63 protein-coding genes and 2 pseudogenes (2 of these 65 only partly in view) are annotated in these 53140 nt (G+C 70.5%); 34 read left to right on the top strand and 31 right to left on the bottom strand.

The features are described from left to right. From ACLQ3F_RS06175 to ACLQ3F_RS06185, 3 genes are all read right to left on the bottom strand, one after another. Nucleotides 1–69, bottom strand: the 5' end (the start) of a protein-coding gene (locus ACLQ3F_RS06175) for a GNAT family N-acetyltransferase (protein ID WP_425846941.1). Its footprint begins 1119 nt before the window's first position; only the first 69 of its 1188 coding nucleotides appear in the window; it begins with the start codon at nt 67–69; the stop codon falls past the left edge of the window. 101 nt (nt 70–170) lie between these two features. Then, nucleotides 171–1169: a cytochrome d ubiquinol oxidase subunit II gene (cydB, locus tag ACLQ3F_RS06180; RefSeq protein WP_355007524.1), complete on the bottom strand. Its 999-nt coding sequence runs from the start codon at nt 1167–1169 to the stop codon at nt 171–173. Between the two features lie 14 nt (nt 1170–1183). Next, nucleotides 1184–2599 (bottom strand): cytochrome ubiquinol oxidase subunit I, encoded by a 1416-nt coding sequence (locus ACLQ3F_RS06185; RefSeq protein ID WP_357258702.1) that lies wholly within the window; start codon nt 2597–2599, stop codon nt 1184–1186. A gap of 161 nt (nt 2600–2760) precedes the next feature. Here ACLQ3F_RS06185 and ACLQ3F_RS06190 point away from each other — a divergent pair, with 161 nt between their 5' ends. The 4 genes from ACLQ3F_RS06190 (at nt 2761) to ACLQ3F_RS06205 (ending at nt 6926) form a co-directional block, all read left to right on the top strand. Next, nucleotides 2761–3534, top strand: a complete 774-nt coding sequence (locus ACLQ3F_RS06190) for a lysophospholipid acyltransferase family protein (RefSeq protein WP_357207960.1) — start codon at nt 2761–2763, stop codon at nt 3532–3534. Between the two features lie 440 nt (nt 3535–3974). Continuing rightward, a complete protein-coding gene (locus ACLQ3F_RS06195) occupies nt 3975–4742 on the top strand; it encodes a glycerophosphodiester phosphodiesterase (RefSeq protein WP_425846946.1) in 768 nt (255 codons plus the stop codon). Between the two features lie 19 nt (nt 4743–4761). Continuing rightward, the gene (locus tag ACLQ3F_RS06200; RefSeq protein WP_425846949.1) at nt 4762–6153 is read left to right on the top strand and encodes an MFS transporter; all 1392 of its coding nucleotides are present in this window, start codon (nt 4762–4764) and stop codon (nt 6151–6153) included. A 56-nt stretch (nt 6154–6209) separates the two neighbouring features. After that, complete coding sequence (locus tag ACLQ3F_RS06205) at nt 6210–6926, top strand: thymidine kinase (RefSeq protein ID WP_387349219.1); 717 nt, start codon at nt 6210–6212, stop codon at nt 6924–6926. Here ACLQ3F_RS06205 and ACLQ3F_RS06210 read toward each other — a convergent pair. From ACLQ3F_RS06210 to ACLQ3F_RS06220, 3 genes are read right to left on the bottom strand one after another with little or no spacing between them, the layout of a single operon-like run. Further along, entirely contained in the window at nt 6893–8065 is a 1173-nt protein-coding gene (locus ACLQ3F_RS06210; protein ID WP_425846952.1) for a low temperature requirement protein A, read from the bottom strand. The two genes, ACLQ3F_RS06205 and ACLQ3F_RS06210, sit on opposite strands and share 34 nt — an antisense overlap. Nucleotides 8066–8103: 38 nt before the next feature. After that, nucleotides 8104–9297, bottom strand: coding sequence for a low temperature requirement protein A (locus tag ACLQ3F_RS06215; RefSeq protein ID WP_425846955.1), 1194 nt, complete (start codon nt 9295–9297; stop codon nt 8104–8106). Then, nucleotides 9284–9742 carry a hypothetical protein gene (locus ACLQ3F_RS06220; protein WP_387349223.1) on the bottom strand — a complete coding sequence of 153 codons (459 nt, stop codon included), beginning with the start codon at nt 9740–9742 and terminating at the stop codon, nt 9284–9286. Before ACLQ3F_RS06220 ends, ACLQ3F_RS06215 begins: the two co-directional genes overlap by 14 nt. Before the next feature lie 147 nt (nt 9743–9889). On the opposite strand from ACLQ3F_RS06220, the gene ACLQ3F_RS06225 reads away from it, so the two are divergent. Next, complete coding sequence (locus ACLQ3F_RS06225; protein WP_425846958.1) at nt 9890–11593, top strand: acyl-CoA dehydrogenase family protein; 1704 nt, start codon at nt 9890–9892, stop codon at nt 11591–11593. A 30-nt stretch (nt 11594–11623) separates the two neighbouring features. Further along, complete coding sequence (locus ACLQ3F_RS06230) at nt 11624–12490, top strand: hypothetical protein (protein WP_425846960.1); 867 nt, start codon at nt 11624–11626, stop codon at nt 12488–12490. 7 nt (nt 12491–12497) lie between these two features. Here ACLQ3F_RS06230 and ACLQ3F_RS06235 read toward each other — a convergent pair whose 3' ends face one another. Then, nucleotides 12498–13343 (bottom strand): LLM class flavin-dependent oxidoreductase, encoded by an 846-nt coding sequence (locus tag ACLQ3F_RS06235; protein ID WP_425846963.1) that lies wholly within the window; start codon nt 13341–13343, stop codon nt 12498–12500. A gap of 88 nt (nt 13344–13431) precedes the next feature. Here ACLQ3F_RS06235 and ACLQ3F_RS06240 point away from each other — a divergent pair, with 88 nt between their 5' ends. Then, nucleotides 13432–13803 carry a VOC family protein gene (locus tag ACLQ3F_RS06240; protein WP_425846966.1) on the top strand — a complete coding sequence of 124 codons (372 nt, stop codon included), beginning with the start codon at nt 13432–13434 and terminating at the stop codon, nt 13801–13803. A gap of 41 nt (nt 13804–13844) precedes the next feature. Here the strand turns inward: ACLQ3F_RS06240 and ACLQ3F_RS06245 are convergent, their stop codons facing one another. The 8 genes from ACLQ3F_RS06245 to ACLQ3F_RS06280 all read right to left on the bottom strand — a co-directional run bounded on the left by ACLQ3F_RS06245 (nt 13845) and on the right by ACLQ3F_RS06280 (nt 19987). Continuing rightward, entirely contained in the window at nt 13845–14843 is a 999-nt protein-coding gene (locus ACLQ3F_RS06245; RefSeq protein WP_425846967.1) for a tyrosine-type recombinase/integrase, read from the bottom strand. A gap of 71 nt (nt 14844–14914) precedes the next feature. Next, the gene (locus ACLQ3F_RS06250; RefSeq protein ID WP_355007589.1) at nt 14915–15340 is read right to left on the bottom strand and encodes an Hsp20/alpha crystallin family protein; all 426 of its coding nucleotides are present in this window, start codon (nt 15338–15340) and stop codon (nt 14915–14917) included. 68 nt (nt 15341–15408) lie between these two features. Then, complete coding sequence (locus ACLQ3F_RS06255; protein WP_357204540.1) at nt 15409–15924, bottom strand: GNAT family N-acetyltransferase; 516 nt, start codon at nt 15922–15924, stop codon at nt 15409–15411. 30 nt (nt 15925–15954) lie between these two features. Beyond that, nucleotides 15955–17634, bottom strand: coding sequence for an ABC-F family ATP-binding cassette domain-containing protein (locus ACLQ3F_RS06260; protein ID WP_425846970.1), 1680 nt, complete (start codon nt 17632–17634; stop codon nt 15955–15957). 248 nt (nt 17635–17882) lie between these two features. Next, nucleotides 17883–18296 (bottom strand): DUF6069 family protein, encoded by a 414-nt coding sequence (locus ACLQ3F_RS06265; protein WP_425846973.1) that lies wholly within the window; start codon nt 18294–18296, stop codon nt 17883–17885. A 76-nt stretch (nt 18297–18372) separates the two neighbouring features. Beyond that, a complete protein-coding gene (locus ACLQ3F_RS06270) occupies nt 18373–18849 on the bottom strand; it encodes a MarR family winged helix-turn-helix transcriptional regulator (protein WP_425846976.1) in 477 nt (158 codons plus the stop codon). A gap of 52 nt (nt 18850–18901) precedes the next feature. Next, entirely contained in the window at nt 18902–19417 is a 516-nt protein-coding gene (locus tag ACLQ3F_RS06275) for a DUF2087 domain-containing protein (RefSeq protein ID WP_425846979.1), read from the bottom strand. A gap of 54 nt (nt 19418–19471) precedes the next feature. Next, the gene (locus ACLQ3F_RS06280; RefSeq protein WP_425846982.1) at nt 19472–19987 is read right to left on the bottom strand and encodes a MarR family winged helix-turn-helix transcriptional regulator; all 516 of its coding nucleotides are present in this window, start codon (nt 19985–19987) and stop codon (nt 19472–19474) included. 68 nt (nt 19988–20055) lie between these two features. Between ACLQ3F_RS06280 and ACLQ3F_RS06285 the strand changes: the two genes are divergently transcribed. After that, on the top strand, nt 20056–21288 hold the full coding sequence (locus ACLQ3F_RS06285; protein WP_425846984.1) for an MFS transporter: 1233 nt from the start codon (nt 20056–20058) through the stop codon (nt 21286–21288). 95 nt (nt 21289–21383) lie between these two features. Here ACLQ3F_RS06285 and ACLQ3F_RS06290 read toward each other — a convergent pair whose 3' ends face one another. Both ACLQ3F_RS06290 and ACLQ3F_RS06295 read right to left on the bottom strand, forming a co-directional pair. Next, nucleotides 21384–21575 carry a DUF397 domain-containing protein gene (locus ACLQ3F_RS06290; protein WP_425846987.1) on the bottom strand — a complete coding sequence of 64 codons (192 nt, stop codon included), beginning with the start codon at nt 21573–21575 and terminating at the stop codon, nt 21384–21386. Continuing rightward, a complete protein-coding gene (locus ACLQ3F_RS06295; protein WP_425847395.1) occupies nt 21566–22309 on the bottom strand; it encodes a DUF5753 domain-containing protein in 744 nt (247 codons plus the stop codon). Before ACLQ3F_RS06295 ends, ACLQ3F_RS06290 begins: the two co-directional genes overlap by 10 nt. A gap of 80 nt (nt 22310–22389) precedes the next feature. Between ACLQ3F_RS06295 and ACLQ3F_RS06300 the strand changes: the two genes are divergently transcribed. The 3 genes from ACLQ3F_RS06300 to ACLQ3F_RS06310 all read left to right on the top strand — a co-directional run bounded on the left by ACLQ3F_RS06300 (nt 22390) and on the right by ACLQ3F_RS06310 (nt 25596). Continuing rightward, entirely contained in the window at nt 22390–22911 is a 522-nt protein-coding gene (locus tag ACLQ3F_RS06300; protein WP_355493517.1) for a SigE family RNA polymerase sigma factor, read from the top strand. Further along, the gene (locus ACLQ3F_RS06305) at nt 22908–24176 is read left to right on the top strand and encodes a hypothetical protein (RefSeq protein ID WP_425846990.1); all 1269 of its coding nucleotides are present in this window, start codon (nt 22908–22910) and stop codon (nt 24174–24176) included. The genes ACLQ3F_RS06300 and ACLQ3F_RS06305 overlap by 4 nt, the downstream gene beginning before the upstream one ends. 136 nt (nt 24177–24312) lie before the next feature. Further along, nucleotides 24313–25596, top strand: a complete 1284-nt coding sequence (locus ACLQ3F_RS06310; RefSeq protein ID WP_425846992.1) for an MFS transporter — start codon at nt 24313–24315, stop codon at nt 25594–25596. A gap of 9 nt (nt 25597–25605) precedes the next feature. Here ACLQ3F_RS06310 and ACLQ3F_RS06315 read toward each other — a convergent pair whose 3' ends face one another. Continuing rightward, nucleotides 25606–26193 (bottom strand): GNAT family N-acetyltransferase, encoded by a 588-nt coding sequence (locus ACLQ3F_RS06315; protein WP_355493520.1) that lies wholly within the window; start codon nt 26191–26193, stop codon nt 25606–25608. A 128-nt stretch (nt 26194–26321) separates the two neighbouring features. Beyond that, nucleotides 26322–27353 (bottom strand): aldo/keto reductase, encoded by a 1032-nt coding sequence (locus ACLQ3F_RS06320; protein ID WP_425846995.1) that lies wholly within the window; start codon nt 27351–27353, stop codon nt 26322–26324. A gap of 123 nt (nt 27354–27476) precedes the next feature. Between ACLQ3F_RS06320 and ACLQ3F_RS06325 the strand changes: the two genes are divergently transcribed. Further along, nucleotides 27477–29030 carry an ArnT family glycosyltransferase gene (locus tag ACLQ3F_RS06325; RefSeq protein ID WP_425846998.1) on the top strand — a complete coding sequence of 518 codons (1554 nt, stop codon included), beginning with the start codon at nt 27477–27479 and terminating at the stop codon, nt 29028–29030. Nucleotides 29031–29059: 29 nt separating this feature from the next. On the opposite strand, the gene ACLQ3F_RS06330 is transcribed toward ACLQ3F_RS06325, so the two are convergent. Beyond that, nucleotides 29060–29539, bottom strand: coding sequence for an RrF2 family transcriptional regulator (locus ACLQ3F_RS06330; RefSeq protein WP_208741183.1), 480 nt, complete (start codon nt 29537–29539; stop codon nt 29060–29062). 125 nt (nt 29540–29664) lie between these two features. Between ACLQ3F_RS06330 and ACLQ3F_RS06335 the strand changes: the two genes are divergently transcribed. Beyond that, entirely contained in the window at nt 29665–30405 is a 741-nt protein-coding gene (locus ACLQ3F_RS06335) for an SDR family oxidoreductase (RefSeq protein ID WP_425847001.1), read from the top strand. On the opposite strand, the gene ACLQ3F_RS06340 is transcribed toward ACLQ3F_RS06335, so the two are convergent. Further along, a complete protein-coding gene (locus ACLQ3F_RS06340; protein ID WP_425847004.1) occupies nt 30375–30746 on the bottom strand; it encodes a GNAT family N-acetyltransferase in 372 nt (123 codons plus the stop codon). The genes ACLQ3F_RS06335 and ACLQ3F_RS06340 overlap by 31 nt on opposite strands. Between ACLQ3F_RS06340 and ACLQ3F_RS06345 the strand changes: the two are divergent. After that, nucleotides 30720–31040: pseudogene (locus tag ACLQ3F_RS06345) on the top strand (hypothetical protein); the annotation flags it as partial. The gene ACLQ3F_RS06340 and the pseudogene ACLQ3F_RS06345 overlap by 27 nt on opposite strands. A gap of 902 nt (nt 31041–31942) precedes the next feature. On the opposite strand, the gene ACLQ3F_RS06350 reads toward ACLQ3F_RS06345, so the two are convergent. After that, nucleotides 31943–32272 carry a DDE-type integrase/transposase/recombinase gene (locus ACLQ3F_RS06350; protein WP_425847007.1) on the bottom strand — a complete coding sequence of 110 codons (330 nt, stop codon included), beginning with the start codon at nt 32270–32272 and terminating at the stop codon, nt 31943–31945. 50 nt (nt 32273–32322) lie between these two features. On the opposite strand from ACLQ3F_RS06350, the pseudogene ACLQ3F_RS06355 reads away from it, so the two are divergent. After that, nucleotides 32323–32448, top strand: a pseudogene (locus ACLQ3F_RS06355) (IS5/IS1182 family transposase); the annotation flags it as partial. 96 nt (nt 32449–32544) lie between these two features. Here ACLQ3F_RS06355 and ACLQ3F_RS06360 read toward each other — a convergent pair. Continuing rightward, on the bottom strand, nt 32545–32796 hold the full coding sequence (locus tag ACLQ3F_RS06360; protein ID WP_425847010.1) for a hypothetical protein: 252 nt from the start codon (nt 32794–32796) through the stop codon (nt 32545–32547). A 44-nt stretch (nt 32797–32840) separates the two neighbouring features. Here ACLQ3F_RS06360 and ACLQ3F_RS06365 point away from each other — a divergent pair, with 44 nt between their 5' ends. The 8 genes from ACLQ3F_RS06365 to ACLQ3F_RS06400 all read left to right on the top strand — a co-directional run bounded on the left by ACLQ3F_RS06365 (nt 32841) and on the right by ACLQ3F_RS06400 (nt 37087). Beyond that, nucleotides 32841–33071: a hypothetical protein gene (locus tag ACLQ3F_RS06365; RefSeq protein WP_425847013.1), complete on the top strand. Its 231-nt coding sequence runs from the start codon at nt 32841–32843 to the stop codon at nt 33069–33071. Nucleotides 33072–33074: 3 nt separating this feature from the next. Then, entirely contained in the window at nt 33075–33197 is a 123-nt protein-coding gene (locus ACLQ3F_RS06370) for a hypothetical protein (protein ID WP_425847016.1), read from the top strand. Nucleotides 33198–33303: 106 nt separating this feature from the next. After that, nucleotides 33304–33642 (top strand): ArsR/SmtB family transcription factor, encoded by a 339-nt coding sequence (locus ACLQ3F_RS06375; protein ID WP_124857925.1) that lies wholly within the window; start codon nt 33304–33306, stop codon nt 33640–33642. 3 nt (nt 33643–33645) lie between these two features. After that, nucleotides 33646–33921, top strand: a complete 276-nt coding sequence (locus ACLQ3F_RS06380) for a hypothetical protein (RefSeq protein WP_124857923.1) — start codon at nt 33646–33648, stop codon at nt 33919–33921. Between the two features lie 28 nt (nt 33922–33949). Further along, on the top strand, nt 33950–35575 hold the full coding sequence (locus ACLQ3F_RS06385) for a serine hydrolase domain-containing protein (protein WP_425847020.1): 1626 nt from the start codon (nt 33950–33952) through the stop codon (nt 35573–35575). Nucleotides 35576–35629: 54 nt separating this feature from the next. Then, nucleotides 35630–36040, top strand: coding sequence for an ArsR/SmtB family transcription factor (locus ACLQ3F_RS06390; protein ID WP_425847023.1), 411 nt, complete (start codon nt 35630–35632; stop codon nt 36038–36040). After that, nucleotides 36040–36522 (top strand): SRPBCC family protein, encoded by a 483-nt coding sequence (locus ACLQ3F_RS06395; protein WP_425847025.1) that lies wholly within the window; start codon nt 36040–36042, stop codon nt 36520–36522. Before ACLQ3F_RS06390 ends, ACLQ3F_RS06395 begins: the two co-directional genes overlap by 1 nt. A 4-nt stretch (nt 36523–36526) precedes the next feature. After that, nucleotides 36527–37087 carry a dihydrofolate reductase family protein gene (locus ACLQ3F_RS06400; protein WP_425847027.1) on the top strand — a complete coding sequence of 187 codons (561 nt, stop codon included), beginning with the start codon at nt 36527–36529 and terminating at the stop codon, nt 37085–37087. A 65-nt stretch (nt 37088–37152) separates the two neighbouring features. On the opposite strand, the gene ACLQ3F_RS06405 is transcribed toward ACLQ3F_RS06400, so the two are convergent. Beyond that, a complete protein-coding gene (locus tag ACLQ3F_RS06405) occupies nt 37153–37545 on the bottom strand; it encodes a hypothetical protein (RefSeq protein WP_425847030.1) in 393 nt (130 codons plus the stop codon). Nucleotides 37546–37812: 267 nt separating this feature from the next. Between ACLQ3F_RS06405 and ACLQ3F_RS06410 the strand changes: the two genes are divergently transcribed. Next, nucleotides 37813–38337, top strand: coding sequence for a hypothetical protein (locus tag ACLQ3F_RS06410; protein WP_425847033.1), 525 nt, complete (start codon nt 37813–37815; stop codon nt 38335–38337). Between the two features lie 65 nt (nt 38338–38402). On the opposite strand, the gene ACLQ3F_RS06415 is transcribed toward ACLQ3F_RS06410, so the two are convergent. Together ACLQ3F_RS06415 and ACLQ3F_RS06420 are read right to left on the bottom strand one after the other, a co-directional pair. Further along, nucleotides 38403–39089: a Type 1 glutamine amidotransferase-like domain-containing protein gene (locus tag ACLQ3F_RS06415; RefSeq protein ID WP_425847036.1), complete on the bottom strand. Its 687-nt coding sequence runs from the start codon at nt 39087–39089 to the stop codon at nt 38403–38405. A gap of 96 nt (nt 39090–39185) precedes the next feature. Continuing rightward, the gene (locus tag ACLQ3F_RS06420) at nt 39186–39716 is read right to left on the bottom strand and encodes a uridine kinase (protein WP_425847039.1); all 531 of its coding nucleotides are present in this window, start codon (nt 39714–39716) and stop codon (nt 39186–39188) included. 479 nt (nt 39717–40195) lie between these two features. Here ACLQ3F_RS06420 and ACLQ3F_RS06425 point away from each other — a divergent pair, with 479 nt between their 5' ends. The 4 genes from ACLQ3F_RS06425 to ACLQ3F_RS06440 all read left to right on the top strand — a co-directional run bounded on the left by ACLQ3F_RS06425 (nt 40196) and on the right by ACLQ3F_RS06440 (nt 43053). Beyond that, entirely contained in the window at nt 40196–40657 is a 462-nt protein-coding gene (locus tag ACLQ3F_RS06425) for an HNH endonuclease (RefSeq protein ID WP_357207348.1), read from the top strand. A gap of 223 nt (nt 40658–40880) precedes the next feature. Then, nucleotides 40881–41210, top strand: a complete 330-nt coding sequence (locus ACLQ3F_RS06430) for an endonuclease VII domain-containing protein (RefSeq protein WP_425847043.1) — start codon at nt 40881–40883, stop codon at nt 41208–41210. 235 nt (nt 41211–41445) lie between these two features. Beyond that, entirely contained in the window at nt 41446–42216 is a 771-nt protein-coding gene (locus ACLQ3F_RS06435; RefSeq protein ID WP_425847046.1) for a phosphotransferase enzyme family protein, read from the top strand. Between the two features lie 123 nt (nt 42217–42339). Next, complete coding sequence (locus ACLQ3F_RS06440; RefSeq protein ID WP_425847049.1) at nt 42340–43053, top strand: VOC family protein; 714 nt, start codon at nt 42340–42342, stop codon at nt 43051–43053. A gap of 38 nt (nt 43054–43091) precedes the next feature. Here the strand turns inward: ACLQ3F_RS06440 and ACLQ3F_RS06445 are convergent, their stop codons facing one another. Then, the gene (locus ACLQ3F_RS06445) at nt 43092–44993 is read right to left on the bottom strand and encodes a S9 family peptidase (protein WP_425847052.1); all 1902 of its coding nucleotides are present in this window, start codon (nt 44991–44993) and stop codon (nt 43092–43094) included. Between the two features lie 168 nt (nt 44994–45161). On the opposite strand from ACLQ3F_RS06445, the gene ACLQ3F_RS06450 reads away from it, so the two are divergent. Next, the gene (locus ACLQ3F_RS06450; RefSeq protein ID WP_425847055.1) at nt 45162–45959 is read left to right on the top strand and encodes a hypothetical protein; all 798 of its coding nucleotides are present in this window, start codon (nt 45162–45164) and stop codon (nt 45957–45959) included. A 25-nt stretch (nt 45960–45984) separates the two neighbouring features. On the opposite strand, the gene ACLQ3F_RS06455 is transcribed toward ACLQ3F_RS06450, so the two are convergent. Next, entirely contained in the window at nt 45985–46446 is a 462-nt protein-coding gene (locus tag ACLQ3F_RS06455; protein WP_425847057.1) for a winged helix-turn-helix transcriptional regulator, read from the bottom strand. A gap of 127 nt (nt 46447–46573) precedes the next feature. Between ACLQ3F_RS06455 and ACLQ3F_RS06460 the strand changes: the two genes are divergently transcribed. Both ACLQ3F_RS06460 and ACLQ3F_RS06465 read left to right on the top strand, forming a co-directional pair. Continuing rightward, complete coding sequence (locus tag ACLQ3F_RS06460; protein WP_425847060.1) at nt 46574–47242, top strand: DUF899 domain-containing protein; 669 nt, start codon at nt 46574–46576, stop codon at nt 47240–47242. Continuing rightward, nucleotides 47239–47766 carry a pyridoxamine 5'-phosphate oxidase family protein gene (locus tag ACLQ3F_RS06465; protein WP_425847063.1) on the top strand — a complete coding sequence of 176 codons (528 nt, stop codon included), beginning with the start codon at nt 47239–47241 and terminating at the stop codon, nt 47764–47766. The genes ACLQ3F_RS06460 and ACLQ3F_RS06465 overlap by 4 nt, the downstream gene beginning before the upstream one ends. Before the next feature lie 100 nt (nt 47767–47866). Here ACLQ3F_RS06465 and ACLQ3F_RS06470 read toward each other — a convergent pair whose 3' ends face one another. Continuing rightward, nucleotides 47867–49249 carry an FAD-dependent monooxygenase gene (locus tag ACLQ3F_RS06470; RefSeq protein ID WP_425847397.1) on the bottom strand — a complete coding sequence of 461 codons (1383 nt, stop codon included), beginning with the start codon at nt 49247–49249 and terminating at the stop codon, nt 47867–47869. 274 nt (nt 49250–49523) lie between these two features. After that, nucleotides 49524–50237, bottom strand: a complete 714-nt coding sequence (locus ACLQ3F_RS06475; RefSeq protein ID WP_425847066.1) for a TetR/AcrR family transcriptional regulator — start codon at nt 50235–50237, stop codon at nt 49524–49526. Nucleotides 50238–50323: 86 nt separating this feature from the next. On the opposite strand from ACLQ3F_RS06475, the gene ACLQ3F_RS06480 reads away from it, so the two are divergent. After that, nucleotides 50324–51187, top strand: coding sequence for an NAD(P)H-binding protein (locus ACLQ3F_RS06480; RefSeq protein WP_425847069.1), 864 nt, complete (start codon nt 50324–50326; stop codon nt 51185–51187). Nucleotides 51188–51316: 129 nt separating this feature from the next. After that, on the top strand, nt 51317–51793 hold the full coding sequence (locus ACLQ3F_RS06485; protein ID WP_425847072.1) for a hypothetical protein: 477 nt from the start codon (nt 51317–51319) through the stop codon (nt 51791–51793). A 12-nt stretch (nt 51794–51805) separates the two neighbouring features. On the opposite strand, the gene ACLQ3F_RS06490 is transcribed toward ACLQ3F_RS06485, so the two are convergent. After that, on the bottom strand, nt 51806–52786 hold the full coding sequence (locus tag ACLQ3F_RS06490; protein ID WP_357207454.1) for a helix-turn-helix domain-containing protein: 981 nt from the start codon (nt 52784–52786) through the stop codon (nt 51806–51808). Between the two features lie 115 nt (nt 52787–52901). Here ACLQ3F_RS06490 and ACLQ3F_RS06495 point away from each other — a divergent pair, with 115 nt between their 5' ends. Continuing rightward, on the top strand, nt 52902–53140 hold the 5' end (the start) of the coding sequence (locus tag ACLQ3F_RS06495; protein WP_357207459.1) for a maleylpyruvate isomerase N-terminal domain-containing protein. 328 nt of this gene lie beyond the right edge of the window; the window shows 239 of its 567 coding nt (coding positions 1–239); its start codon is at nt 52902–52904; its stop codon lies off the right edge, out of view.

Genomic DNA, 53140 nt, shown 5'->3' on the forward strand with positions numbered 1-53140 from the left:
GCGGCCCAGCTCCCAGGCGGCGTCGAGGTCGTCGGCGGTGAGTTCGCGTACGTGCACAGTGGCGGGCATCGGCACACCGTAAACGAGCCCACCCCCACCAACCGCCCGATTTTCCCGACGCTCCCGCGCTGCGCCGTCCCCGCTGGTGCGCGATCCCCCGCTCTCGGCGGTCAGTGTTGCGGGATGTTGGCCACTCCGATGCGCTTGCGGAACACCCAGTACGTCCACCCCTGGTAGGCCAGCACCACCGGAGTGAAGATCACCGCCACCCAGGTCATGATCTTCAGGGTGTACGGGGTGGACGCGGCGTTGGTGGCCGTCAGCGTGCCGGCCGCGTCCAGGGTGGAGGGCAGCACGTTCGGGAACAGCGCCGCGAACAGGGTCGCCACCGCCAGGCCGATCGCCACGGCCGTGCCGGTGAACGCCCAGCCCTCCCGGCGTACCCGGGCGGCGGCCAGACCGCCGAGCAGGGCGAGGGCCGCGCCGACGGCGAGCACGACGGCGGCAGCGCTGGAGCGGATGTTCAACGTCCAGGTCAGGAACCCGACCGCGAGCACGGCGGCGCCCACACCCAGGCGCACGGCGAGCGCGCCCGCCCGCTCGCGGATGTCGCCGGTGGTCTTCAGGGCGAGGAACACCGCGCCGTGGGTGAGGAACAGCGCGAGGGTGGTCGCGCCGCCCAGCAGGGCGTACGGGTTGAGCAGGTCCAGCAGGCCGCCGACGTACTCGTGGTCGGCGTCCAGTGGCACGCCGCGCAGGATGTTGGCGAAGGCGACGCCCCACAGGATCGCCGGCAGCAGCGAGCCGACCACGATCGCCGCGTCCCAACGGCGCTTCCAGGACGCCTCGGGGCGCTTGTGCCGGTACTCGAAGGCGACCCCCCGGGCGATCAGGGCCAGCAGGATCAGCAGCAGCGGCAGGTAGAAGCCGGAGAAGAGGGTGGCGTACCACTCGGGGAACGCGGCGAACATGGCGCCACCGGCGGTGATCAGCCACACCTCGTTGCCGTCCCAGACCGGGCCGATGGTGTTGATCAGGACGCGGCGTTCCCGGTCGTCGCGGCCGAGTACGGGCAGCAGCATGCCGACGCCGAAGTCGAAGCCCTCCAGGATGAAGTACCCGGTGAACAGCACGGCGACGAGGAGAAACCAGATGGTGGTCAGTTCCACGATGGGCTCCGGGATCAGTAGGCGAAGGCGAGCGGGCGCTCGGCGTCGTCGTGGGTGTCGTCGATGGGGTGCTCTTCGCTGACGTCGGGTACGCCGGCCTTGGCGTAGCGCAGCAGCAGCTTGACCTCGATCACGGCGAGGGTGGCGTAGATCAGGGTGAAGGCGGTGAACGAGGTGAGGACCTCGGCCAGCGAGACGCTGCGGGACACCCCGTTGCGGGTGAGCATCTCGCCGAAGACGATCCACGGCTGGCGGCCCATCTCGGTGAAGATCCAGCCGAACGAGTTGGCCAGCAGCGGCAGCACCGGCATGGCCAGCCCGGCGCGCAGCAGCCACTTGCTGCTCGGGGTGCGGCCCTTGCGCTGGCTCCAGAGCACCAGCAGGGCGATCGCGGCCGCGGCCATCCCGAAGGCGATCATGAAGCGGAAGCTCCAGTAGGTGACCGGGATGATCGGGGTGTAGCTGCCGGCGCCGTACTGGCTGGCGTACTGGGCCTGCAGGTCGTTGATGCCGTGCACGGTGCCGTTCGGGTCACCGGTGCCCAGGTACGACAACAGGTACGGGATCTTGATGGCGAACACCTCGCGGCTGCCGTCCAGGCTGCCGATGGTGAGCACCGAGAACGAGGCGGGGCTCTCGGTGGTGTAGAGGCCCTCGGCGGCGGCCATCTTCATCGGCTGCACGTCCGTCATGATCTTGCCCTGGATGTCGCCGGTGAACAGCACGGCCGCGGAGGCGACCAGGACCACCCAGGAGCCGAACTTCGTGGCGAAGCGGTACGCGCCGGTGTCGGCGGAGTCCCGGTTGCGAATCACGTGGTAGAGGCCGACCGCCACGACCAGCGACCCCGCGACCAGGAAGGAGCCGGCCAGGGTGTGCGGGAAGGTGATCAGGGCGACCTTGTTGGTCAGCACGGCCGGGAAGTCGGTCAGCTCGGCGCGTCCGCTGTCGGGGTTGATCCGGTAGCCCACCGGGTTCTGCATGAACGAGTTCGCGGCGAGGATGAAGTACGCGGACAGGTTGGTGCCGATCGCGGCGGCCCAGATGCTGGCCAGGTGCGCCCGCTTGGGCAGCCGGTCCCAGCCGAAGATCCACAGGCCGATGAAGGTGGATTCGAGGAAGAACGCGACGAGCGCCTCGATGGCCAGGGGTGCGCCGAAGATGTCGCCGACGAAGCGGGAGTAGTCGCTCCAGTTCATGCCGAACTGGAACTCCTGCACGATCCCGGTGACCACACCCATGGCGAAGTTGATCAGGAACAGCTTGCCGTAGAACTTGGTGAGCTTGAGATAGCGCTCGTTGCCGGTGCGGTGCCACATCGTCTGGAGGATGGCCACCAGCACGGAGAGGCCGATGGTCAGCGGCACGAAAAGGAAGTGGTAGACGGTGGTGACACCGAACTGCCAGCGGGCAACGTCCAACGCGTCCACCTGAAACCCCCAACGATCCGTACTACGAGACGTAGTAAATACTACTGCTCGTCGTAGAGGATTGGGCAGGGCCGGGTGGCCCGAAACGGCCCGGGACCAATGACCCTGATCACCCGACCCGCCCTCGCGGCCCCGCCGGGGCGTGCGACGATGGCGCGCTGATGGACACCGCACACACCACCTGGCAGCCGCCGCTGATCTGGCGCGCAGCCCTGCTGCTGGCCCGGGGCCTGGTCGGCCTGCTCGCCCGCCTCGAGGTCACCGGCGACGTCCCGACGCACCTGCGTCGCGGCCCGCTGGTGCTGACCGCCAACCACATCAGCCCGTTCGACCCGGTGGTCATGGCCGCCGCCTGCCAGATCCGCGGCGTCGCCCCCCGGATCATGGCGACCGCCGGGCTGTTCCGCGTCCCGGTGTTCGGTGCCGCCATGCGCCACGCCGGGCACATCCGGGTCGACCGCGGCACCAGTGCCGTGCACCAGGCCCTCGACAACGCCGCCACGGCCGTCGCGCGTGGCTCGGTGATCCTTATCTACCCCGAGGGGCGCATCGGTCTGGACCCCGGCCTGTGGCCCGAACGCGGCAAGACCGGCGCCGCCCGCCTCGCCCTGGCCTGCGGCGCCCCGGTCGTCCCGGTCGCCCAGTGGGGCTCGCACGAGGTGCTGCCCTACCAGGCGCCCCGCGGAATGCTGCGCGGCATCGCCCGCTCGCTGTGGCGCCGCCCGGTGATCCGGGTGCACTTCGGCACCCCCGTCGACCTGGGCGAGACGGCGGCCGCCAACCCCGGCGCGGCCCGCCGCGCCACCGACCGGATCATCGACGCGCTCACCGACACCCTCGCCCCGCTGCGCCCCGACGAACCCGACCGGCCCCGCCACGTCGACCCCGGACGCCCCACCGACCTCAGCCGCACCCACCGCCGCCGCTCAGACTGAGGCCACCGCCGCGACCGCCGAGGTTGCCGCGACGTCGAGGTGCGCCAGTGCCCGGAGACCCCGCACGGGCGCCGGAAAGCCGGGTCGGGCACCGGGTGGAACGGTCTGCCGGGGGGCCTGCGGCACCGAGGCCAGCCGGGTGCCCCCCAACACCCCCTTCGCGTCCTTTGCTCTGCACCCGCGGACGCACCAGCTACTGAAGGTGACTGTCGACTCCGCGGGTGCAGAGCAAAGGACGAAGGACAGGCATACGGAGGTGGGGGCCGTAGACCGGTCCGGCGGGACCGTGCGGCCGACTGGCATGCCGACGTCGCGCCTGCCGCCACCGCGGACACACCTGCCGACCACGGCAACCACCCGTGCCGCCTCCCCGGCGTCCCAGGCCTGATCTTCGCCGGCAGGCCACCCGCGCTCCACCGGCGACGGGCATACTGCGTCGCGTGTTGACCCGATTCGGCTACCTCGACGCGCCCGCGCCACTGGCGTTCGCCCACCGTGGCGGCGCCGCCGAGGGCGACGAGAACACCACCGAGGCGTTCGCCCGGGCCATCGGGCTGGGCTACCGGTACGTGGAAACCGACGTGCACGCCACCGCCGACGGCGTGGCGGTGATCTTCCACGATCCGACGTTGCGCCGGGTCACCGGCGAGGCGGGGCGCATCGCCGAGATGAGCTGGGCGGACCTCGCCTCCGTACGCGTCGGCGGCGCTGCCGTCGTACCCCGGCTCGACGAGGTGTTGGGGGCGTGGCCGCAGGTCCGCTTCAACATCGACGTGAAGGCCGACGGCGGCGTCGAGCCGACGGTCGCGACAGTGACCCGGGCCGGCACCGGCGACCGGGTGCTGCTCGCCTCGTTCAGCGACGCCCGGCTGACCCGGCTGCGGGCGCTCACCGAGGGACGCGTCGCCACGAGCCTCGGCATGCGCGGCGTCGCCCGGCTGCGGCTGGCCTCACTGCACGGGCGTCCGCTGCGGCTGCCACCGTCGGTGGTCGCCGCGCAGGTGCCGCCGCGCTACGGGCGGGTGCCGGTGGTGGACCGCCGGTTCCTCGACTACTGCCACCGGATCGGCCTGCAGGTGCACGTCTGGACGATCGACGAACCCGCCCAGATGCACGACTTACTGGATCGTGGCGTGGATGGCATCATGACCGATCACGTCGGCGTGCTGCGCGACGTCTACCGCAGCCGCGGCCACTGGGCCGCCTGAACCATTCCAAGGACCCCCGATGGCCGAGACCGTGACCCCCACGGTGGACGACACCCCGCCTCCCGCGAGCACCCGCCGGGAGCGCCGGGGCTGGTACATCTACGACTGGGCCAACTCCGCGTTCCAGACCACCGTCATCACCGTGTTCCTCGGCCCGTTCCTGACCACTGTCGCCGAGGTGGCGGCCGGGTGCGAGCTGGGTGCGGATTCGTGCGACGGCTTCGTGTACCCGCTCGGCATCAAGGTCGCCGCCGGGTCCTACTACCCGTACCTGATCTCGCTGTCGGTGTTCCTCACCGTGTTCGTGCTGCCGGTCATCGGGGCGATAGCGGACCGGTCGGCGCACAAGAAGCGGCTGCTCGGCGGTGCCGCGTTCACCGGCGCCGGCGCCACCATCGCGTTGGCGTTGGTCACCGGCGACCGATACCTGCTCGGCGGGGCGCTGTTCCTGGTCGCCAACATCTCGTTCGGCGCCGCCATCGTGGTCTACAACTCGTTCCTGCCGCAGCTCGGCGGCCCCGACGAACGCGACGGCATCTCCAGTCGCGGCTGGGCGCTGGGCTACCTCGGCGGCGGTCTGCTGCTGGCGCTCAACCTGGTCGCGATCACCCTGCTCGACGACGGTGACAACCCGCAACGCACCCTGGACCTGGCCCGCTGGTCGATCGTGTCCGCCGGTGTCTGGTGGGCGCTGTTCACGCTGGTCCCGCTGCGGTGGCTGCGTGAGCGCCCGCCGGCGGCGGCGCTGGCCGGTGGCGGCAACATTCTCACCGACGGGTTCCGACAGCTCGGCCGCACCGTCCGCGAGATCAAGGCCTACCCGCTGACGCTCTACTTCCTGCTCGCCTTCCTGGTCTACAACGACGGCATCCAGACCGTCATCACCCTGGCCAGCCAGTACGGCACCGAGGAACTGCGCCTGGAGCAGAGCACCCTGATCATCACCATCCTGCTGGTGCAGTTCCTCGCCTTCGGCGGAGCGTTGAGCCTGGGCGCGCTGGCCCGGCGCATCGGCGCGTGGAAGACAGTGCTGCTCAGCCTGGTCCTCTGGACCGGTGTGATCATCGCCGCGTTCCGGCTGCCCGCCGAGGCGCCGGTGCCGTTCATGGTCCTCGGCGCGGCCATCGGCCTGGTCCTGGGCGGCAGCCAGGCGCTGAGCCGGTCGCTGTTCAGCCAGCTCATCCCCACCGGGAAGGAAGGCGAGTACTACGGCTTCTACGAAATCAGCGACAAGGGCACCAGCTGGCTCGGCCCGCTCGCCTTCGGCCTGGTGTTCCAGCTCACCTCCTCCTACCGGGTGGGCCTGGTCTCACTGCTGATCTTCTTCGTGGTCGGTTTCCTGCTCCTCGCCGCCGTACCGATGCGCCGTGCCATCGTCGCCGCCGGCAACACGCCACCGCGGGTGCTCTGAGCACGCGTCCCGCGCCCGACAGATCAGGAGTGGCCGATCGGCTAGGCTGCCCGACCGTGACTGACGACGCCACCACCGCCCCGACCTGCCTGGCCCATCCGTTCCCCGGCCAGCCGCACGCTCCGGCCGCGTGCGCGGCGGCGCGTGGGCTCGACGGGCGGCCGGTGCACGCGGCGGCGTTGAAGTTCTTCTGGGGGCCGATGGACTGCGGCAAGTCCACGATGGCGTTGCAGATGAACTACAACCACGCCCGGCAGGGCCGGCGCGGGCTGGTCACCACCCGCATCGACCGGTCGCTGGGACCGCAGGTCACCACCCGCATCGGCCTGGCCCACGAGGCCATCGAGGTCACCGACGACCTGGACCTGCGGGCCCTGGTGCGCGGCCGGTGGGCCGACGGGGTACGCGTGGACTACCTGATCTGCGACGAGGCGTGCTTCTACACCGTCGAGCACGTCGAGCAGATGGCCGAACTGGTCGACAGCTACGACGTCGACGTGTTCGCGTTCGGCCTGGCCACCGACTTCCGGTCGCGGATGTTCCCCGCCGCGCAACGCCTGTTCGAGCTGGCCGACGAGGTGGCTCGCATCCAGGTCGAGGTGCTCTGCTGGTGCGGCCGTGAAGGGTTGCTCAACGCCCGGGTCGTCGACGGGCGGGTCGTCCGTGAGGGCGCCCAGGTCGTCATCGGCGACACCGTCGACACCGCCGAGGTGCGCTACCAGGTGCTCTGCCGCCGGCACTACCGCAGCGGCGACCTCGGGCCCCGCGACTGAGCGGCCCGCCGCGCCGACACCCGATCGGCCACGATCACCCCCACCGTGATCAACAGTGCCACCCCGGCGGCCAACGCGACCGGCGCCCGCAACGCCACCGCCGCCGGGGACAACGTGAGCAGCAGCAGCGTCGCCGCGACCCGGGCGACCACCCCGGCCTGACCGAGCGCCATCTCGTACGCGGCGTGCCCGGCCAGAAACAGCGCGGGACCGCCCAGGACGACCAGCGCGCTCGCCCAGCCGACCGGTTCCCCGGGGTCGTGCAGCAGCCGCTCGTCACCGACGGCCGCGACGACGATGCCGCCCACCATCACCGGGTGCAGATAGTTGAACACCAGCCGGGAGAGCCGACCGGCCCGTTCACCCGCGGCCGCCAGCGCCGCCATGCTGGCCTGCGCCCGGTCGAAGTACACCCACCACAGGGCCACCGAGCCCGCGAAGGCGAGGAGGAACGCGGCGATGGTCACCCGGTCCAACCGCTGCGTCAGCGTCCCACCGGTGATCAGGAGCGACTCCCCCAGCGCGATGAGGATGAACGCCTGACAGCGTTCGGCCAGATGCCCGCCCTCCACCCGCCAGTGCTCAGGCCTGCTCCGTCCCATTCCGGGCACCGGAAACCCGGTCGCCAGGCCGATCGAGTCGACGACGATCACCGCGATCCAGATCAGCTCCCGGGCCGAGGCGTCCACCAGCCCGCCGACGACCGCCAGCGCGCCGGTGCCGGTGATCCAGACGAAACACTGCCGGAAACTGTCGCCGAGCCAGGGCTCGCCCCGGATCGCCCACAGGGAGAAGGCCGTGCGGCCCACCTGCACCGCCGCGTACGCCCCGGCGAAGAGCAGGCCGTTGTCGCCGAAGGCGGTGGGCAGCGCTGCGGCGAGCAGGAGGCTGCCCAGCGTCACCACCAGCAGCGTGGCCCGCACCGGTGTGCGGTCGGGGTGCAGCCAGTTGCCCGCCCACACGGTGTAGATCCAGACCAGCCAGATCAGACTCAGCAGCACCGCTGTCCGTCCGACGCCCCGCCAGCTGAGGTTCTCGGCCAAATAGTGCGACAGCTGGATGATCGTGAAGACGTAGACCAGGTCGAAGAACAGTTCGGTGGAGGTGGTCCGCTCCACGCCACGGCGCGGGCGCAGCAACTGCGGATGAAGCGGACCGTGTCCTGGTGACGCGGCGGTCACCGCGCAGCCACCAATGACCGGAACCGGTCGGTCAGGATCACGGCGACCGTCACCGCCAACGCCACCGCGGCGCACACCGCGACGGGTGCCCCCAGCCACACACCGACCGGCATCAACGCCAGCAGGACCACCACCGCGGTGAGCCGGCTGGTCGGCAGGATCCGCCACAGCAGCGCCTTGTAGGCGGCGTGCCCGGCCAGGAACAGCGCGGGACCCCCCAGGGTGAGCAGCACGTCGACAGTGGTGGCCGGCGCGCCGGGCTCCCGCAGCAACCGCTCGTCCGCCGCCGACGCGACGACGACACCGGCGACGATCACCGGGTGCAGGAAGTTGAACGCGACCCGGCTCAACGCGCCGGTGCGCTCCCCGGCCTGGGCGATGACCTGCGTGGCCGCCGGGGCTGAGCGGGCGAAGTAGACCCACCACAGCGCCACCGAACCGCCGAACGCCAGCAGGAACGCCCCGGACGTCACCAGGTTCACCTGCGACGTGAGGGTGCTGCCGGTGACCAGGATCGACTCCCCTAGCGCGATCAGGACGAACGCCGCGCACCGTTCGGCCAGGTGCCCGCCCTCCACCATCCACCGCTCGGGTCGGCTGCGTCCCCGTCGCGGCAGCGGATAGCCAATCGAGAGGCCGACCACCTCGATCACGATCACCGCCGCCCACACCGCGTCCCGGGCGGCACCGCCGACCAGGCCACCGACGACCACGAGCACCGACGTTCCCGTGATCCACGGCAGCGACTGCTGAAATCCGGCCACCAACCACGGACTGCCCTGCACCGCCCACAACGCGAACAGGGTGCGGCCCACCTGCACGATGACGTAGACCAGCGCGAAGAGCAGGCCGGTCGAGCCGAACGCTTCCGGGATCGTCGCCGACAACAGCAGGCTGCCCAGCCCCACCCCGATCAGCATCGTCCGCACCGGCCCCTGGTCCGGTTGCAGCCAGTTCGTCAGCCAGGTGGTGTAGACCCAGACGAGCCACACCAGCGCCAGCAACAGGCCGGTACGTCCCGCGCCCCGCCAGTCCAGGTGCGCGAGCAGGTAGTGCGACAGCTGAGTGATGGTGAAGATGAAGACGAGGTCGAAGAAGAGTTCCGTCGAGGTGGTCGGCTGCACCCCCTCGCGCGGTCGCAACAACTGTGGGCGTAGCGGGGCGGCGACAGTGGGCCTAGAAGGGGTCACCGCACACCCGCCAGCTTCCGTCCTCACGGACGACCGGTAGGCGACGTTCCTCGCTGAGCCCGCCGTCGCGGGTCACCTTCACAGTCACCGTGCCCTGCGGTCGTCCGCTGCGGGTCGCGACCGACACGTCGGTGATCTCGTAGTCGGTGACCATCGGTGGTGTCCGCACCCAACTGGTGAAGCCGATCTCGCTCCAGCGGCTGCGCGCGTCCTCGCAGAGCCGCTCGTACGCCCGGTCGCTGTCGCCGAGGGCCACCTCGCTGAGGAAACCGTCGGCGGTCTCCCGGATCGGGCCGGCGGCCTGCCGGACGGTCTGCAGGTTCCAGGCGCCCAGCCCGGCCACCCCCACGCAGCACAGCGCCACGCCGAACCCGGCGAACGCCAACCCGGTGCGCATCGGGCGGTGACGCCGGGCCGGTCGGCTCCACGACTGGCCCGCACCCACGACTACCGACCGTAGAGAAGACGGTCACGCCGACGGGCGACAAGCCGGAAACTGGGTGCGCCCGATGGGCGGGTGTGCCCTGTTCGCGGCGGCCCCGCATCGTCTACCGTCGGCGCACACCCCCCGAGCAGTGCCAGGAGCCGATCGATGAGCCGCTTCGTGCAGCCGGTACCACCCCCCGTCGACCCGTACGCCGGCGATGGTCTGCTGCGGTCCTGGCTGGAGCGTCACCTCGGCCCGGGCGGGCACGCCGCCGCGAAGGGCCGTCTCGCGGACCTGGCCGCCGACGTCACCGGCCCGCTGCGCGCGGCGCACGCCGACGCGGAGGCGCACCCGCCGACGCTGGTCCGCTACGACCCGTGGGGTGCCCGGATCGATCGCATCGACACCTCCGCCGGTTGGCAGGCGCAACGTGCCGCCGCCGCCCGACACGCCGTGGTGGCGCTGCCCTACCTGCCGGACGCGCGGGGCACCTGGGGTGCCGCCGCGCGGGTCGTGCAGCACGCCCTGCTGCACCTGTACGGGCCGGAGTCGGCGACGTTCTCCTGCCCGGTGGCGATGGCCGACGGGGCGGCGGCGCTGCTCAGCATGCCCGACGTCGACGCCACGGTCAGGGACACGTGGCTGCCTCGGCTGATCTCCACGGACCCGGCCACGGCGATCACCAGCGGGCAGTGGATGACCGAGTCGCAGGGCGGTTCCGATCTGGGGCGCTCCAGCACCCTCGGCCGACCCGCGGCGGACGGTTCGTGGCGGCTGACCGGGGAGAAGTGGTTCTGCTCCGCCGCCGACGCGGCGATGGCGGTGGCGCTGGCCCGGCCCGAGGGCGCCGGGCGGGGCAGCCGGGTGCTCGCCCCGTTCCTCGTTCCCCGGTACGCGGTCGACTCACCGCTGGCCGACGGCGGGGCGCCCGGTGCACCCGCACCGGGTGTCACAGTGCACCGGCTCAAGGACAAGCTTGGCACCCGGGCGCTGCCCACCGCCGAGATCGGCCTGCGCGACGCGTACGCCCTGCCGCTGGGCGACCCGGCGGTGCCCGGTCTGGTCCGGGCGATGACTCTGGTCGTGGTGACCCGGGTGCACAACGCCGCGGCGGCGGCCGGCGGGATGCGACGGGGTCTGGCCTACGCCCGCGCGTACGCCGAGGCGCGGCATGTCGCCGGCGGCCCGTTGGTGTCCTCGCCCCTGCACCGGGCCACCCTGGGCACTCTCGCGGTCGACGCGGCGGGCGCGTTCGCTCTCGCCGGGCACGCCTTCGCCCTGCTCGGGCGGGTCGAGGTCGGCGCCGATCCGGAGGCCGCGGCCGAGCTGCGCATCGTGGCACCGTTGGCGAAGCTCGCCACCGGTCGGCTCGCCGTCAGCTCCGCCAGCGAGTACGTGGAGAGCTTCGGCGGGGCCGGCTACGTGGAGGACACCGGCGTGCCCCGCCTGCTGCGTGACGCCCAGGTGCTGCCGATCTGGGAGGGCACCACCAATGTGCTGGCCCTGGACGTGCTGCGCGCGTTGACCCGGGAGGACGGCGGGACGCCGCTGCTGAGCCGGCTGACCGCCGCCGTCGACCTCGCGCGGCCGCTGTCGCCGGTGCTGGCCGACACCCTGGCCACCGCTGCCGCGCAGTTGGCGGAGACCATCGCCGCGGTGACCGTCGAACCGGGTGCGCCGGCGGTGCTAGCGGGTGCCCGCGGTCTGGCGTTGCGCCTGGCGTACGCGCTGACCACCGCGTTGCTTGTCGAGCACGCCGCGTGGGGCGACGAGCAGGCGGAGTTGGCCGCCCGGCTGTGGGCGCGCCGCTGGCTGCGGCACGAGGAGATCGCCGAGGACGCCCACCATCACCTCGACCTGCTCTGCTGACCGGTAGGCGCGAGCGGACGGGTGAACGCCATGTCGGTGCTGATCGAGCTGGGTGACGACAGGGGCGCGCCCCCGCACGAGCGCCGCCCACCACCGCAGGTGTCCCGCCGGTGGCGGGTGGCGGTGCTGGTGGCGGCCTGTGTCCTGCTGCTCGGTGGTGCCGCCCCAGCCGCGCGCCTGACGCCGCAGCCCGGGCCGGCGCTGCCCGCCCGGGCGACGGTGCTGGGCGCGGGGCCGCTGCTGCTGGTCGTCGACCCTGAGCCGAACCCGCCGACGCTGAGCGCCTACGACTCGGTCGCGCCGAACGGGCCGCGGGCGCTGCCCGGCCTGCCTGGGCGGGTGCTGCTGGTGCAGGACGACGGGTTGGTCCGGCTGCTCGACGCCCGCGACGGCACCGAACGTGGGCGGGGACAGCTTCCGCCGGCCGACTACGGCCCGGACAATCCCCAGGTCGTCGGGGCGCACCTGGTGCTGCGCCACCCGCGCGGCGGCGCGGTGGCGCTGACCGGCTACGACCTACCCGGGCTGGTGCCGCGCTGGCGGTCGCCGGTGCAGCCGGGTGACCTGATCCTGCGGCCCTGCCAGGGTCTGCTCTGCGGGCAGGACGAGCAGGGACGCTGGGCGATCGGCGCGGGCAGCGGGGTGCGGGTGTGGACGTGGCCGGGCGGGGCGCGCTGGCGAACGGTCGCTGGCCCACGGGTCGCCACGGAACCCCTGGTGGTGCTGGGGATGGCGGCTGACGGTAGGCGCTCCCTGGTCGCGACGGTGGGGCGCGACGGTCATCGGGTGTCCGCTGTGCTCCCGGCGGGTGTGACCGACTGCCGCCGGGTCGGCGCCGGGTTGGTCTGCCGCGACGGCACGGCCCGCGTGACGTTCTGGCCCCTCGACGCCCCCTGACCCCGGGTCAGCGTAGAGGGCCTCGGGCAACGGCTGCGCGCATCGTGGCCGGATCGCCGGCCGGGACGAACTCCAACCACCAGGTGGCCCCGGCGGTGGCCAGCTCGCCGAGGTAGGCCCGTTCGGCGCGTTCGTCGGAGCGGCGTCGCCGGCCGCCGATGGCCACGTCGAACGGCTGACCGTCGGCGCGCGTCGATGGCAGGGCGTTCGCCAGGTCGTGGACCTCGTCGGGGGTGAAGTCGGACCAGCCGTCGGTGTCGGTGAGCTTGTACGGCACGATGCCGTCGGCGCGGGCGGCCCTGCGGCGCGCCGCCCCTGCCTGGGTGCTCCCGCCGACCCAGATCGGCACCCGCGGCGACTGCACCGGCGCGGGCCGCAGCGACACCCCGTCGGCGCGGTAGTGGGTGCCCTGGTGACTGATCCGCCCACCGCTGAGCAGCCCGGTCAGCAGGTCGAGACCCTCGTCGAGCATCGCGGCCCGCACGGACAGCTCGGTCTGCTCGCCGAAGGCGACCAGACCCCGGTCGCCGGGGTCACCGACACCGACCGCGACTGTCGCCCGGCCAGCGCTGAGGTGGTCGAGGGTGAGGATCTCCCGCGCCAACTTCGCCGGGCGGCGTCGGGGCAGCGCGGTGACAGTGGTGCCCAGTCGCACCCGGTCGGTGTGCCCGGCGATCGCGGCGAGGACGAGCCACGGGTCGTAGGTGAATGGCTCGTCGCCGGAATAGTGGATCAGATAGTCCTCCAGGAACACGCCGTCCCAGCCGGCGCGTTCGGCCAGCTCACCCAGCTCGACCAGTGTGGACACCGCGATCGAGGCCCCACCGCAGGAAATCTCCAGACCGTGTCTCATCCGCCGACCGTAGGGCGGGGGCCTGACATTGGGCCTCGGCGAGTGTCGCGGGGCCGAAGGTGTCGGGCCCCGGCGGCATACTGCCGGCGTGACAGTTTCTGCCGACCTCGCGATGGTCAACCTCGACAGTTCCGATCCCGCCGGCCACGCCGCGTTCTATCACGAGGCGCTCGGCTGGGAGGTCACCCACAGCCAATCGGAATACGCGATGATCAGCTCCGGTGGCGTCTCCATCGGCTTCGGGCTGGTGGAGGGTTACCGACCGCCCTCCTGGCCGGACGAGACCGGCGACAAGCGCTACCACCTGGATCTCTACGTCGACGACCTGGCGGCGGCGGAGGAGAAGTTCGTCGCCGCTGGCGCGTCGAAGCCGGCCTTCCAGCCCGGTGGTGAGCGGTGGGTGGTGCTTCTCGACCCGATCGGGCAGCCGTTCTGCATCTGCCCCCGCCCACAGAGCTGACACGGGCGGACGCAGAGCCGCGGCAGCGCCGCCCGCGCTGCTCAGCCGCGACGACGCGACCGGGCCGCCCACACCGCGTAGGCCGGGTCGCGGTCGAGGTTGTGCCGGTCCCGGTCGTAGCGGCGGGTGGTGCGCGGGTCGGCGTGCCCCATGGCGTCCTGCACGTCCTCCAACGGCACGCCCTCCGAGCGGGCCGTGGTGGCGAAGGCGTGCCGCAGCGAGTGCGGGGACAGCTTCGCCCAGGCCGGGATGCCGGCGGCGCGGGCGAGCCGACGGACCATCCGGAACACCGAGTGTCGGTCCAGCCGGGCACCGCTGGCGGTGACCAGCAGCGGGCCGGTGAGCTGCGGCACCGGCACGCCGGTGGTGGCGGCCCGCTGGGCCAGGTAGGCGTCCAGGGCGTAGCCGGTGCCGGGGGTGAGGGCGCGGCGGCGTTGTTTGCCGCCCTTGCCGACGAAACGCACGCTGCGGTGGCCGCGTTCGGTGCCGAGGTCGGTCAGGTCCAGCGAGATCAGCTCGCCGACCCGCAGGCCCAGGTCGGCGAGGAGCGCGAGGGCCGCCCGGTTGCGGACGGCGGTCGCGCCGGTGTCCGCGTCGGCGGCGCTGAGCAGGGCGTCCACCTCCTCGGGGGTGAGCCCGACGGTGGCGGAGTGGTCCCGGTCGACGCGGGGGCGGTCGGCGCCGGAGACCGGGTTGGCCGGCACAGCGCCCAGTTTGACCAGGAAGTCGTACCAACTGGACAGCGCCGAGAGTCGGCGGGCGACTGTCGCCGGGGTCAGTGGGCGGCCACTGCGGGTGCCGAGGCTGCTCTCCAGGGCACGGGCGTATTCGTTGACGTGCAGGAACGTGGCCCGCAGCGGGTCGAGGTCGTGACCGCTGCACCAGGTGAGCCAGCCGGTGACGTCACGTCGGTAGGCGTCTCGGGTGTGCTCGGACAGCCGCCGGTTGCGCAGCCACGCCTCGGTGACCTCGACCGGCCCGCTCGGCAGCGCCGGTGGCGCGGACGGGCGGGCGAGCACCGGAGCGTCGGAGAACACCATGTGAAAAAGGCTCTCAGCCTCGGGTGGGATCGGCGTGCAGGCGCGCCGATCCCACCCGTCACCGTGGTGGGTCAGGCTTTGATCTCTCGGCGGGCGGCGCCGTTGGCCTGGATGGTCACCCGGCGGGGCTTGGCGCGCTCGGCCACCGGGATGCGCAGCGTCAGCACCCCGTTCTCGTAGCCGGCCTCCAGCTTGTCGGTGTCGAGCGTGTCGCCGAGGAACAGTTGCCGGGTGAAGGTGCCCATCGGGCGTTCGGCGGCGACCAGCTCGACGCCGTCGCCGGCGGGCCGGCGACGCTCGGCGCGGACGGTGAGCACGTTGCGCTCGACGGTGCAGTCGATGCTGTCCGGGTCGACGCCGGGCAGGTCGAACGCCGCGTAGAAGTGGTCGCCGTCGCGGTAGGCGTCAAGGTGCATCGTCGCGGGACGGGCCGCCGTACCGAAGAACTGCTCGGCGAGCCGGTCGATCTCGCGGAACGGGTCGGTACGCATCAACATGGTCATGCCTCCTCGGATCTCCTGGCCGAAGGTGATGAGTTGAGCCGGGGTGACTCAACTTCCTCTTCTTATTTAGCGTCTTCGGAAGCGAACGTCAACTGCTTCTCGAACCAGTGGTCGGCGTAGGGGCCCCGCGAGTACGCCGGGATCTCCGCGTAGCCGTGCCGGGCGTACAGGGCGCGGGCCTCGACCAGGTCGTGCCGGGTGTCGAGCCGGATCCGGTGCGCCCCGGCCGCACGGGCCTGCTCTTCGACGGCGGCGAGCAGCACGGCGCCCCCACCGGCGCCGCGATGCTCGCCGCGGATGAACACCCGGGTCAGCTCGGCCCATCCCGGTTGCCAGCGCAGCCCGGCGCAGCCGGCCAGGTCGGTGCCGTGGTGGGCGAGCAGGAGCAACCCGCTCGGCGCGGTCAGGTCGTCGCTGGGCAGCTCGGCCAGAGCGGCGTCGACCTCACCGGGCCGGGCCGGGCGACGGTGGTAGCGGACCACCATCTCGGTCATGTACTCGCGCAGCAGCAGCACCGCGTCGGGGTGGTCGGGCCGGCTGGCGCTTGTCGTCCAGGTGGGTCGGGCGGTGACGGTCACCTGTTGATCATCACCGCCCGGTCAACGGCTTTATCCGGTCGCCCGGGTGCTCGGTGTCGTGGCCTGGCCGACCCGCAGCAGCGGCCAGTCGGCCAGATCCCGCAGCAACTGCCGGTCGTGGGTGGCGACGACGACAGCGGCACTCGTCGCGCGGATCGCGGCGGTCAGCTCGTCGGCAAGCGTCGACGACAGGTGGTTGGTCGGCTCGTCGAGCAGGATCACTGTGGGCCGCCCGGCCAACACCAGCGCCAGATCGAGGCGGCGCCGCTGCCCCTGCGACATTCGCCCGACGGGCGTACGCGTCGCGGCTGAGTCCAGCAGCCCGAGCGATCCGAGCGACACGGCCTCGGCGGCGGGCAGCACCCCGGCGGACACCAGGCGTCCCACCTGGCCGGCGTACACCTCGTCGGCGGTGAGGTCGGGGGCCTGCCCGGCGGTCTCCTGGGTGAGCCGGGCGACCCGGGCCTCCCTCGCCGTCCAGGTGTACCCGTCGGAGGGTTCGAGCGCTCCGGCGAGCACCGCGAGCAGTGTGGACTTCCCGGCGCCGTTGGGCCCGGTGACGAGCAGCCGGTCGCCGCCGTCGATGGTGAGGTCGACCGGACCAACGAGCCGCCCGTCGACGGCGACACCCTGCGCGCGTACCTGCGGCGCGCCCTGTCGTACGCCGAGGTCCGGCAACCGCAGCGTCGGCGGTGGTTTCGGTACGTCGATCCGGTGTGCCTGGAGCGCGTCCTGCTGCCGGTTCAGGGCCTGCACGACGCCCGGCGCGCGGGACTGGCGCTGGTGCTTGCCGGTCCCCTTGTCCGGTCTCCAGCCGGTGGAGAGCCGGTCGCGGGCCTTCGACACCGCGTCCTGGAGTCGTCGACGCTCGGTCTGCTGCTGCTCGTACTCCTGCTCCCAGTGCTCCCGCTCGCGACGGCGGGCGTCCTGCCAGGCGTCATAACCGCCGGCGTGGAGCCGCGCCTTCGCGTCGTGGGTGGGGTCGAGGTCGAGGAACCGGTCCGCGACGTCGCGGAGCAGCGCCCGGTCGTGGCTGACGATGGCGAGACCGCCGTCGTGCTCGCGGAGCCGGCGGGTCAGGAAGTCCAGGCCGCCGGCGTCGAGGTGGTTGGTCGGCTCGTCGAGCAGCAGCACATCGTGGCGGGCGCCGAGCAGGCACGCCAGCCGCACCCGGTAGCGCTGCCCCACCGACAACGTCGCCAGGGGGCGGTCGCGGTCGGTGCAGGCGTCGAGGGCCTCCAGTGCCACGTCGACGCGGCGCTCGGCGTCCCACGCGTCGAGGCGGGTGGCCGCGTCGAGCGCGGAGGCGTAGCGGTCCTCGGCGCTCGGGGCGCCGGCGGCCAGGGCGAGAGTCGCCTCGTCCAGCGCAGCGAGGGCGCTGAGCGACGCGGCGAGAGCCTCGGACGTGAGGGTGCCGACCGTCTCGCCGTCGCGGGCGGGTAGCTCCTGGCGGGCCAGTCCGATCGTGCCGGCCCGCCGCACGGTGCCGCCGTCCGGCGTGATCAGCCCGGCGAGGACGTGCAGCAGCGTCGTCTTGCCGCGGCCGTTCTCGCCGACGACCGCCACCCTCGAACGGGCGGAGACGGTGACCGAGACGTCGGTCAGGACGCGCCGGGACCCGCGGGTCACTGTGACGTCGGTGGCGCGGACGTGCGCACTGCCGGCCTCGACGGGCCGGGACATGGATTCGGGGTTCGGTGTGAGGTTCAACGGTGCTCCGCAGCTCGCGATGGAGCCGGGCAGCAGGTGACGGCCGCCCGGCGGGAACCGGGACGGCGAGCGCGAATTCAGCAGAACGAAGAGCGCCGCCGTCAGCGGGCGGAGCGGACCTTCTGCGACCAGATACCTCGTGCCATGACGGCGATGCTAGCAACCTCGGCGCGTCAGGTCCTGAGGGTTTCGCCCACCCCGTGGTCAGCGCGACACGAGGTGGGCGGGGGGGAATACCAGGGTGCCGTCTACCGGCGGGGGCGGGGCAGCAGGGCGATCAACGCGACCGCCACGGCCACGTGCGTCGCGCCGAGCGCGAGCTTGGCGCCGCCGGTGGCCTCGACGCTGAGCACGGGGACGAAGGACAGCACCGTCACGACGATGGCCAGCGAGATCCAGACCGGTCGAGCGACCCGGCTGGCGAACCGCTCCAGCAGCGCCAGCGACGCCCAGCCGAGCAGGGCGGCCACCAGGGCGATCATGACGATCGCGCCGGCTCCGATGACAGTGGCGGGCTGGCCCGGGCTCTCGACGGTGTAGTCGACTCCGGCCAACGCGCCGATCACCCAGATGGCCAGGGGGGCCACGACAGCGGCGGCGACGCCGAGGGCGCGGCGGCGCAGTAATGACGGGGCGGGGGTCGTGACGGTGGCAGCACTCATGACGGCTCCTCGTTCAGGGGAAACGAACGAGTACGACCGTAACAGATAGTCTTGTTCGGAACTATCTTTCTCGGAACTAACAGCCGGAGCGGGCCCCCGGCGCGTACGGGGAGGTGTTGGCCAGTGGTCCGCTCACCAACCCCAGGAGAGCCCGCAGGAACACCTCCCGGTCCTGCTCGGGCAGGGTTGCCAGCAGGTCGTCCTGGATGCGGCGGACCACCTGTTGCGCTTGCCGCAGCACCTGCTCCCCCGCTGGAGTCACAGCGACCATCCGGGCCCGCCGGTCCGTTGGCACCGGGCGGCGCTCGGCCAGGCCGGCCCGTTCCAACTGGTCGAGCGTCACCACCATCGTGGTCTTGTCCACACCGCACCGCTCGCCGATCTCCCGCTGGGTCAGCTCGCCGGTGTGGGCCTGCGCCAGCACGTAGTGCGCCCGCGGCGATATGCCCAGCTCGGCCAGCCCGGCGGCGTGCTCGGTCTGCAACGCGTGACTCGCCCAGGAGAGCAGAAACAACAGGTCCGGCGGGCCATCGGCGGGCGTGCAGGAGGTCATGCGCCGAGGCTAGCAAGATCCTCCGCGACCAGACGGTTCCCGTAGTCGACGTTCAGGGCCGCTGGTAGATGCCGTACTCGCGGGTGAGCAACTGCTCGTCGATCAGATACCGGCGCAGCGTCGCGTGATCCGACCCGCCTGCGGCGCACCACGGCTTGAGCGCGTCGTCGACGGCCCGCTCCGGATAGCGGGTGCCCGGCTCGAACGACTGCTCGGCGATGTGCGCGAGCAGGACCCGACGCCGGCCGCGCTGCGCCGGCAGGCTCACCAGGACGCCCGCCCGCAGGAAGGTCCGCAGGACCGGGTCGACGCCGAGGTCGGCGTCGTCGGCCGGGTGGCTGTCACGCGCGGCGGCCCGCAGCGACGCCTCGTCGGCCGCGAGCGCACCGTCCTCGCCGGTGACAAGGCCCGCGTCGGTGAGCCGGCGGACCCCGGTGAGCACCACCCGCGCCGCCAGGCCGGTCCGCGCGGCGACCTCGGTCGCGCTGGTCGCACCCAGCACGATCGCCGCGAAGATCCGTCGCCGTCCGTCGTCGGCCAGGGCCCCGGCCAGCACATGCGCAGTCACGCCGGTCACCCTCGCATCAGCGGTACGCGCGCCGCCACGCGATTTCGGCCCCGCTCAGTCGGTCTGGGGCGTGCTCTGTGGCTCTTCGGCGACGAGCAGCACCCGGCGCAGCAGGGTGGAGAGGTGTCGTCGCTCGCTCGGGGTGAGCGCGCCGAACAGGCGATGCTCCTCGGCGCCCTGGACCTCCATCGCCCCGCGCCAGGCGGCCTGGCCCGCCTCGGTGAGCTCCACGTCGACGCGTCGACGGTCGACTGTCGACGGAATCCGGCGGACGAAGCCCCGTCGCAGCAGCGCGTCCACCCGCGCGGTGATCGAGGCGGGAGCCATCGTGAGGTCCGCGGCGAGGTCCGAGGGTGCGGCCCGGCCACCGCGGCCGGCCAGGGCGTGCAGGGTGTCGTACTCGTGGGCCGGCAGGTCGAAGTCGAGCAGGACCCGTTCCTTGACGGCCCGCAGGTGCCGGGTCAGTCGGATCATCCTGGTCACCGCTCCCTCGACGTCCGCGTCGAGGTCGGGCACCACGGGCAGCCAACGCTCGATGTGCCGGTCGACAGCGTCCGGAGTGGTGGTCACCGTGCCACCTTACCTCAACGCCGAAATATTCATTGTCAAAATATTCGACGCCGAAGTATGTTGTGGCCATGGCTCACCCACTGCGCGACCACTCCTTCCGGCTGCTGTTCCTGGGGCGCACCATCTCCGCCCTCGGCGACGCGGTGGTGCCCGCCGCCCTGGCGCTGGCCGTGCTGCGGGCCACCGGCTCCACCGGCGCGCTGGCCGTCGTCCTCGCCGCGGCGGTCGTGCCCCGGCTGGTTCTGCTGCCGTTCGGCGGGGTGGTTGCCGACCGGTTCGACGCCCGCCGGGTCGCCCTCCTGGCCGACCTGGTCCGCTGCGCCACGCAGCTCGCGGTCGGCGTGGAACTGCTCGGCGGCGACCCGTCGCTGACCACAGTGGTGGTGGCGTCCGCGCTCGGCGGCACCGCCTCGGCGTTCGCCATTCCTACCGCTTCCCCGCTGGTCGCCGGCACCGTCGAGCCCGCCGAGCGACAGCGCGCCAACGCGCTGATGGGAATCACCGCCAACACCAGCCGCCTCGCCGGCCCGGCGCTGGCCGGCGCGCTGATCTGGGCCGCCGGTCCCGGCTGGGCGTTCATCCTGGACGGCGCGTCGTTCGCGCTCAGCGCCACGCTGCTCGCGCTGGTGCGGGTCCGCCACGTGCCGGTCCCCCGCCGCTCCGTCCTCGCCGACCTGCGACACGGCTTCGGCGAGGTACGCGCCCGCGACTGGTTCTGGACCAGCCTGTTCGGGCACGGCGTCTGGAACGGCGCCGCCGCCGTGCTGATGACCCTCGGGCCGGCCGTCGCCATCGACCGTCTCGGCGGCGAGACGACCTGGGTGCTGCTGTTGCAGGCCGGCGCGATCGGAATGCTGACCGGATCGCTGCTGGCCGGACGGGTCCGGCTGCACCGACCGGTGCTGCTGGCCAACCTTGGGCTGGCCTGCTACGCCGCCCCGCTGTTCCTGCTCGCGGTCGCCGCGCCCGCCCCCGCGGTGATCGCCGCCTACGCGGTGGCGCTGACCGCCCTCGGTTACCTCAACCCGGTGTGGGAGACCGTCGTGCAGCACCACTTCCCGCCGGAGGTCCTGGCCCGGGTCACCTCGTACGACTGGCTGGTGTCGCTGGGCGCCATGCCGCTGGGCTACGCGCTGGCGCCGTTGGCCGCCGACGCGTTCGGCGCACCCGTCCCGCTGGCCGTCGCCGGCCTGCTGGTGCTCGCCTCCTGCGCGGGCACCGCCCTCGTTCCCGGCGTACGCCGACTCACCTGGCCGACCACCCCGCAACCGCAACCGGCCGACCCCGCCGCCGTCCGTTGACAAGACCGAAGGTCGACGCACGGTGACCGACGACCCGGCCTACCCACGACAAAGGCTCCCGGCGCTGGCCGGGAGCCTTTGTGCGATGTGGTCGGTCAGCCGGCGTCGCGGGCCATCGTGACGAAGCCACGCCACGACTGCGCGCTGAACGTCAGCGTGCCGCCGTCGCGGTCCTTCGTGTCGCGGACCAGGACCACGCCCGGAAGGTTGTCGGCAACCTCGACACAGTTGCCACCGTTACCGCCGCTCCTCGTGCTCTTCCGCCACCGTGCACCGGTCATGTCCATGATGCTGCCGCTTCTCTGAGAAGGTCCAACGAACGCCCTCGGGGCAGGGCCTCGCCGCGAATACGCTCCCACCGCCGTTCCAGGCTAACAAGATCCGACGTTTGATCGAGGATCTGCGCCTGTGCCGCACTGTCGACGTGCGCGACCCGTGACCCGTCCGGCATGTCGGCGATGGTGAACGGCCCGTCGAGCCCGGGGTAGCTTGGCGCGTCCGCCGGAACGATGTGCAGCTGGATGGTGCCGGTCTCGGTGTAACCCACCAGGCGCGCGAGCTGCGCCGCCATCAACGCCCGGTCGTCACCGACGCGCCGCCTCAGCACCCCCTCGTCGAGTACGGCGATCAGCAGGGGCCCGCCGCTGTGGCCGAGAATCGCCTGCCGGGCGATGCGTGCGTCGGCGAATTCGCCGACCGCCTCCGGTGTCAGCACCCCACCGGCCAGCGTCGCCCGAGCGTACGCCTCGGTCTGCAGCAGCCCGGGCACCCACGTGAGCTCGAACGATCGCAGCGTCACGGCCTCGCGTTCGAGGTCGACCCAGGGCCGGAACCACACCGGTTCACGGCGACGGATAACGTCCGGCCACAGCGCGTCGGCGTCTTTCGCCAGCAGGCCCGCGACTGTCGCACGGTGGCGGCTCTGGGGAATGTGGCCCGGGTTCGCCCACCTGGCGACGGTCTTCGGGTGCACGCCGAGCTGGCCCGCGAGGCTCTCGGCGGTGTGACCCGCCGCGGCCAGCGCCGCGACAAAGTTGCCGGGACCGGTAAACCTCGCGAGCGCACCTGGTGTCTTGCTGGTTGACGAGGCCGGGAGGTCAGATGAGGGATTCGCGCGGGGCGGAGTTCGACGACTTCGTTCGCACACGGTCGGCGGTGCTGTTGCGTGTCGCCTTCCTGCTGACCGGGGACCGGCACGCCGCCGAGGACCTGCTCCAGGAGGTGCTGGAGCAGGTGTATGTGCGCTGGCGTCGGGTGCAGAGCAGCCCGGAGGCGTACGCGCGACGTGCGCTGGTCAACCGGTCGATCAACCGGTGGCGGTGGCGCGCCCGCCGTCCGGAACAGTCACTGGGCGAGCATGACGGGGTTGCCCGCGACCACGCCGACTCGGTGGCGGTTCGTGAACTGGTCGTCGGGGCGCTGCGGGCGTTGCCGGCGCGGCAGCGGGCCGCTGTCGTGCTCCGGTACCTGGAAGACCTGCCGGTCGTCGACGTTGCGGCGGCGATGGGCTGTTCAGAGGGTGCGGTGAAGAGTCACGCCTCCCGTGGGTTGGCTCGGCTGCGAGAGGCGCTGGCCGGGTCGAACCTCGTCATACCCATCACTCGAACCGGGAGTTCGCGATGACCATGAACGACAGTGACGTGCGCGGCATCCTGCATCGCGCTACGGACGACCTGGTCAGCCCGCCGGGTCTGCTCGCTGAGGTGCGTCGGGGTGGGCGGCGGCGAGTGGTGCGTCGGCGAGTGGTGTTGGCGGCGCTCTGCGCGGCAGTGGTGGCCGTGCCCATGGCTGGCGTCCTCGACCTGCCCGGCGACGCTGGAGACACCCGTGCCGCTTCACCGCTGCTCGACCAGCCCACTCGCGGTGATCTGGCCGCCGACGAGGGATACCTGCGGCAGGTCCGCCAGGTGTGGCAGCGCCGGATCAAGGAGGCCGGGGATCGGACGCGCGGCGAGCCGCACGTCGTGTGGGCAGGAGGTACGCCTGCTGGCCCGGCCGCCTACGTGGCCCACGCCACCGCGCACGGCACGACGGTGGGGTTCCTCGAACCCACCGCCGGTGGCCCGCGCGTGCGCACCCTGACGCAGGCCACCAGCAGCGAAACAGACGGCCTCGAGCAGGCGGTACTGCTCGGATCGCAGCGCGACGTGCTCCTTGTGCTCGACTTCGGGCAACCGGTGGAGTTCTCCGCGCAACTAAGGTACGAGCCCGATGGCAAGGTCGAGCGGACCTTCGAGCCGGTGGTGTTCCGAGACGGTGCGGCGGTGTTGTCGGTGCCGCCGCAGCGCACGAAGCTCACCGTCGCGCTTTCCAGGACTCCCGTGGAACGGCAGAACATGATTCACATCGACGGTACGAGCGAGATCCTCTTCCCCGACAACAAGGATCGGCCCGCGCCACCGCTTCTCCGACACACGTTGCCCGGTGCGCAGCAGGTCTGGGGCACCGACCCCGCTGCCGCCGAGGTGAACGCGCCGACCGAAGCCCTCGCCGAATACATCGACCCTGTCGGAGCGCACACGCACAACGGCTCTCCCCTCCTGTGGGTCTACGGGGCAACCTCCGACGGCCGGCGGCTCCTCGTGACAACCGTCCAGTACGACGACGACCCGTCCCACGTCATCGCGTTGCTCGCCCGCACATATCTGCCGTTCGAAGCGGTGGCCAGCACGACCGCGGACTGGTCGGCACCCCTGCCTGTGCGGCTACGACTGCCCGACGACCAGGGCGTTCTCGTCGCCGCCGAGGGGTCAGCGCTGAGCTTCCGGGTCGGCGACGGCCAGTGGCAGGACGTCGGCCGCGACGCGGCACTGCTGCCCGCGACAGCGACCGAGGTACGGGTCACCGACGCCAGCGGGGCCACCACCAACGTTCCGGTCGCTTCCTGAATCAGCTCCCGACAACGGTAAATACCGCGCTCGCCGACGCTCTCCTGGCTACCTTCACCCACAGGCTGGTTCACCCGTCCCGGGTATCGGCGGCACGACGCCTCACCGCAGCCCTCAGCGACAGGGGACCTTCGAGATGTCCGGAGCAGCGTCTGCCGTGGCAGACGCTGCTCCGTTGCGTCCTATCCAGCTGCTTTGCCGCAACAGGCCATTCCGAACGCTCTTCTCGGCACGGCTCGTCTCGTACGCGGGCGATTCACTCAGCCTTGTCGCGCTGATTTTCCACGTCGCCGAGACGACGGGTAAAGGGCTGGCGGTCGCGCTTCTGCTCCTTGTCGGGGACTTCACGCCATCCCTGCTGGGTCCGTTCACCGGCGCCCTCGCTGATCGGCTCGACCTCCGACGACTGATGGTCGTCTGCGAACTCGTCCAAGCTGTGGTCCTGCTCGTCATCGTCCTGACGATGCCCTCGCTGCCGATGTTGCTGGCTCTCGTCGCGATTCGCGCCACCGCGTCGCAGCTCTTCCAGCCGGCGTCTCGGGCGGCGGTGCCCGCCCTCGTCGATGACCGTGACCTGGAGACCGCCAACTCCACCCTCGGGTTCGGCTCCAACGCGGCAGAGGCGATCGGCCCACTGCTCGCCGCGGCCCTGTTCCCGCTGGTCGGACTGCGTGGTGTGCTGCTCGTCGACGCCGTGTCGTTCCTGGTCTCGGCCATGCTGCTCGCGAGGCTCCCCTCACTTCCGCCGACGACCGGCGACGAGCGCCAGCCGTCCCTGCTGCGGCAGGCCAGAGCGGGCCTCGGCTATCTGTTGAGTGTTCCGACGGTGCGGGTGATCTTCCTGGGCTTCACCGCGGTGGTCGCCTTCAACGGGGTCGACGACGTGGCCCTGGTGCTGCTGGCCAAAGACACCTTCCACGTGGGCGGATCAGCGGTCGGGCTTCTGCTGGGCGCCGTCGGTGTCGGGCTGGTGGCCGGTTACGCCATGCTGTCCAGGTGGGGCACCAGGGCGTCGATGCCGCTGCTGCTGATCGCGGGATTCGCCGTCAGCAGTGTCGGCAACCTGCTGACCGGGCTCGCCTGGGCCGTCGCCGCCGCGATCGCCCTGCAGGCCGTTCGTGGCTTCGGGTTGGCGGCCATGGACGTCGCGTCCAGCACCCTGCTGCAACGTACGGTGCCACCGGGCATGCTCGGCAGGGTCTTCGGCAATCTGTACGGTGCGATCGGGGTCGCCGCCGCGACGTCCTATCTCGCCGGTGGTGTCCTGCTGGACGCCACGTCCGCCCCGGTGACACTGATGGTCGCGGGAGCCGGCGGGCTGGTGGCTACCGGCGTCGTCGCGCTGCGACTGCTGCGGGCGATGCGACGCGCCGACACGCATGGTGCGGCGCCGACACCATCCGTGCCGCCCATCGAGTAGACCGGGTGATCAGATCGGGCCGTCGGTGCGCAGCCGTGCGTGCAGGTGCATGTCGTGCCAGCCGTCGGCGTGGCGAACCGACCCCCGGAGCACGCCCTCCACCGGAAAGTCGGCCCGCGTGGCCACCCGGCACGACGCCGTATTGGCGGTCGAGTGATCCAGGGCCAGCCGGTGCAGACCGGCCCGCGTGAAACTCCACCGGGTGAGTGCCCTCAACGCCTCGGTGGCGATGCCCCGACCACGCGCGGCGGGCACCAACCAGTACGACAGTTGCGCCGACGCCTCGGCCAGCAGCACGCCCCGCAACCCCACCTGACCCAGCGGCCGGTCGTCGGCGTCGACGATCGCCCAGCTGGCGGCCGTCTCGTCACGCCAACGGCCGGCCCACTGCGCCGTCCACACCCGCGCCTCGTCGTCGCCGTCGATGCGGCGGACGTGCCACCGTTGGATCTGCGGACAGTCGAAGGCCGCCCGGACGGCCGGGGCGTCGTCGTCGCGCCACGGCCGCAGGGCCAGCCCGGGACGTACCGGAAGGTGGGGTTGCTCCTGGGCGGCGAGGCTCCCGGCGGGCATTGCTGGTACGACGAGCAGCGGCATCCGCCCATTATCGAGCCGACGGCCTCACTCCCCGGTCGGGCCGCCCGCGAGTTCGGCGACCACGTCCAGGTAGCGCAGGGAGACCTCGGTGAGCCTGCCGGCCGGGTCGGTGGGATCGGGAAACGAGGTCATGATCCGGCCGGCAGGTCACGGCCGCGCTGACGCACCCCGGCCGCGCCGTACGGGTAGTCGCCCACCAGCGGGGCGCTCGCCTCGTCCAGCAGCCGCGTCTGCTCGGCGTCGAGGACCAGGTCGGCGGCGGTCAGGTTGTCGTCGAGCTGGTCGGTGGTCCGCGCGCCGAGGATCACCGAGGTGACCGCCGGTCGGGCCGCCAGCCAGGCCAGCGACACCGCCGACATGGACACGCCCCGGTCGTCGGCGATCTGGCGGACCGCGTCGAGCACCCGCCAGGTGCGCTCCTCGGCGTTGCGACCGGCGTACGCCTCGACGCCGCGCTGCGGGTTCTCGCCGAGCCGCGTCGCGCCGGTGGGCGTGCTGTCGCGCTGGTACTTGCCGGTCAGCCACCCGCCGCCCAGCGGTGACCACGGCAGGATGCCGATGCCCTCGTTCTCACAGACCGGTACCAGCTCGAACTCGATGTCCCGAGCCAGCAGGTTGTACTGCGGTTGCAGGGTCACGACCGGGGTGAGGTTGAGGTGCTGGGTGAGCAGTGCGGCCTTCTGCAACTGCCAACCGGTGAAGTTGCTGACCCCCGCGTAGCGGATCTTGCCGGCGCTGACCGCGTCGTCGAAGAACCGCAGCGTCTCCGGCAGCGGGGTCAGCGGATCCCAGGCGTGCGCCTGGTACAGGTCGACGGCCTCGACGCCGAGACGGCGCAGGCTGGCGTCCAGGGCGCGGGTGAGGTGCACCCGGGACAGGCCGGCGTCGTTCGCCCCCGGACCCATCGGGAACCGCCCCTTGGTGGCGATCACCAGGCGGTCACGCACGTCGGGTCGGCTGCGCAGCCAACGCCCGATGATGTCCTCGGAGACACCGGTGGAGTAGACGTCAGCGGTGTCGATGAAGGTGCCGCCGGCCTCGACGAACCGGTCCAGTTGGGCGAAGCTGCCGGCCTCGGCGGTCTCCGCGCCGAAGGTCATCGTGCCCAGACACAGGGTGGACACCACGGTGCCGGTGCTGCCCAGAGTGCGATAGCGCATATCGTCCTTTCGGTCCGAGTGACAAAGCTGATCTTCGCACCCGCCTCGGCCACCCGCATTCGGGACCGTGCCGAACGCCGGTAGGGGCACCCACGCGGCGACACCGCCAGTCATCATGAGCGGGTGAGCGAGCCCGCGATCGAGATCGACCGACCTCAGCGGCCGACCCAGTCGCCGCCGTCGGGGCGGCCGCCGGAGCCCGGCATTCGTACCCGCGGCCCGTGGCTGGTGGCCGCCGCGACCACAGTGACGCTCCTGCTGCTCGCCGGCCGTTACGGCTACCACCGCGACGAGCTGTACTTCCTGCTCGCCGGTCGGCACCTCGACTGGGGCTACGTCGATCAGGGGCCGCTCGTCCCGGTGCTGGCCCGGCTGCTCGACACGATCGCCCCGGGCAACCTGGTGGTGCTGCGCACCCCGTCGGCGGTGCTGGCCGGCGGCGCGGTGCTGCTGGTCGCCGGCATCGCCCGGGAATTGGGCGCCGGCCGGGGCGGGCAGCTCTTCGCGGCGGTGCTCGCCGCGCTCTCCGGCATCGTGCTCGCCAGTGGTCATCTGCTCAGCACCACCACCGTCGACCTGCTGGTCTGGTTGGTCGCGGCGTGGTGCGCGGTGCGGTTGCTGCGCACCGGTGACAGCCGCTGGGCGCTGGGCATCGGGCTGGCGCTCGGTGTGGGCATGCTCAGCAAGTTGCTGCCGGCGCTGCTGGCCGTGGGCCTGGTCGCCGGGGTGCTCATCGCCGGGCCACGCCGGCTGCTGCGCGACCGGTGGGTTCTCGCCGGGGCCGGGATCGCCGTGCTGCTGGCCGCGCCGAACCTGATCTGGCAGGCGACCAACGGCTTCCCGCAGCTCGGCGTTGCCGGGTCCATCTCCGACGGTGACAGCTCCTACAGTGGCCGGCTCGACGCGTTCACGCTCCAGTTCGTCATCATCAGCCCGTACGCCGTGCCGATCTGGATCGCCGGTCTCGTCGCGCTGCTCCGCCGACCGGCGTGGCGGGCCTACCGGGCGGTGGGCTGGGCGTGGTTGGTCGTGGTCGGCATCGTGTTGATCGCCGGCGGCAAGGGCTACTACGACGCGCCGCTGCTGCTGGTCCTCACCGCCGCCGGTGCGCTGGTCGCCGTGGCGTGGGCCTCGCGCGGGTCACTCTGGTGGCGTCGGGGGTTGCTCGCGCTGGGTGTGGTGCCTTTCCTGCTGCCCAACGTCGTGCTGCTGCTGCCGGTGCTGCCGGCCGACCGGTTGCCCGCCTTCGTGGTCGACGTCAACTACGACGCCGGCGAGACGATCGGTTGGCCCGAGTTCGCCGACTCCCTCGCGGCTGTCCATCGTGGGTTGTCGCCGCAGGAGCGTTCGCGGGCGGTCGTCCTCACCGGCAACTACGGCGAGGCCGGCGCGGTGGCCCGCTACGGGCCGGCCCGTGGTCTGCCCCGGGCGTACTCCGGGCACAACAGCATGGTCGACTTCGGTCGGCCGCCCGCCGACGCGGACGTGGTCATCGCCGTCGGCTGGGAGCGCCCCGACCAGCTCAACACCTGGTTCGAGCAGTGCACCCCGGCCGGGCAGGTGGACCAGCGGGTCGAGGTGGACAACGACGAGAACGGCGGCCCGATCCACGTGTGCCGGGGGCTGCGGCGTCCGTGGGCGCAGATCTGGGACACCGAGGTACGCCACACCGGCTGACCGTGTTCGCCCGGCTCTGCGGGGTCGGGTCAGGCTCCGCCGGTCAGCCAGGCCTGGATGCCGACCAGCGCCTCGGGGCCGGAGGTGGCGTCGACGTCGCGGGCGAGATCGGCGATGGTGACCGCGGCGAGCGCCTGGTGCCACGCGTCCTCGGCCGCCCACATGGCCCGGGACACCGGGCAGGGCGTGGTGCAGGCGTCGGCCGGGGTCGCGAAGGGGCCCCGCTGGCGGATCTCCGTGCAGACGAAGGTCGGGCCGGGCCCGTCGACGGCCCGGACGACGTCGAGCAGGGTGATGCTCTCCGGGGCGCGGGTCAGCACGTAGCCGCCCGACTTGCCCTGCACGGAGTGGATCAGGCCAGCGCGGGCGAGCGCTTGGAGCTGCTTCGCGAGGTAGCTGCTGGAGACGTCGTGCAGTTCCGCCAGCTTGGCCGCCGGAACGGGCGTGTGGCTGGTGGTGAGCACCACGCAGCAGTGCAGCGCCCACTCGACCCCGCCGGACATCTTCATGACGTCACCCTAGCCACCCCGTTACTCAGACACATTGTGTCCGAGTATAGTTCTCGGACAAGGAAGGTCCGAGTATCGGCTGAGCCTCAGCAGTCGGACCACACGCAACGGGAAGGTGCATGGGCATGAAGATCGCCGTACTGGGCGGGACCGGCCTCATCGGGTCGCAGGTCGTCAAGATCCTCCAGGCTGCGGGCCACGAGGCGGTGCCGCTCTCGCCGTCGACCGGGGTGGACCTGCTCACCGGGCAGGGCCTGTCCGACGGGCTCGCCGGCGCCGAGGTCGTCGTCAACCTGACGAACTCGCCGACCTTCGACGAGGCCTCGCCCGCCTTCTTCCAGACGACCATGGACAACCTGCTAGCCGCCGCCGCTCGCGCGGGCGTAGGCCACGCGGTGATCCTCTCCATCGTCGGCGTCGACCAGGTGCCCGACCTGGACTACTACCGCGCCAAGACCCTCCAGGAGGAGATCCTCACGGCCGGTCCGATCCCGTACTCGATCGTCCGCGCCACCCAGTTCTTCGAGTTCGTCGAGTCGATCATGTCCTGGACTGCCGACGACACCACCGTCCGACTGCCCAGGACGCCGGTGCAGCCGATGGCCGCCGCCGACGTGGCGCAGGCCGTCGCCGAGGTCAGCATGGGCGCGCCGCTCAAGGGCATCCGCAACGTCGCCGGCCCGGATGTCTTCGCCCTCGACGAGCTGGGGCGCGTCACGCTCGCCGCCCGCGGTGACCAGCGCACCGTCACCACCGACGACACCGCCGGCATGTTCGCCGCCACGTCCGGTGACGTCCTCATCGCTGGCGACGACGCCGTGATCGCGCCCACCGCCTACCGGGAGTGGCTCGGCCGCCAGGTCTGAGGTGTGGACCCGACCCGCACGTCGCCGTGGTGAACGATCACGTCGGCGGCGTGCGGGTCTCGGCCTGCCACTCGCGTGCCAGGATCGCGAAGACAAGTTGGTCGGCCCACTCCCCCGGAACAGGTAACTCTCGACCTGGCGTGCCTCCTGGCGCATCCGAGTCGCTCCATCAGCCGGGCCGAGGCGGTGTTGCGACAGTGGCAGCGGCCGTAGACCCAGTGCAACCCGAACTCGGTGAAACCCCAGTCCAGCAGGGCGGTGGCGGCCTCCGTCGCCAACCCGCGACCGCCGTGGTCGGGGTGGAAGATCTCGGTCAACTGCCCGAGGACATCACCGTGCACCTGGACGCCGGCTACGACTCCGCCGCGACCCGCGAACTCCTCGCCGAACGCGGTCTGACCGGTGAGATCGCACGCAAAGGCGCCAAGGTCCCCGTCCAAGCCACCAAGCGGTGGCACGTCGAGCGCACGAACTCCTGGCACAACGCGTTGAACCGGCTCCAACGCTGCTACGAACGCAAGGAAGACGTCATCCACCCGCTCCACCCGCCGACCATGAACCCGCCTACTTGCGCGACTTCTAAACAACCTTCCACGCATCTCGGGGATGACAACCTCGCCGCCGATCCTCCTTGACGGTGGCGAGTATAGGGGCGGCTTCAGAGCCGGATCCGCCCCTATACCGGCGTCCCCAAGTCGAACGCGTTGACCCAGCGACTAGGGGCCCGTATGATCCATGCATGGACATACGTCGCATTGTCCACAAGGCAATGCCGCCAGACGGGGGAACGATGAAGAGAACGCTTAGTCGCACCGCCAGGGCCTCCGCGCTCGGAGTCGCGATGGTGCTCACCGGGATTGCGATACCGGGCGTCGCTTATGCGGACACAACCAAGTGCTCGTATGACGGCTATGACCGGACATGCGCCACCAATTACACTAGTGGCGCCACCAAGTCAAGACTCGAAATCTGTGACAATACGAATGACGGCAAAGTCGTTCAAGTGGCATACCTCATCGAAGGAAGCGGCAGTTCAACCACCAGCACTGACAGCTATGGCGGATCCTGCACGGTGATCAATAACTCCACGTGGCGGGTTAAGTGGTTCAAGATGAGGAAGGCCTACGATAGCTGGCAGCCTCAGGTTAACATGTATTAAAAGTTCTGCATGCCATTGACTCAAAGGACTCAGCCCGGTGTGGTTATCGGGCTGAGTCCTTTTGAGTCGAGCTCCGTCATTGATTGATGACTGAAGGGTGCAGGCAATGCCAATAAAATTGGAGTACCAGTCCGGCGAGAAGGACCGCGATGCCGTCTCTTTCTTCCACGCCGGCCAGTTCTAGCTGGCGTGTCGTCACGCGGCCTTCAACCGGCAATCGGGTAACGGGCAGGATCGCGTCCGCGCGAGTCGTGCAGTAGACGGCCACCGCAGGTACCCGGTCTGAATTATTTGACGGGGACGGCATCGGTGGCACGTCGAATTCTGCGACCTGTCTGGCGGCCAAGGGCTGCTCGCCCAGGTCGAAGGCTGTGACGTCTACGGGCGTTTGTAGAATTCGACGATGCCGTCGGTGGTGCCGCTGCGGGTCGCGGCGGCCATGGACAGCGACGCGGTGGTCAGGTCCGCGTCGTGGTGGGCGCTCATGGCGTAGCCGAGCAGCCGGCGGTAGTACAGGTCGTTCACGGTGGACAGGTAGAGCTTGCCCTCATCGGTGGTGATCTCAGTCAGGTCGCCGCACCACAGCAGGTTCGGTGCAACGGCGGTGAACTGCCGCCGGACCCGGTCCGGCGCGGCCCGCCGTTTGCCCTGCTTCGTGAGGCTGCGCCGCCGGCGCGGGGTACGGCCGGCCAGGCCGAGGGCCGCCATCCGCGCGACGACGGTGTTCTCCCCGACCCGCCATCCTGCCGCCTGCCGTATTCGACAGGCTTCTGCAAGTGCTGCGGTTCGGCTGCTCCTACGAGGCCATCGCCGACTCGACCTGCTCGGCCACCACGATCCGCAACCGCCGCGACGAGTGGATGAAACTCGGCGTGTTCGCCCAGTTCGCCGACGCGATCATCACCGTCCGAAGCCTCAGCCGCCAAGCCTGGACCCTCTACCGCTGGGACACCCGCTCCACCCTCAGGCCATGAACCCGCCTACTTGCGCGACTTCTTAGGGCGGAGGCGCGCGCCGACGCCTCCGTACGCCCGGGTCGACGGGCACTGCGCGTCGACGTGCACAGTCGACGGATCGCACCAGCGGTGCTGTTGCAGGACTTCCACCGCGCGCATCCCCGCATCGAGCTCGACGACGTCACCCTCGACGCCGACGTCCACGCCGCGATGGCCGCCGTCGAGGCGGGGACGGTAGACGCCACCTTCCACGCCGTCACCGTCGCCGCGCGTCACCTGCCCGCCGCACGCCCGCGCAACTCGCCGAGCACCGCATCTGGATGCCCGGCATGGCCCCCGGCACCGAATGGTCCGACTACTACGACGAACTCGCTGCCGCGTTCGGTCTCGCCATCGACCTGGTCGGGCCGGTCTTCGGCAACGAGGCGCTGCTGGCCGAGATCGCCGACTCCGCGGAGCTGGCGACCCTCGCTGGCGTTCGCACCCGGTACCTGTGGCCGGACAGCTACGACCTGCGGCGCGTACCGGTGCGGGGCCCGGCGCCCGTCTAGCCCATGTCCCTCATCTGGCGCGACGACAACCCGCATCCCGCGCTGCTGGCACTGCGCGACTACCTCGCCTCCCGGCGGGTGCAGGCCCCCGACGTCGAGGTCTGGCTACCGCCCTGGGGTCAGTGAACCGCGCGCCACGGCGTTCGTTGACACCTGCCGCCCTCCCCTGTCAGACTCAGCTGACAGGGGGCGTCAGAGAAATCTGACACCTTCATTGAGAAGGGAAACCAGGATGAGCGGCACCTCGCCGACCGGTGACGAACTCGTGTCGTTGCTGGCCGCACTGGCCAGCCCGCACCGGCTGCGGATCCTGGCCGCCGTGGCCCGGCAGCGGACCTACGTCAGCGAGTTGGCCCGGCAGCTGCAGATGAACCGGCCGCTGCTCTACATGCACCTGCAGAAATTGGAAGCGGCCGGCCTGGTGACCGGCGAGCTGGTGACCGCACCGGACGGCAGCTCGGTGAAGTACGTCCAGGCGGTGCCGTTCACGGTGTCCCTCGATCTGGACGCGATCGCACTGGCCGCACAGAACCTGACCGGCTCCGGGCCGGCCGCAGAACAGGAGAAGTGAGCAATGACCCATCAGGTCGCGTTGGACATCGCACAGACCTCCACCATCGCCGCGGCGGTGATCGTGACGGCGATGATCGTGGTCGCCGGGCTCATCGGGACGGGCATCTACCGCGCCCGGTACGCGGCGGCTCGGGAGGAGGGCTACCGGGTGCTGGCCGAGCGCAGCGCCACCGGCGCCCAGGCCACGGCGGACGAGATCAAGGGCGTGCGGGACGAGCTCGGCGAGGTTCGGCAGCGCCTGGCCGCGCTCGAGAAGCTGCTGAGCCAAATCGGCTGACGGCCCACCGACGGGGAGGACGCGCCACATGAGCACCTGGAATGACGCGCTGACGCGGGCCCGACGGCTCGTCGCCGTGGCCGGCTGCCTGATGGTGACAGCCGCGGGGCTGGTCGCCCCGGTCGTCGCCAGCCCCGCGGCTGCCGACGACCTCGCCGCTGGCGAACGCTACCTGCGCGCGTACCTGAAGCAGATCAAGGCACCCGGGCTGGCGTACGCGGTCATTCGCGGCGACGAGGTCCTCCAGCGAGGCGCATGGGGCGTCGACGGCGACGGCCGACCGATCACCACGCAGACGCCGTTCCTGCTCGGGTCCACCAGCAAGTCGTTCACCGCGCTGGCGGTGGCGCAACTGGTCGAGGCTGGCCGGATCGACCTCGACACCACCGCCTCCACGTACCTCCCGTGGCTGCGCCTGGGCGACGCGGACACCGCCCGGACGGTCACCGTCCGCCAACTGCTGACCCACACCAGCGGCCTGCCGCAGGTGTGGAGCACCGACCTGACCGACCGCTACGACAACCGCCCCGGCGCGCTGGCCCGCTCCGTACGGGACCTGGCCAGCGTGCGGCCCACCACCGCCGTCGGACAGACGTATCAGTACAGCGACGCCAACTACATGATCCTCGGCGCGCTCGTCGAGAACGTCACCGGCGACACCTTCGGCGGCTACCTGCGCCGTCACGTGCTGGACCCGCTCCAGATGACGCACTCCGCGGCAACCGCCGACGAGGCCCGCGCCGTCGGCATCCCGCCCGGTCACCGGTACTACTTCGGCCGGCCGCAGCGCTTCGCCGCGCCGTTCGACACCGCCGGAGTGCCCTACGGTTTCCTCGCCGCCAGTCTCGACGACCTGTCCCACTACGCCATCGCGCAGCTCGCCGGCGGCCGCTACGGCGACACCCGGATCCTCGGACCGCAGGGCACGCGACAGCTGCACACCGGCACCGTGGCCACCGGTCACGGCACCTACGGGTTCGGGTGGAAGAACAGCACCCTGGACGGCGTCGGCGCCCGCATCGTCTGGCACGCCGGCGCGACCCCGAACTTCTTCACCCATATCGTGCTGGCACCCGACTCGAACCTCGCCGTGATCATCATGACCAACCTCTACGGCCTGCACATGGACGCGCCACTGAGCGCCGGGGCGTTCAACCTCACCCGCATTCTTCATGGCGGCACGCCCGCGACCGCCACCGAAGATCCGATGCAGGTCTGGGCTCTGGTCGGCCTGCTCGGGGTCGCCGCGGTGCTGCTCGCCCTGCTGGCCTGGTCCTGGGCCCGCGTCCTGCACGGGCGCCGGAGCGACCGCGTTCCGCCGGTGCGTTCCCGTGGCCGGACGATCGCCGCCACCATCGCCTGGATCGGTGCCTGCGCGTTGGTGGCCGTCGGTGTCGCCCGGCAGGTGCCGGCCCTCTGGGAGGGCGCCGGGCTGGCCAAACTCCAGTTGTGGGCACCGGATGTCGGTCACGCTATCAGCGTCGTGGTCGTCCTGGCCGCCGCACTCGCGCTGACCCGGCTGGGCCTGGGCGCGCACGCCATGGTCACCGCCCGCCCACCGACCTCGCCCCCGGCGCGAGCACGCGACCGGGCCGTTGACCAGCCCGCCGCCCCTCATGGTGCCGACACCATCCCTGCCAATCACCGCTGGTAGTTGCGGCCGCGCGGCACTACGTTTAACGTCTTGGTTAAGTGACTGGAGGCTCTGGTGTCTGGCAGCGATCAACTCAGCGTGGTGTTCTCGGCGCTCGCCGACCCGACTCGACGGGCGATCCTCGCCGAGCTGGCCGACCGCGACGCCACGGTCACCGAGCTCACTGCTCCGCTCCCGATCTCGATGCCGGCGGTGTCGCGGCACCTGAATGCGCTTGAACGCGCCGGGCTCATCTCCCGCACCCGGTCGGGAAAGTTGCGGATGAGCCGCATCGAGGCCGCCCCGCTGCGCGAAGCGGCCGAGTGGATCGAGCACTACCGGCGGTTCTGGGACACCTCCCTCACCCGCCTCGACGCCCACCTCGCGGCCGTACAGGCCGCCGACCGCCCAACGGACCGAACGGCCCACGGCCCGGCGATCCCCGACAGGGAATCCCCGAGCAAGGCTCACGACAAGGAGAATTGATGGACAGCGACAAGCCGCCGATCGTCATCTCGCGCGTGGTCGACGCGCCACGGGAGCTGGTCTACCGAGCTTTCACCGACCCGGAGCACCTGGCGGCATGGTGGGGGCCGATCGGCAACTCACTGCCCCGCGACGAGATGGACTTCGACGTCCGGCCTGGCGGCTACCAGCGGTGGACCGAGGTCTTCCCGACCCAACCCGGCCTGCGAGTCGAGGTCCACATCGACCTCACCGACGTCGTCGACGGCGAACTGATTGACGGCATCGCGCACGTCACCGGGCAACTCCCGGAGGGCATCGCGCCGCACGAGACGAGGATGCGGGTCGAGTTCCACGACGACGCCGATGGACGGACGCGACTCGAGATCCGTCAGTGGCTCCCCGAGCAGTTGTCCGCTCCCGCCAACCAGGGCTGGAACGAGGCCTTCTCCAAACTGGACGCGACACTCAGCAATGCCCAACCCGTCACCGTCGAGGTGTAGCGCCATGGCCAAGCTGATCTACGTGACCAACGTGTCCCTCGACGGTTACATCGAGGACGAACACGGCCGCTTCGACTGGACCCCACCCGACGACGACTACCTCGCGTTCATCACCGACCTCGTTCGGCCCGCGGGCACCTACCTCTACGGTCGGCGCCTGTACGAGTCGATGGCTGTCTGGGAGACCGAGCCCGCTCTCGCCGCACAATCGAAGCTCACTGCCGACTTCGCCGACGTCTGGCAGGCAGCGGACAAGGTCGTCTACTCCACCACCCTGAACGCGACGTCGACCGCCAGGACCCGGCTCGAAAAGGGCTTCGACCCCGCCTCGGTACGCGCCATGAAAGCCTCGGCCACCAGCGACCTCACCATCGGGGGCGCACACCTCGCGGCGCAGGCATTCAAGGCCGGGCTGGTCGACGAGTGCCACCTGCTGATCCACCCCGTTCTCACCGGCGGAGGCAAGCCCGGTCTGCCCAGCGACACCCGCCTCGACCTGGAGTTGCTGAGCAATCACCGGTTCGGCAACGGTGTGGCGTCCCTGCACTACCGCATCCGCACCTGAGGCGGTGGGGCGGCGTCACCGACCCGGACGTGTGTCGGTGACGCCGCCGGGCGCCGCGCAGCCGGTCAGTCTCCGTACCAGTGCAGCGTCAGGCCAGGCTCGTCGCGCCACCGCGCCAAGAACGCCTTCAGCGCCGCCGCCAGCCCACGCTCCGTGTCGTCAGCCGCCGCCACCCGCAGACGGTCGACGTCAGCCTCGAGCTGCGGCAGATCCTCACGAACGAGTACGCCATCTGACCACGGGTGGAGCTGACCCAAGATCGGAAGTCGGTTACCGCCCGCCGCGTTCAGCAGCGGCAGCAACTCCTCCACCGGCACGTCGAGCAGCAAACCGCGCTCCCGCGCCGCGGCCCACTCGTCGGCGTCGGCGTGATGGCGCTCCCGCCGCTGCGCCCGGGTGGCCCGACGCATGCTCTTCGGACGCGGCAGCGGAGCGCGCAGCACCAACAGCAGACCCACCCCGGCGACGCTACGGCAGCTCGGGTGCGGACAGCACGGCCGGATCGCGACCATTCGCCGAGCAGGCGCGTCGGCGCGTCCGCCGTCGTTCGACGCGGCTACGCGACGTGGGTACGGTGACACTGTGCTCTCGGCTGTGAAGGGTCTGCACCAGAAGGTCGCCGGTCACGCATGGGCGCACAGCGCCGCGTACGTCGTCCTCATCGGCGGCCACCAAGGTAACCCAGACCAGCGCCGCGTACGGCCGCTCGTAGCGATCGTCCTTGGATGACCAGTTTCCCCGCGACCGCCCGCCGGGTGCGCGACGAGAGTCTCAGCCCTCGACGGCGCCGGTCGCATCTACGGGACTGCCTCTACCACTTCGCGCCGTACGGCTTTCAGGCCACCTGGCATCACCTGGCGACCCGGCACCGCATCCCCGGAAACATCGAGGCCGATCCCCCGTCGCTGGTCCGGGCCCTCGGTGAACTCGAGACAGCCCGCGCTCTGGTGCTGGCAAGGGCGGTCGCCTTCGCGGCCCAACGGCGACTGCAGAAGCAGGCCGGCCAACGAGTCCCTACAACCCCGCATCCGTGGGACTCGTGGGGTTGCCACGACATCGCCTACTGCCCCGATCCGCAGAAGCATCCCACCGAGCAGCTTCCCATCGTGGTGCAGCGGGTGCTCGATGCGTACGCCGCAGGGGTCGACCCGGCCGGACGATGCCTGGCGTGCGGCGACGAGGACCGCCGCGCGGGACGGGCCTGCCGAAACTGCGGCGTCGCACCCGGCGGCTATGGCAACCCGCTCTAAGCATCAGGAGCAGGGCAGTTGTCGCGGTAGCAGGCCCCCCGCAACCGGCCGATGGGACGTCTCGGTCAGGGGTTGATCAGTCTCCAGTCTCCTTCGGAGATGACCTCGACACTGCCGTCGACCACAGTGATAGCGGTGTTGTCGTCGATGGCGTAGGTCGGGACCGGGATGCCGGACGCCCACTTCTGGATGTGGGACAGCTCGGTGTCCTCCATGTCCGGATGGTTGAGGTGGGGGTACAGCGTGAAATCCACCAGCCCCAGCGCCCGGTCGGCGTCCTGCGCCCTGTCGCTGCCGTCGGGGACGAACTGACTGTCGAATTCGGCGTCGCAGTTGTAGGGCGTGACCGCGATGCTCCCGGCGCTGACCCCCACATAGACCGTGTCACTCAGCGACGGCAGGAGGTCGGCCAGGCCCGACTGGCGCAGCCAGTAGGTCAGGTACAGCACATCGCCGCCCCAGACCAGCAGGGCATCGGCCTCCCGGACCGCCGGGACCCAGTTCTCTTCTCGAATGGTCGGCAGCGCGGTGAGCTCCAACAACCCCAGGGACTTCCAACCCAGCTGGCACAGCGGGATGTCGGGTTGGCCGTGAATCGCCTTCCACGCCTTCTCAGCTCCGCCGGGAAAGGGGTGGACACCGGTGGGAACGAACAGAGCCGTGGACTCAGCGAGCGGCTTGCCCAACAGGTCGACCAGCGCGTCGGAGATGCTCGGGTTGCTGATGCCCCCCGACGTGAGAAGAAACTTCATGCGATCCGCTCTCCTGAAGCCACCGAAATGACGGCGATCATGGTGCTCATGAGAACCAGCGTCCCGGCTCGCTGACCCGAGCGACACATCGCTGGATCATCCGTCGGCGGCCGTCCAACCGTCAACTGCCTCGGCCTGCGCGACGACCTCGACGAGGGCCGGTCGGGTCACATCTCGGTTGTCGATGACAACATCCGCGCGTTCGTGAGGCGCGCAGGCGGCGAAGTACAGCCGCTGCCCGCCGACGTAACGGCCGAGGCTGGGATGCTCGGGATCCGGATGCGAACCGTCGCGCCGGGCCATCCGTGCGACGGTGACCGCGAACGGCGCGTCAACGAAGACGGAGAAGTCCCAGCACTCCACAAGCTCGTCACGGTGCAGGAACAGCCCGTCGACGATGAGGACCGTGCCGGGCGCCGCGGTCCGCCACTCAAGATCCAGGATCTCTTCTGTCCGAAGATCATGGGCGGCGGGACGGTAACGACGAGAGCCCTCGGGACCAAACGGCTCCAGCACGTTGTGGGCGAGGGCTTCGTAGTCGTAACTGTCGAGCCAGAAGCCTTCCGGCGAATCCCGGCCACGGCGATGCCGCACAGCCCGCCGGTGATGAAAGTCGTCCGCCGACACGTGCACGACAGGACGTCCCCGGTCGCTCAGCAACGCGGCCAACTCGCCGGCGAACGTGGACTTACCCACCCCATCGACCCCGTCAACGGCCACCCGTACGCACCGCGGCGCGGGGAACGTCGGCACCAGGTCAGCGACATGGTCAAGCAACTGCCGCCGTACCACGCTCACACCGTTCCTCCAACCCTGACCGGAAGCGCAGCACGCCCCAACGGATCGAAGACGTCATTCTGGCAGACGCCTCACCAGCAACCGGACCGCATCAAGCCCGTCGGCTGTCCTGCCCCAGCGAAGGTGGTTGTCATCCTCATGGGGTCGTCCACCCTGGTTGGGGCCCGCAGTAACTGATGCCCGCAGAGCTGATCTTGTTGTGGTGCGTACTGCACCGCGTCGATATGGAGCCCGACCACTCGCCGAGCAGACGAGCCGCCGTGTCAGCGTCAGTCGACGAAGGTACGTGACGTGGGTACGGTGACACGGTGCTCGCGGCCGTGAAGGGACTGTCCCGCTACCACACCGAGGAGTCGCTGCGCGCCTACCTGCTGGAGCGCTCACACCGTACCGAGAGCGGCTGCCTGGTCGTCGAAGGCTACGGGCAGCGACGTGGGGTGCACCAGAAGGTCGCGGGCCGGGCGTGGGCGCACATCGCCGCGTACGTCGTCTTCCTCGGCGGGTACGACCCCGCCCTCGACGTCGACCAAACCTGCGGCGCCGCCGACTGTATCGAGCCGACTCATCTGCGACAGCTCAGTCGCGCCGAGGCCGGCCGCCACCGGAACCAGGCGGCGCAGTGCCGCAACGGCCACGACCGTGAGCTCGACCCGGCGACCGGCCGGTACCGTCGGGTCTGCCGGACGTGCAACCGGGAGGCACAGCGCCGGTGGCGTGAACGCGAGGCAGTCGAGGTTGCCCAGGCCCGCGCCGCGTACGGCCGCTCGTAGTGAGCCCTCCAACGCTTTCCGATGCCGGTACCGCCACTCAAGCTGTCAGGGCGTGAGGATCGTGAACGAGTCAAAGACCTGCGGGCGGTGCAAGCAGCTTCGGCCGGCAGAGTCCTTCGTCGGCGCGACCGGTCGCACGATGCTCTCCTGTCAACCGTGCCGCGACTACTCCCGTCGTGTGAATCAGGCCAGTAGGGATTCCCGGCCGGGCTCCAATCGAGCGATGAATCTCTGGAGCAAGTACCGGATCACCGAGCCGTTCTACGATGAACTGAGGTCACGGCAAGGGTTTCGATGCGCCATCTGCGGCATCCATGAGGATGACCTCCCGGCAACTCTCGCCGGTCGCCCCCGGAAGGACGGCAAGCCCTCCGCCCAGGCGTTCCGGTTGGTCGTGGATCACTGCCACGGCACCAACACCGTTCGGGGGCTCCTCTGCAACGGGTGCAACTCGGCACTTGGGCACTTCCGGGACAGCCCTGAGGCGCTGCGCCGCGCACTGGAATACCTCCAGTCGGGGCCGTCATCGGGGCCGCCCCGAGAGGTCACCTGAGTTCCCGGCCAACACGCGCGCACCGAACAACCCAAACGCCTACACCAACCTAAGTCCTTACGCACAAGAACTGTCATTATGGTGCATGTACGTTGCGTACCTTTTGTCCTAGGCATTTACTGGATTCTTATTACCAACAATCCAGTAAATGCCTCCCGAGGGCTGGGCTCGCTCGCTTTCAGTCCGGCTCGGGAACGCGGTGGCGTCACAGCCCTCACGCGCTGAGGATGTCGACATGGATGACCACAGCCCGAACGCGGCCGACGAGCAGGAGGAAGCGCTGCCCGGCGGCAACATGGGGGGTGCGACACGGGTCGGTGCCACTGTTCGGCGCGGTCATGGTGCATGGAGCCCGACGGTTCAGCGCCTACTACGACACCTACAGGAGCGCGGCGTCACCTGGGTTCCGCAACCGCTCGGGACCGATGAGCACGGACGTGACAGCGTCTCCTACCTGCCGGGCATCGTGCCGCAGTACCCGTTGCCGGACTGGATCTGGAGCGACGGCATCCTCGCCGACGCAGGTCTGCACCTCGCACAACTTCACGAGGCCAGTGCCAGCTTCGACACCGTTGGCGGAGTGTGGCAGTTTCCGGTGCGACAGCCAGCTGAGGTCATCTGTCACAACGACTTCGCGCCCTACAACATGGTCTTCACCGACCGGCGGCTCACCGGAATCATCGACTGGGACACGGCCTCGCCCGGTCCCCGGTCGTGGGATCTGGCCTACCTCGCGTACCGGCTGGTGCCGCTGGCCCACCCCGACAACGGCGACGCGATCGACAGTGACCTGGCCGAGCGGGCACGTCGGCTGCGCATGCTTTGCGACGCCTACGGCTCGGGGCAAGACCCTGACCACATCCTCCAGGCCGCTGTCCACCGACTGCACGACCTCGCCGCCTTCACCGAGGCGCGGGCTGATCAGGGACAGGAGAACCTCCGCGGTCACGTCGGGCTCTACCAACGCGACGCCATGTGGATCACCGCGCACATCCTTCGAAGGTGAGTGCCGACAGAGGTCGCTGACGGGCTAGCCCAGCTTGCGCTGTATCAGCCGTTCAGTCGTCTGCGGCCGCCGATCAGTCATTTCCATGTGCGTGTGCCTCCTCCCGACGGCTACGAAGTACGGGTGACCAACGAGGTAACCGTTCCCCTGCTGCCCTGCGCGTCCATCGACGACATCGTCGCCTTCTACGAGGTGCTCGGCTTCCACACCACCTACCAGCAGCGCAAACCCAACCCGTGCGTGGGGTTGCAACGCGAAGATCTACATCTGCAGTTCTTCGAGATCGCGGGGTTCGATCCGGCGCAGTCCTACGGGTCGTGTCTCGTGCTGACCTCGGACACGGGGCAGCTGTACCGGGCTTTCGCGGCGGGAATGCGTGCCGCGTACGGCAAGGTGTTGGTCTCCGGGACACCCCGGATGACCCGGCCCCGCGCGCGGAAGAACGCCGACGGGCTGAGCGGCTTCAGCGTCATCGATCCAGGCGGCAACTGGATCCGCGTCTTCCAGAAGGCCTCGGTCTCCCCCGCGTCGGCGCCGACTGGGCGGCTGGGCAAGGCGATGGCGAACGCCGTCGTGCAGGCCGACTCCCGAGGGGACGCCCGGCAGGCGGCTCGGATTCTTGACAGTGCGCTGGGCCATGCCGACACAGATGACGACCCTGTCGCGTTGGTGGAGGTGCTCGTGTACCGCGCTGAGGTCGCGATGGTCCTGAACGATCCGGCCACGGCGATCGAGATGCTGGCCCGTGTTGACAGTGTCGCGTTGAGCGCGGACCAGGCCACACGGGCTGCGGCTGCGTATGAGGCCGCTACCGATCTTGCGGCAGCGCTGTCCTAGGCGTCGTATCCAACCGACACGCGCCGCGTCGAGGCCGGTCAGGGTCGGAGCCAGCGATCGAACCAGGCGCGGGTCCGGCGCAGGACGTCGAGTTGGTGGTGGCGTTCCCGGATCGAGTGGCCCTCGCGCGGGTAGATCACGAACTCGTGCTCGACGTCGAAGTGGCGCAGCGCCCGGTGCAGGTACACGGCCTGCCCGAGGGGGACATTGGTGTCCTCGGCGCCGTGCAGGATGAGCACCGGCGTGCGGATGTTGCTGGCGAAGGAGATCGGGCTGACCGCGTCATGCGGGTGGGGGCCGGTGCCGGACCATCCGGTGCTGCCACCGAGCGCGGCTTCGAACTGGCCGTTCTCCCCGGTCGCGGCGAGCATGCCCCAGTCGATGATGCCGGCGCCGACCAGCGCGGCGCGGAATCGGTCGGTCTGGCCGACGGCCCAGGCGGACATGAAGCCGCCGTGGCTCCAGCCGGCGATGCCCAGCCGGTCAGGGTCAGCGATGCCCTCGGCGATGAGCAGGTCGATACCGGTCAGGATGTCTGTCCACTCCTGCTGGCCGACCTGGCCGGCGACGCTGGCGGCGAACTGGTGACCATGGCCCTGACCGCCGCGCGGGTTGGGCAGCAACACCGCGTAGCCCGCGGCGGCCAGCCACTGCGCGCTGGGGAACCAGAACAACTGGCAACGATCGGCGTAGCGGTCGTACGGGCCTCCGTGCACGATCGTGACCAGCGGGAAAGGACCTTCCGACGCGGTTTTACCGACCGGCAGTACGAGCAGGCCGTCCAGGTCGAGGCCGTCGGCGGCGCGGTAGGCCAGCGGTTGTTGCGTGCCGAGTGCGACGGCATCCAGTTCCGGTCGGGTGTTGGTGATTCTGCGCAGCGGCCCGGTGGGCGCTCCGATGTGAACATTCGCGGGCTGATAGCGGGTGCCGGTGAGCACCGCGATCTCGTCGCCGGCAGGGGTGGCGGTGAGATTGTCGAGGCGTCCGGGGTGATGCGACAGGGTCGTGAGGTCGGTGAGGTCGAGCCTGGCCAGTGTCGTGTTCAGGCCGTCGGCGAACACGACCAGCGGGGCGGCGTCGGTCTGGCACAGTTCGGTGGGGCACATCGTGAGGCCAGCGGTGCGGTTGCGCAGGACGCGGGTCTCCATGGCCAGGTCGAACACGGCGGTGCCGGCCTGGAGAAGCGGTGGGGTGAGCGCGAGGTAACCGAGGTGCCAACCGTCCTGGCCCGGCCACCAGGCCAGAGACCGGGCGTCGACCTCGACCGGTCCGAGGTTCTCTGCGGTGGCGGTCGTGGGGTCGAACAGGTGCAGGTTGCCTGTTCGCGGGCCGTAGTCGCTGTCGGCGCAGGCCCACGTCAGCACCGCAATTGGGCCGCCGTCGGGACGTTGCCGCACTTCAACGACGTGTCGGTCACCGAACACCTTCGGTGTGGTGACCTGGTCGGTGCGCAGGTCGAGCAGGCGCAATCGGGTGCGTGGTTCGCGCTCGCCGACGACGATGGCGTCGTCGCGGTCGCGAGTACGGCGAGTGTCCTGCTCGGTGGGTTCGTCCTCGGCGAGCAGGGCGACCAGGTTGGGGTCGGTGAGCGGCAGGTGGTCGATGACGCCGCCGCGCCAGCTGGTCACCGTGGTCACCGTGCCGTCGGCGAGGGTGAGCCCGTGCAGTTGCGACATGCCGCGTTCGGCGCGGTCGGAGAGGAAGAACAGCGTCTCCGAGTCGGCCGACCAGCGCGGCTGGGACTCGGTTGCCGTGTCGTCGGTCGCCCGGCGCGGCGCGGCGGCGGAATCGGTGGGTACGAGCCAGAGTTCGGTGTCGAGGTGGTCACCGGTCCGGCTGCTGGGAGCGAGGACGTAGCAGAGCAGGCGCCCGTTCGGGGCGAGCGCCGGGGTTTGCGGGGCACGACCATCGACCACGAGTTTGGCGGTGAGACCCCTCATGCGATGAGTCTGCCAGCATCCACGAAACGCCATGCGACCGATCCGGCGCTGGATAGACGCACCGGCGAGGCATGATGTCCCCATGGACGCGCGCGGCTCGCTAGCCATGGCGCGAGCGAGAACGGCTCGCCGCTGTCCTGGCCGAGCGTCCGCTGCCGGGGCGAGTAGGTGTCGGAGCAGCGTGACCTGATGTTCTCAGTAGACGAACGCGACCGGATCCAGAGGCGACTGCTGCATCTGGCGGAACAAGACCCCGCTGTCGTCGCCGCCGCGATCACCGGCTCGCACGCAACGAACGATGAGGATCGCTGGTCGGACATCGATCTGGCCTTCGGGGTCAGTGACCCGCTCGACGCCGTCATGCGTCGATGGACGCGACAGATGTATCAGGACTTCGCGGCGGTCCACCACTGGGACCTCGCGGCCGGGTCCGCGATCTACCGGGTGTTCCTGCTGCCTCACTGCCTGGAAGTCGACCTCTCCTTCAGCCCGGAAGGCGAGTTCGGGCCGCGAGGCCCGAGTTGGCGACTCATGTTCGGGCGTTCCACACCATCCCGGGCCCCCGCGTCGAGCGGCCACGACGGCACAGCCGGCCTGGCATGGCACCACGCGCTGCACGCACGGGTCAGCATCGAACGAGGCAGATTCTGGCAGGCGGAGCACTGGATCAGCGCCATGCGGACCCAGACGATCGCACTCGCCTGCCAGCGTCTGGGCCACCCCACCAGCTACGCCAAAGGCGCTCATCTACTGCCCGCCGACATCACCGGTCCGCTCGAAACGACATTGGTCCGTTCCACTGACGAGGTCGAGTTGCGCCGTGCGCTCTCGGCGGCCGTGACGGCCCTGACCGCGGAACTCACCCGTACGGACCCGACGCTGGCCGATCGGTTGCATCCGCTTCTCACCGAACTCGCCGCGATCGATCGCCCGCCGGTCGACGGGACGCGCTCCGCACTCGGATGACGGCGGGTGTTGACCGAGCCGATGGTCACGATGGTGGCTGTGCCCCAGGTCCGGGCAGCAGATCGATGTCCGTAGCCCGCATGGGCTGTTCGCACTCCGAGCACCGTAGTTCGACGTGACTGATCTCGCCGCAGGCGTGGTGGCGGTAGAGCACCGGCGGGCCGGCGTCGCCCGCCGTCCACCGGTCACCCCAGCGCACCATGACGAGCAGCAGATCGCACAGCTCCCGGCCCTTGTCGGTGAGGAGGTATTCGTGTCGGACCGGCCGGGTCGAGTATTCACGCTGGGCCAGGACGCCCTGCTCGACCAGCCAGTTCAGTCGCTCGGCGAGCACCTTGCGGGAGATGCCGAGCCCTCGCTGGAGTTGCTCGAAGCGGTGTGTGCCGGCGTAGACGTCCCGCAGGATCAGCGGAGACCACGGCTCACCGATGACGTCGAGGGTGCGGGCGATCGAGCACGCCATGGTGCCGAACTGCGTTCGCTGCATGACGCCACGATACGCAAGGTGGTTCCTTCAGGGAACTGACTCTGTTAGCGTCACATCAGTCCATCTCTTTAAGAAACTGACTGGTCTGTGCCCTCCACACGTGCATGGAAGCCGAAAAGAGGCCCGCATGAACCATCCGCCGATCGTGCCGACCAGGGACTGGCAAGACGCAGTGAAGACCTTGCGCGTCCGCGAAAAGGCACTCACCCGCCAGCTCGACGCAGTGGCCGCGGCGCGCCGCCGGCTGCCGATGACGCCGGTCGAGCAGGACTACGTGTTCGAGGGCCCGTCCGGGCCTGCCAGTTTGACCGATTTGTTCGAGGGCCGCCGTCAGCTCATCGTCTACACCTTCATGTGGCACGGCGTCGACGCTGTCTGCTCCGGCTGCTCGCTGTTCACCGACAACGTCGGACACCCGGCCCACCTCAACGCCCGCGACGTCACCCTGGCGTTGACGTCCCATGGCCCGCTGGACGACCTGCTGGCGTTGCGGCGGCGGATGGGTTGGGCCCTGCCCTGGTACTCGTCGCTGAACAACAGCTTCAACGCCGACATGGGAACCGGTGACGGGTTCGCGCTGAACGTCTTCCTCCGCGCCGACGACCGGATCTTCCGCACCTACACCACCACCTCCCGCGGCGTGGAACGGCTCGGCAGTAACTGGTCCTTCCTCGATCTGACGCCGTACGGCCGACAGGAGACCTGGGAGGACTCGCCGGAAGGCTGGCCGCAGACCCAGCCGTACCAGTGGTGGCGGCTGCACGACGAGTACGACACCACAGAGGATCCGTCATGACAGTCGACACACCGGTCGCCGAGCTCCTCTTCCAGCAGGAGGACGCAACACCCTTCAACACCGACGTGGCGACAGTCAAGCCCTGGAGCCAGGCATTGGCCTGTCTGGAGTCGGCACACAAGTGTTGGCTGTCGACGGTGGGACCGGGTGGCCGTCCCCATGCGGCCCCGGTGATGTCGGTGCTGCTGGACGGGGCTCCGTGCATCGCGAGCCGCCCGAGTTCCCGCAAGAGCCGCAACCTGGCCCACAACCCCCGCGCTGTCATCACAGTGAGCAGCGACGACCTCGACCTGGTGGTGAGCGGTCAGGCTCACCAGGTGTCGGGCGACGCCGCGCTGCGCCGGGTGGCCGCCGCCTTCGCCACAAAGTACGGCTGGACGTTCGCCATCAGGGACGGCCGAGTCCATGACGACAGTCTGCCGGGAGCGCCCCAGTACGCCTTTTACGAGGTCTCCCCCGTCCGGGCTTTCGGCTACGGCCCGGACGGGCTGACCGCGACTCGTTGGCGGTTCAACCGCACCTGAGGGACCGGGCGCGGGGCGACCCAGCAGAGAGTCGCCCAACGCCCGGTCGCCGTTGGTTGGTCTGGCCCGCAGCCTCGACGACGAGGCCGCCGGCGTGAGATCAGTGGGCCGGCTCGCCGAACCAGCGGCAGAGGTGCTCGTCCAGGTCCCGCTGGTCGTCACCGACCCAGGCGACGTGGCCGTCGGGGCGCAGCAGGACACCGGGGACGTCCAGTGTTGCGGTCGGATCGGCCAGGTGATCGACCCGGTCTGACCAACTGCCGACGGTCAGGCGTTCGGTCCGGTCCAGCAGCAGGCCCCGGCCGTGGTGCAGCAGACCGTAGAGGTTGCCCTGCCGCACGGCGATGTCGGGCAGGCGGCGACCGAGCAGGTCGGGGCCCGCGCCGAAGTCGTAACGGATGCCGATGGCGGTGATCTTCTCGAGCAGATGGAGGTTCACCTCGTCGAAGTCCATCAACTCGATGAGCAGCCTCCGCACCGCCTGTGCGCCCGGTTCGGTGGACAGCAACTCCGTCTGGGCTCGGGTGTTGTCCAACACCGCTTCGGCGACGGGGCGGCGTTCGGCCTGGTAGGTGTCCAGCAGTGCCTCCGGCACCCAGCCGCGGATCCGCGCGGCCAGTTTCCAGCCGAGGTTGACTGCGTCCTGAACGCCCAGGTTGAGGCCCTGCCCGCCGATGGGCGGATGGATGTGCGCCGCGTCGCCGGCCAGCAGCACCCGCCCGCCCCGATACCTGTCGGCCAGCCGGGTGGCATCACCGAAGCGGGACAACCAACGCGGGGAGTGCACGCCGAAGTCCGTCCCGGCGACGGCGCGCAACTGGTGCTTGAAGTCGTCGAGGGTGGGCGGTTCGGCGCGGTCGCTGACCCCGGCGGCGGGCACCAGGACGCTGTAGACCCCGACGCCGGCTGGCCGGAGCCAGAATCGCTGATGGGTCTCGCGGACCTTGGCCACCGTGACGGCCAGCTCCTCCTGCGGGACGCCCACCTCCATCTCGCCCATCAGGCTCTCGGTCCGGGCGGGCTCGCCGGGAAAGCCGACGCCGAGCAGTTTGCGCACTGTGCTGCGCCCGCCGTCACAACCGACGAGATAGCGCGACCGCAGCTGTTCCCCGTCGGCCAGTTCGACGGTCACACCCTCGTCGTCCTGCGTGAGGCCGGCGACCGCGCAACCACGTCGGACCTGCGCGCCCAGTGCGATGGCGTGTTCTTCGAGCAGACGTTCGATGACCGGCTGCGGGATACCCAGGAGGTAGGCGTACCGGGGATCCAGGCCCTCGGGCGCGGGCTTGGGGATGGCGGCGAAGAAGGCGCTGGCCGGACGCCGCCGCCCGTGCGGGAGGATGCGGTCCAGCAGCCCGCGCATCGCCATCAGCTCCAGACTGCGGATGTGCAGGCTGACGATGCGGACGGCCGACGTCGGCTCGGTCTCCTTCTCCAGAACGAGGACCCGCACGTCGTGCAGTCGTAGTTCAGCGGCGAGCATGGCACCGGTCGGCCCGCAGCCGGCGATGATCACGTCGTACGTGCGATCGGTCGACGGTGACGTGGTGGAGAGTTGCACAGGTATTGCCTTTCGGGAGTGCCGTGTTGGCAAGGCGCTCCCGGCGACACCTACGTCAATCGCCCGACCGTGACGGCAAGGGGGAGCACCCACATCGCTGCAACGTTCATGGGTCTCACCTCCTCAGGCGGTGTCGCGGTCACCTGCAAGCTATCTCCCCCAGCGCGATTCCGTCGAGCTCTTTCCCCGCCACTGATTACAGGGTCGGGTGGGTCAGCGATCGGTGGAGCCACTCGGCCATCAGCGCGCGTTCGGCGTCGGTGAGCCCCTGGAGGTCGGGCAGCACCGTCGCGAAGGTCACCGCGACGGCCTCCGCGGTGGTGTCGGGTGTCGCTGGAGTTGTCGCCAGGATGCCGGAGAGCACGGTCTCGAGCATGGCCTCCCCCAGACCGAGGTCTCGCTGGTCGGGGGGCATTCCCAGCAGCGTGAGGATGGTTCCGTTGCCCGCAGAGTGGATCATCAGCAGTGCGCGCTCCTCGTCGACCCGGAGCAGGCCGGCTGCGGCGAGTCGCCGGACGCGGCGACGTAGCACGTCGAGGCCGGCGACTGTTGCCGGCGAGGGTGCGCCGCTCCCCCGGGTGGCGATCAGCGCGTACAGCTCGGGGTTTGTCAGGCCGAACTCCACGTGCAGGCGCCATCCGGCGCGTAGATCCGTTACGGGGTCGCCCGTCGGGGCGTCGGCGGCGACCGATTTGCCGCTGACGTAGGCCGCCATGACGTGCTCGGCGACGGCGTCGATGAGGCCGTCCTTGTCGCCGAACAGGCGATAGATAGTCGGCGCCTGGACGCCTGCGGCCTGGGCGACGGCGCGCGTCGTCACCGCGTTCGCGCCCTTCTCCCGCAGCAGTTGGGTCGCTGCCGCGACGATGCCCGCACGGACGTCGTCGCGGGTCTCCTGCGTCGTCACCATGAAGCGATGCTAACAGCGTCTTGTTATCCCCGAATTATCGGTGCTAACGTCTGCCAGGTAACGCCGATAACAAGGGAGTGCTCATCATGATCGTCGTCACCGGTGCCACTGGAAACCTCGGGTCCCAGATCGTCGACCGGCTGCTCGACCGACTGCCGGCCGACGCCGTGGGTGTGAGCGTGCGCGACGTCGACAGAGCAGCCGGCCTCGCCGAGCGGGGCGTACGGGTGCGCGCCGCGGACTTCACCGACCCGGCCACGCTGAAGCACGCCTTCGAGGGTGCCGAGAAGGTCCTCATCGTGTCCGCCGCGATCCGCGGCGCCGGCGCGTTCGTCGCGAACCGCGCCGCCATCGACGCAGCCCGCGCCGCGGGAGCCAACCGGATCCTCTACACCAGCCACCAGGCCGCCTCCCGGGACTCGCTCTTCGCCGCCCAGCCGATCCACGCCGCCGCCGAGGAGCACCTGGCCGAACTGGGGGTTGCCTTCACCGCCCTGCGCAACGGGTTCTACGCGAGCACGCTCGGCCTCTCCATCGGCGCCGCTCTTGAGACCGGGCAACTCGTGGCGCCGGCGGACGGCCCGGTGTCCTGGACCGCGCACGCCGACCTGGCGGAGGCCGCCGCCGTCGCTCTCACCGAGGACGGCGTACTCGACGGGGTCACGGCACCGTTGACCGCCGCGGAGATGCTCGACCTCGAAGCGGTGGCCGCCATCCTCAGCGACATCACGGGCCGCACCGTCGAACGTGTCGTCGCCGATGACGACGAGTGGCGGGAGGCCGCCATCGCGCGAGGCATGCCCGCGGCTGCGGCCGACTTCACCCTCGGCATGTACCGCGCGGCGCGAGCGAAGGAGTTCGCCGTGACCGATCCGACGCTGGAGACGGTCATCGGCCACCGCCCGACACCCGTCCGCTCGGTGCTCGAGGCCATCGTCGCCCGGCGATGACGCTCCCTCGAGCCGGTCAGCGCAGCATCGCCCGGGTCATGCGGCGGGTGGCGACGTACAGATGTTTGTAATTTCTGGACGTGGTCTGGATTTGACCCTCGACGGGGTCGAGGCCCGACCATCGGCGACATGACCGACCAGACGACCGCCGACCCGACCATGACCCGCATCATCGAGGCCGTGCAGTTCGGCCAGAGCGGCGCACGTGCCCGAGCCCGTGAGCTGCTCACCGCGTTGTGGGACGAGCTCGGCCCCACCGGTGACGCCCTGCACCGCTGCACCCTGGCGCACTACCTCGCCGATCTGCAGGACACCACCGGGGCGGAGCTTGCCTGGGACGAACGGGCCCTGGCCGCCGTTTCCGACCTGACCGACGAACGCGCCCAGCGGTATCTGTCCTCGCTCCAGGTCCAGGCGTTCCTGCCGTCGCTGTACCTCAACCTGGCTGACTGCCACCGGCGCCTGGGCAACGTCGGCCCGGCCCGGGAGCACCTCGCCCGAGCCCGCGAACACCTGGTGCGGTTGCCGGACGACCCGTACGGCGAGAGCATCCGCGCCGCGGTCCGGGACTTCGTCGCTGACGATCCGACCGACCGTCGGCGGTAACGTTCGGTCGGGTCACCGGTCCTGGCGAGCGACGCCGGTGCGGTACTCCTGCGGCGAACGTCCGTAGTGGGCACGGAAGAGGCGGCTGAAGTGGGCCTTGTCCGGGAAACCCCAGCGGGCGGCGATGGCCTGAATCGACTGCCGCAGCAGCGGGTTGCCGAGATCACGCCGGCACTGCTCCAGGCGCTTGGCGCGGATGAGTTCGGCAACGGTTGTCGCCTCCGCCTCGAACAGCCGGTGCAGCGACCGCACCGAGATGTGGTGGGCGGCGGCGACGCTGCGAGGGCTGAGCTCGTCACTGTCGAGGTGGCGGTCGATGAAGTCGACGACCCGGGCTCGTAGTGCGGTCTGCCGCGCTTCCGGCGACAGGGTGTCCTCGATGTCGAGGTACTGGGCGAGCGCCGCGGTGAGCAGGTCCACCGCCACCCCGCCCAGGATCTCGGCCTCGGTCGGCTCGAACTGCTCCGGGTGTGCCGCGATGTTGCGCAAGTGGTGGGACAACAGCCCGCCGACGCCGAGGTGCGACGGCATCGGCGTGGCCAGCAGACTGCGGAGCCGGTCCGGCGCCAGGGGCAGCGCCGCGTACGGTATCTGCACGGTGATCGTGGTGGCGGGGCCGGAGCCCTCGACGCGGTGTCGGGCGACGTGCGGTCGTGCGGTGTCCAGGAGCGTGAAGTGGTTCCTGGCTTCCAGCGTGGACTCGGTGCGGTCCTGGATCAACGTGCTGTGACCCGTCAGTGGTATCGCGAGTTGATAGAAATCGCCCTCGATTCTGCGGACCAGTTTCGTGGGCCGGATCGCGTCCAGCGACGGGTAGCGCAAAGAGGTCATCCGGATGCGGCCGAGATCGATGGCCTGGGCGTAGGCCACGAAGTTGTCCAGGTGACCGCTGCTGATGTGCACCGGTGCCGTCTCCTGAGCCACCAGGGCGTACCAGAACGCGAACCGGTCCGCCGGAGGCAACACCGTCGTGTCCAAAACCAGGTTGGGCAACACTCCGCTCGCCTCCCCGCATATGCGAAGATGGATTCTTGCATGCCTCGACGCTCTTTACCCGCGACGGGAATCCCACGCCCGGTGCTACCCGGCGGGTTGGCGAGTGTCGGCGGTGACCGGCGCCGACATTCGGGAGGCAGCCGACGAGATGACCAGCGTGCTGCTGCCCCACCGGGACCGCGACTGGTCGGTGCCGGCCGGCCCGCTGAGCTGGAGCTGCTGGACGACAGCGGCGCACGTCGCGCACGATCTCCTCGCGTACGCGGGCCAGGTCACCGGCCGCCCGGATGACGGCTATCTGCCGTACGACCTGCGGGTCTCCCCCGACGCGAGCCCGACGCAGGTGCTCAC

Origin of the sequence: Micromonospora sp. DT15 (assembly GCF_049841475.1) — a bacterium.
Lineage (GTDB): Bacteria > Actinomycetota > Actinomycetes > Mycobacteriales > Micromonosporaceae > Micromonospora.

Excerpts from the sequence above, each read along its gene's own strand:
- ACLQ3F_RS06190 (WP_357207960.1), top strand. The coding sequence starts at position 2,761 with ATGGACACCGCACACACCACCTGGCAGCCGCCGCTGATCTGGCGCGCA.
- ACLQ3F_RS06200 (WP_425846949.1), top strand. The coding sequence starts at position 4,762 with ATGGCCGAGACCGTGACCCCCACGGTGGACGACACCCCGCCTCCCGCG.
- ACLQ3F_RS06225 (WP_425846958.1), top strand. The coding sequence starts at position 9,890 with ATGAGCCGCTTCGTGCAGCCGGTACCACCCCCCGTCGACCCGTACGCC.
- ACLQ3F_RS06230 (WP_425846960.1), top strand. The coding sequence starts at position 11,624 with ATGTCGGTGCTGATCGAGCTGGGTGACGACAGGGGCGCGCCCCCGCAC.
- ACLQ3F_RS06235 (WP_425846963.1), bottom strand. The coding sequence starts at position 13,343 with ATGAGACACGGTCTGGAGATTTCCTGCGGTGGGGCCTCGATCGCGGTG.
- ACLQ3F_RS06245 (WP_425846967.1), bottom strand. The coding sequence starts at position 14,843 with ATGGTGTTCTCCGACGCTCCGGTGCTCGCCCGCCCGTCCGCGCCACCG.
- ACLQ3F_RS06250 (WP_355007589.1), bottom strand. The coding sequence starts at position 15,340 with ATGTTGATGCGTACCGACCCGTTCCGCGAGATCGACCGGCTCGCCGAG.
- ACLQ3F_RS06265 (WP_425846973.1), bottom strand. The coding sequence starts at position 18,296 with ATGAGTGCTGCCACCGTCACGACCCCCGCCCCGTCATTACTGCGCCGC.
- ACLQ3F_RS06270 (WP_425846976.1), bottom strand. The coding sequence starts at position 18,849 with ATGACCTCCTGCACGCCCGCCGATGGCCCGCCGGACCTGTTGTTTCTG.
- ACLQ3F_RS06285 (WP_425846984.1), top strand. The coding sequence starts at position 20,056 with ATGGCTCACCCACTGCGCGACCACTCCTTCCGGCTGCTGTTCCTGGGG.
- ACLQ3F_RS06290 (WP_425846987.1), bottom strand. The coding sequence starts at position 21,575 with ATGGACATGACCGGTGCACGGTGGCGGAAGAGCACGAGGAGCGGCGGT.
- ACLQ3F_RS06300 (WP_355493517.1), top strand. The coding sequence starts at position 22,390 with ATGAGGGATTCGCGCGGGGCGGAGTTCGACGACTTCGTTCGCACACGG.
- ACLQ3F_RS06305 (WP_425846990.1), top strand. The coding sequence starts at position 22,908 with ATGACCATGAACGACAGTGACGTGCGCGGCATCCTGCATCGCGCTACG.
- ACLQ3F_RS06310 (WP_425846992.1), top strand. The coding sequence starts at position 24,313 with ATGTCCGGAGCAGCGTCTGCCGTGGCAGACGCTGCTCCGTTGCGTCCT.
- ACLQ3F_RS06315 (WP_355493520.1), bottom strand. The coding sequence starts at position 26,193 with ATGCCGCTGCTCGTCGTACCAGCAATGCCCGCCGGGAGCCTCGCCGCC.
- ACLQ3F_RS06320 (WP_425846995.1), bottom strand. The coding sequence starts at position 27,353 with ATGCGCTATCGCACTCTGGGCAGCACCGGCACCGTGGTGTCCACCCTG.
- ACLQ3F_RS06330 (WP_208741183.1), bottom strand. The coding sequence starts at position 29,539 with ATGAAGATGTCCGGCGGGGTCGAGTGGGCGCTGCACTGCTGCGTGGTG.
- ACLQ3F_RS06335 (WP_425847001.1), top strand. The coding sequence starts at position 29,665 with ATGAAGATCGCCGTACTGGGCGGGACCGGCCTCATCGGGTCGCAGGTC.
- ACLQ3F_RS06350 (WP_425847007.1), bottom strand. The coding sequence starts at position 32,272 with ATGGCGGCCCTCGGCCTGGCCGGCCGTACCCCGCGCCGGCGGCGCAGC.
- ACLQ3F_RS06365 (WP_425847013.1), top strand. The coding sequence starts at position 32,841 with ATGCCCGGCATGGCCCCCGGCACCGAATGGTCCGACTACTACGACGAA.
- ACLQ3F_RS06370 (WP_425847016.1), top strand. The coding sequence starts at position 33,075 with ATGTCCCTCATCTGGCGCGACGACAACCCGCATCCCGCGCTGCTGGCA.
- ACLQ3F_RS06375 (WP_124857925.1), top strand. The coding sequence starts at position 33,304 with ATGAGCGGCACCTCGCCGACCGGTGACGAACTCGTGTCGTTGCTGGCC.
- ACLQ3F_RS06380 (WP_124857923.1), top strand. The coding sequence starts at position 33,646 with ATGACCCATCAGGTCGCGTTGGACATCGCACAGACCTCCACCATCGCC.
- ACLQ3F_RS06385 (WP_425847020.1), top strand. The coding sequence starts at position 33,950 with ATGAGCACCTGGAATGACGCGCTGACGCGGGCCCGACGGCTCGTCGCC.
- ACLQ3F_RS06395 (WP_425847025.1), top strand. The coding sequence starts at position 36,040 with ATGGACAGCGACAAGCCGCCGATCGTCATCTCGCGCGTGGTCGACGCG.
- ACLQ3F_RS06400 (WP_425847027.1), top strand. The coding sequence starts at position 36,527 with ATGGCCAAGCTGATCTACGTGACCAACGTGTCCCTCGACGGTTACATC.
- ACLQ3F_RS06410 (WP_425847033.1), top strand. The coding sequence starts at position 37,813 with ATGACCAGTTTCCCCGCGACCGCCCGCCGGGTGCGCGACGAGAGTCTC.
- ACLQ3F_RS06415 (WP_425847036.1), bottom strand. The coding sequence starts at position 39,089 with ATGAAGTTTCTTCTCACGTCGGGGGGCATCAGCAACCCGAGCATCTCC.
- ACLQ3F_RS06430 (WP_425847043.1), top strand. The coding sequence starts at position 40,881 with ATGAATCTCTGGAGCAAGTACCGGATCACCGAGCCGTTCTACGATGAA.
- ACLQ3F_RS06435 (WP_425847046.1), top strand. The coding sequence starts at position 41,446 with ATGGATGACCACAGCCCGAACGCGGCCGACGAGCAGGAGGAAGCGCTG.
- ACLQ3F_RS06445 (WP_425847052.1), bottom strand. The coding sequence starts at position 44,993 with ATGAGGGGTCTCACCGCCAAACTCGTGGTCGATGGTCGTGCCCCGCAA.
- ACLQ3F_RS06455 (WP_425847057.1), bottom strand. The coding sequence starts at position 46,446 with ATGCAGCGAACGCAGTTCGGCACCATGGCGTGCTCGATCGCCCGCACC.
- ACLQ3F_RS06460 (WP_425847060.1), top strand. The coding sequence starts at position 46,574 with ATGAACCATCCGCCGATCGTGCCGACCAGGGACTGGCAAGACGCAGTG.
- ACLQ3F_RS06465 (WP_425847063.1), top strand. The coding sequence starts at position 47,239 with ATGACAGTCGACACACCGGTCGCCGAGCTCCTCTTCCAGCAGGAGGAC.
- ACLQ3F_RS06470 (WP_425847397.1), bottom strand. The coding sequence starts at position 49,249 with ATGCTCGCCGCTGAACTACGACTGCACGACGTGCGGGTCCTCGTTCTG.
- ACLQ3F_RS06475 (WP_425847066.1), bottom strand. The coding sequence starts at position 50,237 with ATGGTGACGACGCAGGAGACCCGCGACGACGTCCGTGCGGGCATCGTC.
- ACLQ3F_RS06480 (WP_425847069.1), top strand. The coding sequence starts at position 50,324 with ATGATCGTCGTCACCGGTGCCACTGGAAACCTCGGGTCCCAGATCGTC.
- ACLQ3F_RS06485 (WP_425847072.1), top strand. The coding sequence starts at position 51,317 with ATGACCGACCAGACGACCGCCGACCCGACCATGACCCGCATCATCGAG.